Origin of the sequence: Streptomyces sp. NPDC098789 (assembly GCF_044759975.1) — a bacterium.
Lineage (GTDB): Bacteria > Actinomycetota > Actinomycetes > Streptomycetales > Streptomycetaceae > Streptomyces.
In genome coordinates, this window is sequence record NZ_JBIWAJ010000008.1 from 267,052 (window position 1) to 313,973 (window position 46,922).

Here is a 46,922-nt window from a genome sequence, read left to right on the forward strand (position 1 = left end):
CACGGCCCTGGCCACGGCCGTCCGCGACCACCTCGCCCCGTACGGGCTGCGCCGCATCATGCTGGCCACCGCGGACGCCCACGCCGTCTACGCCAAGGTCGGCTTCGAGCCCCTGACGGAGCCCGACAAGTGGATGACCTTGGGTGCCCAATAGCCGACTCGGCATGTACCGAACAGTCGGTGGTGGCATCGTGGACACCGCACAGGCGCGGGCCGCCGCTGGTGCGCGGCCCGAGCGCGCGGGCCGCCCGTCGAGGGGAGGGCAGTTGGCGGGGGAACGGGTACTGGCCGGTCGGTACGAGCTGGTGCGGTTCGTCGGACGCGGCGGGATGGGGGAGGTCTGGGAAGCCCGGGACCACGTGATCGAACGCTCCGTGGCCGTCAAGCTGCTGCCGCACCGACGAAGCGACCGGGCGGGGATCGACCTGTTCTTCCGGGAGGCCCGCACGGCCGGTGCGCTGCATCATCCGGGGGTGGTGACGGTCCACGACCTGGGCCAGGACGCGGCGGACGGATCGCTCTTCCTGGTCATGGAGTTGCTCCACGGCCGGGATCTGGGCACGGTGCTCATGGAAGACGGCGTCCCTCCGGTGGCGGTGGCGGTGGACTGGGTCGCCCAGGTCGCCGAGGCACTGGCGGCGGCCCACGAAGCAGGAGTCGCACACCGGGACCTGAAGCCGGCCAACCTCATGCTGACGGTCGATGGCCGACTCGTCGTCCTGGACTTCGGCATCGCCCGTTTCATCGAGACGACGGGCCGGTCCAGCCGGGTCATGGGCACCCTCGCCTACATGCCGCCCGAACGATTCCAGGAGCAGCCCGGGGACGCCCGCTCCGACCTGTACTCGCTCGGCTGCGTCCTCAACGAACTGCTCACCGGTCAGGTGCCGTTCCAGGCGAGCGGGCCGGTCGCCATGATGAACGCCCACCTGGGCAAGGCCCCCGCCCGGCCCGGTGCATCGCGAGAGGGCGTGCCGGCGGCGCTCGACGATCTCGTCCTGGACCTCCTGGCCAAAGCCCCCCGGGACCGTCCCGCGACCGCCCGCGAGGTCCATCAGCGCCTACGAACGCTCGACGCCCGGCGCCCCCCGGAGGCCCCGGATCCCCCGGACGGTCCTCCCCACGACCAGAACGCGAGCCGGCGACGGTTCTTCCGGATCGCCGCGGGCGCCGTCGTCGCCGTCGGGGCCGGCACCTGGATCGGGATCGAGGCTCTGGATTCGAGGACTCCGCAACGATGGCCCTACCGCGCGCGCGGCGCGGTGTACGGAACGCCGGCGGTCGGCGACGGGGTCGTGTACGTCTGTGACGGCAACGGCACCCTCCAAGCAGTCGACGCCGTCAACGGTGGCCGCACGTGGGCGTCCCCCCTCGGCGGCGGCTCCATGGCCGGGGCCACCTCGGCAGCCGGCAGGGTGTACACGGGCAACAGTGACGGCCGCCTCTACGTGACCGATGCCGCCACCGGAACGGTGCAGTGGACGTACGGCACGGGTGGTGCGATCTTCGCTTCGAGGCCGGCCGTGGTGAACGGCGTGGTGTACGTCGGAAGCAGGGACAAGAGCCTCCACGCGGTCGATGCCGTCAGCGGAGCCAAGAAGTGGACCTACGCGGTCAGTGGCAGCCTGGACCCGACCTCTCCGGCCGTCGCCGATGGCGTCGTGTTCATCACGGGAGGCATGCCCGGTACGGGTGTGCACGCGATCCACGCCGCCACCGGTACCCGGAAGTGGATCTACCGGACCGACGAGTGGCAGCAGATCGACGCGTCCGTGGCCGTGGCGGACGGCGTGGTGTACGTAGGCGATGGCGAAGGCCGCTTCCACGCGATCGACGCCGCCAGTGGCATCAAGAAGTGGGAAGTCCCCATCGGTGACGGCGTGTTGTTCTCCTCGGCCGCCGTGGCCGAAGGGGTGGCGTACGCGTACGGCCAGAACGGCAATCTCTACGCGATGAGCACCGCGACCGGCGAGGTGAAGTGGACCGCTTCGGTCGGATACCGGATGGCCTCCGAATTCACCCCCGCTGTGGCCAATGGCATGGTCTTCGGTGGCGGCGGCAGTGAGTTCCATGCGATGGACGCCGCCACCGGAACCAAGAAGTGGACCTTCAGCGGTGGTGACGAGACGGGGTTCTCATCACCGGTCGTGGTCAACGGAGTGGTGTACGTCGGGGGCGGCGGCGACCGGAGCCTCCACGCCCTCGACGCCGCGACGGGCGAAGAGCTCACCTGATCGCGAATGCCGTCCGTCGGACACCCCTGCGGGTCCATGCACCCGGGCCGTTCACGCACGCCGCAGCGTGGCTTCCTTGCCCCACTCCGCACCGTTGAGGACCAGCGTGGTCCCCTTCAGCGTGAAGTCGATCTGCAACCCGGTGCGGCATCTCTGCCGGGGATTCTCGGTCATGACCTCGTACATGACCACCTTCTCCGTCATGACGGCCATCAGGGTCAGCTCTCCTTTGCACGACGTCAGGGGCCAATCGATCGTGCCGACCACCTGGCCTTCCTTCCCCGTCCTCAGACTCACGATGATCAGCTCATCGTCGTTACGGGTGGAACCGCGCCACGTCCCCGCCCAGTCGGCGGGGAGCAGGCCGCTGAGCGCCGGGGAGATCGGTGTCGGCGGTGGGGAAGTCCTCTCCCCGGGCATCGTCGGTGTCTTCGACTCGGCAGGCCGGGCGGTCCCCTCGGAACGTGTCCCGCCGCCTGTTCCGGCCGCGGTCGATTCGCTCGCGCGTCCTCCCTCGGCCTTCACCCCGCCGACCACGGGGAACAGCCAGGCCAATAGCCCGACGACGGTCCCCAGAGCCGCGACCCCCAGGCTCGCGAACACCGGCCAGGACGGCCTCGTTTCCGTCACTCGCGTTCCCCCCGCTCCCTGCGCTCCGGCGACCAGGCCGATGGTGGCCCATGCCCGGTCGCCCCGCCAGGGTCCTTACCCACTGCCGCACGGTCCGTGCGCTGGGGACCGGTCGGTCATGGGGGGTGCGGGGAGGTGGGAGGTGCGGCGGGCACCCCCTAGCCGCCGTACAGCGGGCCGCCCGGCCAGACCGGGGCGGAGGCGATCCGGGACCACTCCGGGTCGCGGCGGCCCGGCAGGGTGCGTCCGTCGTCCGCCCAGCGGGCCAACATCGCCCGGTAGATGGGCGGGTCCGCCGGGCGATGAACCGATTCTTCGTAACCGGGGGGCGTCGGTCGTCGCCGCCGTCCCGTGGAAGCCTCAAGCGTGTTCATGCCCGGCCAACGCGACGCGCGCGCACGGGGTAATCGCCCCCGCCGTGCGGGTATCCGTTCGAGACGTCCCCTGGTCCGGGCGGCGCGCCGCGCCGCCCGGGCTCCGATCTGTCAGCGAGTGACACGACTCTGGCCCCGGGCAAGGTTTCTGACGTACCGTCATATCCGCCGAGCCGACCCGCGCCCAGGAGGTTTGCCATGTCCGCGGACCGACCCATCGCCCTTGACGAATACCCCATCCACCAGGCCCCGTTGTCCATGAAGTACGTCGCCACCGGCGACCGCAACGCCTACGACCGCTGCATCTTCCACGTCTTCGACCACGCGGGACGGGCCGTCCTCATCCTCGGCCTCGGCGTCTACCCCAACACCGGGGTCATCGACGCCTACGCCACCTTGCGCCTCGGTGACGAGCTCCTCGCCGTCCGCGCCTCCGACGCCCTCACCGACGACCGGATGAACCTGTCCGTCGGCCCGCTGCGCATCACCGTGGACGTCCCGCTGCGCACCCTGGGCCTGCACTGCGCCGCGGACCCCGACGACCCGGACGGGCTCTCGTACGACATCACCTGGACCGCGGCCTTCCCCGCCGTCTGGGAGCCGCACCACGTCCAGCGGCGCGGCGACCGGCTGATGCTGGAGGGCCGCCGCTTCGTGCAAGCGGGCGGGGTCACCGGCACCATCCGGGCCAAGGGCGAGGAGATCCACCTCGCCGAAGGCGAGTGGACCGGCACCCGGGACCGCAGTTGGGGCGTGCGGCCGATCCCCGGCGAGGAGGGCGGCCGCGCGGCCGAGGAGCACCGCACCGAAGGCTTCCACTGGCTCTGGGTCCCCGTCCGCTTCGAGGACCGCTTCCTGATGGTCATCGTCCAGGAGGACGCCGACGGCCACCGCGCCCTGAACGAAGCCGTGCAGGTCTTCCCCGACGCCGCCGGGCGGGGCGACGTACAACTCGGTTGGCCCCAGGCCGACATCCGCTACCGGTCCGGCAGCAGGCACCCCGAGAGCGCCGTCATCCACCTCACCGATCCGGCGCGCAAACCCCTCGAACTCGGCGTGGAGATCCTGAACTCCTCGCCGCTCGCCGTCGGCGCCGGTTACCCGCCCGCCGCCGACTGGCAGCACGGCAGCTGGCAGGGCCGCGGCTGGACCGACCGGCGCGTCTACGACCTCTCCGACCCCGCGGCCCACCCCATGGCCGCCTACGGCGTCACCGACCACTCCGCCCGCTTCACCCTCGACGGGCGGACCGGATTCGGCATCTTCGAACACGGCAGCTTCGGCCGCCACGACCCGAGCGGCTTCACCGACTACGGATCCGTCGCCCCGTAACGAGCCCCCTTCGAGCGAACCCCCGCAGGAATCAGGAAAGGGGTGGCCATGGCCACGGCACCACGTCCCCGCACCTCCACCCGCGAACCCGAGGAGCTCGGCCGTCGCCTCGCGGCCTGGCTCGGCACCGACCTCCCCGGCGCGGAGGTCACCAACATCCGCGTCCCCGGCTCCAACGGCATGTCCAGCGAGACCCTGCTCTTCGACATCGAGCACCCCGACACCCCGGTCAAGGAGTGCGCGCTGCGCCTGGCCGCGGACCCGGCGGCCTACACGGTCTTCCCCACCTACGACATGCCCCGCCAGCACCGGGTGATGAGCCTGGTCGCCGAGCACACCGACCTGCCCGTGCCGCGCGTGCAGTGGCTGGAGGCGGACCCGGGACCGCTCGGCGCGCCGTTCTTCGTGATGGCCCGCGCCGAGGGCCGGGTGCCGCCCGACGTCATGCCCTACACCTACGAGGGCAACTGGCTGCACGCGGCGAGCGACGCCGAGCGGGCGGGGCTCCAGGAGGCGAGCATCTCCCTGCTCGCCCGGCTGCACGACCAGTTCCCCGCCGAGCGGGCCGAGTTCCTGCTCCCCGAGGGCACGGGCAGCCCGCTGCGCCGGCACGTCGACGCCCAACGCGCCTACTACGCGTGGGTGGTGGGTGGCCTGGCCCGCTCGCCGCTGCTGGAGCGGGCCTTCGACCGGCTGGAGGAGATCTGGCCCGCCGACGAGGGGCCCGCCGTCCTGAACTGGGGCGACGCCCGGATCGGCAACGTCATCTACGACGGTTTCCGGCCGGTCGCGGTGCTGGACTGGGAGATGGCGGCGTACGCCCCCCGCGAGGTCGACCTCGGGTGGACGGTCTACCTGCACCGCTTCTTCCAGGACCTCACCGTCGGCTTCGGACAGCCCGGCCTACCGGACTTCCTGCGCCGGGACGACCTGGAGCGCCGCTACGCGGAGCTGACCGGACACACCCCGCGGGACATGGACTTCCACACGCTGTACGCGGCCCTGCGGCACGGCATCGTGATGCTGCGGATCGCCTACCGCCAGGCCCACTTCGGCGAGGTGGAGATCCCGGCGGACCCGGACGGCCTGATCCTGCACCACGCCAGCATCGCCGCCATGGTGCAGGGAACCTACTGGAACCGGGACTGACCGGTCAGGCCGCCTGGACGTGCTGGACAGGACGCGAGCCCGGACCGCCGACGTGCGAGAAGGGCTGCGTCCGCCAGTCGAGGCCCTGGGGGAGCGTGAGGACCACGACCGGGTCGAGCCCCCGGTCACCGGCACCGCCGCCGGTCCCGGCGCCCGCCTGCGCGTCGGCGGCGGGCCGGCCCGTGCCCGCGCACACGGTCATGCCGAAGGGGTTCCAGGGGCTCAGGCAGAGCCCGTGCTCCGGCAGGAACTCCTCGTCCGCGACCAGCGCGATCGACTGCCCGCAGTCGGGGCAGACGGCGTGGTGGACGTCGAAGGCCAGGGCGCCCTCCGCGAAGTCCGCGTAGTCGGCGTCCTGGTCGAAGTCGCCGTACTCGCCGTCGAGAGGTTCGGCCCGTTCGTGCGGTGCCGGTGCGGTGCGACCCGCGCGCTTGGTGTTCTGCATGGTTGTTCCCCCTTGGGTGGGCCGGGCGAGACGTTCGGCCACGGCCACAGCAAGCACTTCCCGTCGCGCGGCACGAGTAACCACAACCACCCCGCGTACGCCTGCATACCTCTGTGGCCTTGGTCACATGCCCGCCGCAGGTGCCACTTGTCCGTGGACACCACTGGGCCTGGAGCGCCCCGGGGCAATAGGTTGGGCGGCTATGAGTGCAATGGAGGAGCTGGACCGCCAGATCGTGGATCTGCTCGTGCGGGACGGGCGGATGAGCTACACCGACCTGGGCAAGGCGACGGGGTTGTCCACGTCCGCGGTGCACCAGCGGGTACGCCGGCTGGAGCAGCGCGGGGTGATCCGCGGCTACGCGGCCGTCGTCGACCCGGAGGCCGTCGGGCTGCCCCTGACCGCCTTCATCTCGGCGAAGCCGTTCGACCCGAGCGCCCCCGACGACATCGCGGACCGACTGGCCGGGGTGCCCGAGATCGAGGCCTGTCACAGCGTGGCGGGCGACGAGAACTACATCCTGAAGGTCCGGGTGGCGACCCCGCTGGAGCTGGAGGACCTGCTGGGCCGCGTCCGCGCCCTGGCCCACGTCTCGACCCGCACCACCGTGGTGCTGTCGACCCCGTACGAAGCCAGGCCGCCCAGGGTCTGACCGCCGGGGCCCGTGACGGTCCGTCGGGGTCCGCCCCGGCGGGCCCCTGGTCGGGCCGCGCGCACGGACCGGCGAGACTGTTCCCATGACCGACCGCGCCGCCGCTTCCGACCTGCCCACCGTCCTGCTCCGCCGGGGCGAAGTGCACAGCCCCGCCGACCCCTTCGCCACCGCGATGGTCGTCGAGCGCGGCCACATCGCCTGGGTGGGCTCCGAGGGTGCCGCCGACGCCTTCGCCCAGGGTGTCGACGAGGTCGTCGACCTGGACGGCGCGCTGGTCACCCCCGCCTTCACCGACGCCCACGTGCACGTCACGGCCACCGGCCTCGCCCTGACCGGCCTGGACCTCACCGGCGCCCGCACGCTGGCGGACGCGCTGGCGCTCGTACGGGCGTACGCCGCGCGGCGGCCCGCCGACCGGGTGCTCCTCGGGCACGGTTGGGACGCGGCCCGCTGGCCCGAGCGGCGCGCGCCGCTCCGCTCCGAGCTGGACGAGGCGAGCGGCGGCCGCCCGCTCTACCTCAGCCGGGTCGACGTGCACTCGGCCGTGGTCACCACCGCCCTGCTCGACCTCGTCCCGGCCGTGCGGCTGCCCGCCGGCTCCGACGAGCCGCTGACCCGCGGGGACCACCACGCCGTCCGGGCGGCCGCGCTCGCCGCCGTCACGCCCGCCCAGCGCGCCGAGGCCCAGCGCGCCGCCCTCGACCACGCGGCCTCGCTCGGCATCGGATCCGTCCACGAGTGCGGCGGCCCCGACATCTCCTCGGCCGAGGACTTCCACGACCTGATGAACCTGGCGCGCGAGCGGCCCGGCCCCCGGGTCTTCGGCTACTGGGCCGACCGCGACCTCGCACTGGCCCGGGAACTCGGAGCGGTCGGCGCCGCCGGCGACCTCTTCGTCGACGGTGCCCTCGGCTCGCACACCGCCTGCCTGCACGCCCCCTACGCGGACGCCGCCCACACGGGCGCCGGCTACCTCGACGCCGCCGAGGTGGGCGCCCACGTGGCCGCCTGCACCGAGGCGGGCCTCCAGGCCGGCTTCCACGCCATCGGGGACGCCGCGCTCACCGCCGTCGTGGAGGGCGTCCGCGCCGCGGCGGACAAGCTCGGCCTCGACCGCGTGCGCGCCGCCCGGCACCGCGTCGAGCACGCCGAGATGATGACCCCGGACACCATCGCCGCCTTCGCCGAGCTCGGCCTGACCGCCTCCGTCCAGCCCGCCTTCGACGCCGCCTGGGGCGGCGCGGAGGGGATGTACGTCGACCGGCTGGGCGCCGAGCGCGCCCGCACCCTGAACCCCTTCGCCGCGATGCTCAAGGCGGGCGTTCTGCTCGCCTTCGGATCCGACGCCCCGGTCACCCCGCTCGATCCCTGGGGCACCGTCCGCGCGGCCGCCTTCCACCGGACCCCGGAGCACCGGATCTCCGTACGGGCCGCCTTCACCGCGCACACCCGGGGCGGCTGGCGCGCCCTGGGCCGCGACGACGCGGGGGTGCTGGTGCCGGGCGCCCCGGCGGACTACGCCCTGTGGCGGACCGACGAGCTGGTGGTGCAGGCCCCCGACGACCGGGTCGCGCGCTGGTCCACCGACCCGCGCTCGGGCACGCCCGGCCTGCCGGTCCTGACCCCCGGGGCCGCGCTGCCCGTGTGCCTGGCCACCGTGGTCGGCGGCCGGGAGGCATTCGTACGCCCACAGGGGTGATCCGTCCGGCCTCGGTTCGGCAGCGGCCCCCGGACCCGGATAGGTTCGGCCCGGTCCACCACAGGACGCCCGTGCCGGACGGATCCGTCTGCTCAGCGCGCCCGCGCCTCGGGGGCGAGGGAAGGTTTCGCCGGACGGGGGTCCCTCCCTGCTCCGTCGGAGCTCGGGGCGGGTGGCCCCGATCGGGGCCCGGAGTCCAGTAGACAACGGTCACGGCGGCCCGCAGCCAGCGGGAGCCCGGCCGGCCCGAAGGACCCCGGGCCCCGATTCTCCGCCGCACCGTCCCCGCTGTTCTAAAATCGGTGCGCAGTGACGGGACGGGGAGCAGCGAAAAGGGGAATCTGTGAGTGACGGCGGTGAGCGGCGCTACGGCCCGCTCGGCACGGTGCTGGTGATCATTCCGACCTACAACGAGGCGGAGAACATCGGCCCGATCGTCGCCCGCGTACGCGCGGCGGTTCCCCGTGCGCACGTCCTGGTGGCGGACGACAACAGCCCCGACGGCACCGGCAAGCTCGCCGACGAGCTGGCCGCGGTCGACGAGCAGGTGCACGTCCTGCACCGCAAGGGCAAGGAGGGCCTGGGCGCCGCTTACCTGGCGGGCTTCGCCTGGGGCCTGGAGCGCGACTACGGCGTCCTGGTCGAGATGGACGCCGACGGCTCCCACCAGCCCGAGGAACTGCCCCGGCTGCTCACCGCCCTCAAGGGGGCCGACCTGGTGCTCGGTTCGCGCTGGGTGCCCGGCGGCCGGGTGGTCAACTGGCCCCGGCACCGGGTGCTGCTCTCGCGGGGCGGTTCGACGTACTCCCGGCTGATGCTGGACGTGCCGATCCGCGACGTCACCGGCGGCTACCGCGCCTTCCGCCGGGAGACGCTGGAGGGGCTGGGCCTGGAGCAGGTCGCCTCGGCCGGGTACTGCTTCCAGGTGGACCTGGCGCGCCGGAGCGTCGGCGCCGGCTTCCACGTGGTGGAGGTGCCCATCACCTTCGTCGAGCGCGAGTTCGGCGACAGCAAGATGAGCCGCGACATCGTGGTCGAGGCCCTGTGGCGGGTCACGCAGTGGGGCGTCGCCGCCCGCGCCGCGAAGCTGGGCCCCCGCCGCCCGGCGGGTGGCTCCGGCAGGTCCTAACGCGGTGCGCCCGGCCCCGGCGGCGGTGTTCCGCTGCCGGGGCCGGGCGCGTACGTACGGAGCTCAGGGAGCCAGCGGCGGGCGGTACCCGGTGTCCGGGCCGGACCCGTGGCGCGGCGCCGCGTCCTCGCGGATCACCTCGCCCCGCACGACCATCCCGTCGGGCTGGTGGATCCGGGCCTGCTGGAAGGCGTCGCCGAAGGAACCGGCGGGCGCCGCGGCCATCTTGCGCTCCAGCGAGCCGGTCACGCGACGGGCGAGCCACGCGCGCACGGGCGGCAGCAGCAGGAACAGGCCGGCCAGGTCGGAGAGCAGGCCGGGCACGATGAGCAGCAGACCGCCGAGCATGACCAGTCCGTTGCCCGAGCCGGGCTGCTGCGGGGTCGGCCGCTGACCCGTCTGGGCCTGCTGGAAGGTCTGCGCGAGGTTCTTGAAGGCGCGCCGCCCGGCCCGCTTGATGACCACCACGCCGAGCACCAGACCGACCGCGAGCACCACGGTCACGGCGAATCCGCCGCCCAGGGCCGCGAGCCGGCCGAGCAGCCAGATCTCCAGGATGAACCAGGCGACTACCGCCAGGGGAACGAAGGTACGGGCGGGCGAGCGCCGCCGGGGGGCCGTCGAGGTGGGAACGCCGGTCGTCATACATCCAGTGTGCCCGGGGCCGCGTAAAAGCGACCTCAATCGGAGGTACCGGACATCCCCTAGGGGACGTCCGGCCCCCGGGGGACCGGAACGGAGCAAGCCGAGGGCCCCCGCCACACGGAATGTGGCGGGGGCCCTCGGCTTATCGGTGTCCGGGTGTCAGGCGGACTTGCGGCTGTCCCGCGGATGCACGGCAATGTTCATGGCGCCGGAACGAAGGACCGCCAGCCTCTCGGCCAGCACTTCCTCCAGCTCCTCGCGGGTGCGTCGCTCCATGAGCATGTCCCAGTGCGTTCGCGCAGGCTTGCCCTTCTTCTCTTCGGGCCCGTCGCCGTCCACCAGAAGTGCCATGGCGCCGCACGCCTTGCACTCCCACTCCGGCGGAATATCGGCCTCAACCGAGAACGGCATCTCAAATCGATGTCCGTTCTGGCATGCGTACTCCACCGCCTGGCGCGGGGCCAGATCGATGCCGCGGTCCGTCTCGTAGCTGGTAACCACGAGGCGCGTACCGCGGAGAGCTCGCTCACTCATGAATCGTGCCTCCCGGGCTTGTCGCCCACAGGACAGGTGTCGCTGTCGTCGTCATCCGGTCAACGTCCGGTCGGCGGTATTGATTCCCGCTCCGGGTCATGCGTCGCCCGTCGTACCGCCCCTTGTTGTACCCACCAATGCCCGTTTTGTCACATCTGGCAGCAGATGTCACCCAGCGTCTTCATTTATTGACTACGCAGTAACGGTCCGCCTGGCAGGCCAAAGGCGTACACTACCGGCCCTTCGCTTCAACGTCTAAATTTGTTCGGAACTCGTTCGCCAGATCGGCCGACGTGCCCCATTTCGACCGCCGCCCGGCGGTGCTCAGATCCTCTCCGGAACAGGATTCCCCGCCGCTTCCACCGCGCGCCGCACCGGCACCCTCGCGAGGAGCACGAATCCCAGTGCGAAGAAGACCACCAGCGAGATGATCGCGTCCCGGTAGCTGCCCGTGACCTGGTACGTCAGGCCGAAGACCAGGGGGCCGACCCAGCTCAGGCCGCGGTCGCTCATCTCGTACGCGGAGAAGTACTCGGCCTCCTTGCCCGCCGGGACGAGGTGCGAGAAGAGCGAGCGCGAGAGCGCCTGGCTGCCGCCCAGGACCAGCCCGATCATGGACGCGAGTGCGAAGAACCACACCGGGGTGCGGGCCGGGAGGAAGTACCCGGCGGCCAGCGTCAGCCCCCACGCGGCCAGCGAACCGAGGATCGTCCGCTTGGCGCCGTACGTACGGGCCAGACGGCCCATCCCCAGTGCGCCCGCCACCGCGAGCACCTGGACCAGCAGCACCGCCACGATCAGCGTGGACTGCTCCAGCTCCAGCTCCTCCGAGCCGTAGATCGACGCCTGCGAGATCACCGTCTGCACGCCGTCGTTGTAGATCAGGTACGCGAGCAGGAACGACAGGGTCAGCGGATAGCGGCGCATGTCCTTGAGCGTCGCGATCAGCTGCTTCCACCCGCTGACGGCCGGGCCCGCCTCCCGGACCACCGTCCGGTCCCGCAACCGGCGCAGCGGGATGATCGCGAAGGCCCCCCACCACAGACCGGCCGAGGCCAGGCAGATGCGCACGGCCGCGCCCTCGGAGAGGCCGAAGGAATCGTGGCCCTGGAACAGCACCAGGTTCAGCACCAGGACGAAGGCGCCCGAGGTGTAGCCGAAGGCCCAGCCCCGCGATGAGACGGTGTCCCGCTCGTCCGGCCCCGCGATCTGCGGCAGGTAGGCGTTGTACAGCACCATCGAGACCGCCAGGGAGGCGTTCGCGACGATCAGCAGCAACCCGCCCAGCAGGTAGTGGTCACCGCCCAGGAAGAACATTCCGGTCGTGGCCGCCGCCCCCGTGTACGCCGCCGCCGCGAGCAGCGGCTTCTTGCGGCCGCCGCGGTCCGCGACCGCGCCCACCAGCGGCATGATCAGCACGGCCACGATCACCGATGCCGACACCGCGTACGCGAAGAACGACCCGGCCCGCACCGGTATGCCCAGCGGGTGGACGTAGCCCTGAGCGTCCGCGGCGGCCTTGGCCACCGCCGTCAGGTACGGCCCGAGGAACACCGTGAGCACGCTCGTCGAGTACACCGAGCAGGCGAAGTCGTAGAAGTACCAGCCGTGCTGCTCGCGCTTGCGGGCCGCCGCGGCGGCCTTCCCGCCGTCGGCCGCCCCGCCCCCGTTGCCGTCGTCCCCCGCACCGGGTTCCGTTTCCGCCGTGGTCCGCGTGCTCATCCGTGCCCCTCGCTGGTCCCCGTACCGCACGGCCCGCCGCGCCCCGCGCGGCGGCCGTGCGGGCCGGTCAGGCCCAGGCCCCGCGGCGCTCCAGCACCGTGCGCAAGATGTCGATCCGGTCGGTCATGATGCCATCGACACCCAGGTCCAGCAGCGATTCCATACGTTCCGATTCGTTCACGGTCCACACGTGCACCTGGAGGCCCCGTGCGTGCGCCGTCTCCACGAAGCGCCGGTCGACCACGCGGATGCCCGACTGGACCTCCGGAACCTGCGCCGCCACCGCCCCCACACGCAGCGCCGCCGGGATCGCGAACGAGCGCAGCCGCAGCCCCAGCACGCCCCGCACCCCGTACGAGGTGGCCAGCCGGGGCCCGGCGATCCGCTGCGCCCGGGCCACCCGTCCCTCCGAGAACGAACCGACGCACACCCGGTCCCAGGCCCCGGTCCGCGCGATCAGGTCGAGCAGCGGGAAGAGCGCGGGCTCGGCCTTGACGTCCACGTTCCAGCGGGCGTGCGGGAACTCCTCCAGCAGCTCCTCGAAGAGGGGCAGCGGCTCGCTCCCGGCCACGCGGGCCGCGCCCACCGCGCTCCAGGGGAGCTCGCCGATCCGCCCCCGCGCATCGGTCACCCGGTCCAAGGTGGCGTCGTGGAAGGCGACCAGGCGTCCGTCGGCGGTCGCGTGGACGTCGGTCTCGAAGTACCGGTAGCCCGCGGCGGCGGCCCGCCGGAAGGCGGTGGCGGTGTTCTCCAGCCCGTCCGCGGCCCCGCCACGGTGCGCGAAGGGAAGCGGAGTCGGGTGGTCCAGATAAGGGTGCCGAAGGCGTACGTGCGTCACGGCCGCAGTATGCACCGGCCGGGCCGGCTCCGCCGCGGGCGGCCGGGCGCGGCGCCCTGGAGCCCCTGTGCACCACTGTCAGCCCCTCTGGACCCCTGTGGCCCCCTCTGGACGCCTCTGGCCCAAGTGGAGCCCGGCGTGACACCCTGAGGCCGCAGGACCAAGCCAATCCCGGCCGCGGCACCTCCGCTCCGGGGCCAATCCTTCGAAGGTGGACCGGACAGCATGGCTCAGTGGACCTCGGCCGTCGGTGCCGCACAGCTCGCCCGGCTGATCACCTCGCAGCAGCCGCAGCCCGCGGTGGCGGGCGCGCGCAAGCCGCCGGCCTACCGCGCGCTCGCCGACGGGGTCAGGCTGCTGGTCCTGGAGGGCCGGGTGCCCGTCGCGGCCCGGCTGCCCGCCGAGCGCGAGCTGGCCGTCGCCCTCTCGCTCAGCCGCACCACCGTCGCCGCCGCCTACGAGGCCCTGCGCTCCGAGGGGTTCCTGGAGTCCCGCCGAGGCGCCGGCAGCTGGACCTCCGTACCGGCCGGGAACCCGCTGCCCGCGCGCGGCCTGGAGCCGCTGCCGCCGGAAGCCCTCGGTTCCATGATCGACCTCGGCTGCGCGGCCCTGCCCGCCCCCGAACCGTGGCTGACCAAGGCCGTCCAGGGGGCGCTGGAGGAGCTGCCGCCGTACGCGCACACCCACGGGGACTACCCGGCGGGCCTGCCCGCGCTGCGCCGGATGCTCGCCGACCGCTACACCGAGCGCGGCATCCCGACCATGCCCGAGCAGATCATGGTCACCACCGGGGCGATGGGCGCGATCGACGCCATCTGCAGCCTCTTCGCCGGCCGCGGCGAGCGCATCGCGGTGGAATCCCCCTCCTACGCCAACATCCTCCAGCTCATGCGCGCCGCCGGGGCCCGCCTGGTGCCCGTCGCGATGGCGGACGGGCTCGCCGGCTGGGACATGGCGACCTGGCGCCAGGTGCTGCGCGACGCCGCGCCCCGCCTCGCCTACGTGGTCGCGGACTTCCACAACCCCACCGGAGCCCTGGCCTCCGAGGAGCAGCGCCGCGAGATGGTCGAGGCGGCCCGCTCGGCCGGCACCGTCCTGGTCGTGGACGAGACCATGGCCGAACTGCGCCTGGACCCCGACCTGGAGCTGCCCCGCCCGGTCTGCTCCTTCGACCCCGCGGGCAGCACGGTCGTCACGGTCGGCTCGGCCAGCAAGGCCTTCTGGGCGGGCATGCGGATCGGCTGGGTCCGGGCCGCCCCGGACGTGATCCGCAGCCTGGTTGCCGCCCGCGCCTACGCGGACCTGGGCACCCCGGTGCTGGAACAGCTGGCGGTGAACTGGCTGATGCGGACCGGGGGCTGGGAGGAGGCGGTGGAGATCCGCCGCACCCAGGCCCGGGAGAACCGGGACGCGCTGGTCGCGGCCGTGCGCCGGGAACTGCCCGACTGGGAGTTCGTGGTGCCGGGCGGCGGGCTGACCCTGTGGGCCCGGGCGGGCGGACTGTCCGGCTCCCGGCTGGCTGAGGTCGGCGAGCGGGTCGGCGTGCGCGTCCCCTCCGGCCCGCGGTTCGGGGTCGACGGGGCCTTCGAGGGCTACGTACGCCTGCCGTTCACGGTCGGCGGCCCGCTGGCCGACGAAGCCGCCTCCCGCCTGGCCGCCGCGGCCCGGCTGGTGGGCAAGGGCGCGGGCGGCGGCGGCGCGGAGCCCCCGCGCACGTTCGTCGCGTAACGGCGGACGCGTCGGGGCGTCACGGCACTACGGTGCGTCCGCCGCTACCTCGGGGATCTCGGAGGCGTCGATCGCGGCGCCCTGGGCCGGGGTCCGGTCCGGGTGCGGGCGCAGCGGCTTCGACAGGACGGTGCGGGCGCGCTCGGGCAGCAGGTCGCGCACGGCCTCGCGGTGCACCGGGTGCGCCGCGTCGTCGTACGGGTCCGGGGTGGCCGGCACCTGGAGCCGGTGCACCGGACCCGACCCGAGCCGGGCGTAGCCGCGGCCGGGCGGGACCTGCGGGGTCGGGGTGGTGTGCGGGGGCAGCCCGAGGACCTCGGCGATCTGGTGGATCGCGGCGGGCCCGAGCACGGCCCTGGCCCGGGTGTGCTGCCACACCGCGTCGCTGAGGAACTCCAGGTGGTCGAACTGCTCGGCCACCACCACCGTGACGTGGACGGCCCGCCCGTGCCGCAGCGGGACCTGGAGCAGGCCCAGCGGATCGGGGCGCCCCTCGGCCGAGGCCAGGTGGCCGAGCACGCTGGGCCGGTCCAGCAGGATCCACAGGGGGCGCCGGACGTCCTCGGGGGCGGGCTGCCCCGCTTCGCGGGCCCGGTGCCCGGCGATCAGCCGGCGCTCGGTCTCGTGGGCGGCCCACTCCAGGATCGCGAGCGCCCCGGCCGGTCCGCTCTCCACGGCGAGCACGCCCGTGCGCCCCGAGAGGCAGGAGTACTCGCCGCTGCCGCCGCCCTCGACCACCACGACGTCACCGCCGTGCCGGAGGGCCTGCAGGGCGATGGAGCGCAGCAGGGTGGAGGTGCCGCTGCCGGGTTGGCCCACGGCGAGCAGGTGGGGCTCGGTGGAGCGGGGGCCGGTCCGCCAGATCACCGGCGGCGCGTCGCGGGTCTCCTCGCCGTCGGCCACCGGGAGCGTGCGCTGCACCGAGGACGCGTCGGTGAAGCCGAGGACCGTCTCACCGGGCGAGGTGACGAAGTGCTGGGCGGCGATGCTCGTGGGCAGCGCCGACAGCACGCTCAGGTCCAGCTGGTTGCCCTCTTCGTCCCAGGCGAAGAGGTACTCCCGCCCGCGCCCCGACTTGGCGTGCAGCAGGGACTCGATGCGCGCCCGCGAGGAGGCCTCGCCGTCGGTGAAGTACGCCGGGTAGCGGATGCGCAGCCGGGTGAGACGGCCCGCGTCGTCGAAGTCGAAGTCACTGAAGGCCTTCTCCCACTCGCCGCCGTGGGCGAAGAGCGGGCTTGGGTCCTCGGGGAGGGAGAAGTAGGGGACGAGGGCTTCGTAGAGGGAGCACAGGCGCTCGGTCTCTGCGTCGCCGGGCCCGGTCCGCACCGGGGTGCGGTCCCGCCCGTGCCAGCCGGCCGCCGCCATGAGGGTGACCAGGGCGATCAGCGGTCCGTACGGCACGAGCGCGACCACGAGCACGCAGGCCGCCCCCAGGAACAGCGCGGGACCGCGCCGGTCCTTGGGGGTGGCGGCCCACCTGCGCCGCCCGGCCGTGGCCAGGACACGTAGGCCCCGCCCGATGGTCAGCAGCGGATGGAGCACGTCCGTGGCGTTGTCGGCGGCCGTGCGAGCGAGGTCGCGACCCCGGCTCAGCGAGGCGTTGCCGCTGATGAGGATGCGGGGAAGTGGGCGCCGGGCCACGGGCGTCTCCTGTGGTTCTTCGGTGCTGCTGGTACGGGCGGGGGTGGGGCCGGTCAGAGCTTGATGCCGCCGAGGAGGCTCGCGAGGCTGGCCGTACTGGCCGTGATGCTCGGAGCGATGGCCGATCCGGCGAGGAAGAAGCCGAACAGCGCACAGACGAACGCATGGGACAGCTTCATCCCGTCCTTCTTGAAGAAGAGGAAGCAGATGATGCCGAGCAGGACGACACCTGAGATGGACAGGACCATAAGAAGCTCTCCAAGCTCTCCTGGTGGGTGGGGACAGTCACCATCAGTTGTTCCAGGCTCACAGCAAGTATCAATGCGATAAAAGGTGCAGATGGGTGATTTCTGTAATTTTTCACTGATCCGGACCAGTCGGACCGGGTCCGGTCCTGCTCCGGTCCTGGTCCGGGCCCGCTCCGCCGCCGCTCCCGTCGCGCTCCCTCGTGCGGGGGGATCTTTGCCTCGGTCCGGCCCCGCCATGTCCCGGTGCGGGCAGTACTCTGTCGATTCACCCGTACGGACGTAGCGCCGTGCGTTCCCCTGCCCGCCCGGCCTGGGGAAACTTCACGCCAGGCAGCCAATGAGAGGCGGTACGACCCGATGAGCGAGCACGCCGAGAACGGCCACCAGGACGTCCCCGAGGTTCCCGACGAGGACGTCATCGAGCTGGCCACCAAGATCTTCGACCTCGCCCGGCAGGGTGACACCGAGACGCTCACCGCGTACCTCGACGCGGGCGTCCCGGCGAACCTCACCAACGACCGCGGCGACACCCTGGTCATGCTCGCCGCCTACCACGGCCACGCCGAGGCCGTCACGGCCCTGCTCGCCCGCGGCGCCGAGGGCGACCGCGCCAACGACCGCGGTCAGACCCCGCTCGCCGGCGCCGTCTTCAAGGGCGAGGAGCCGGTGATCCGCGCCCTGCTCGCGGGGGGAGCCGACCCGAACGCGGGCACGCCGTCCGCGGTGGACACCGCGCGCATGTTCGGGAAGGCCGACTTGCTCGAACTCTTCGGAGCCAAGTAGTCCGTTTCTACGGGGGCGTACGTCCCGGGTTGATCACGGCGGCCTTAAATGTGGTCGCGGTGCACAAACCGGCTGGGTCATCATGGCGACGGATTCGATTCGCGAACCAGGCGGACGGGCAGGAACGGGCAGGACAAGACAGGTCCTCGCCCGGTCCGGCCGCCGGACGCGACGCACCGAGAGAGTGAGAAGGCAATGGTCTACATCGAGCGGAACAAGACGGCGAACGTCCTCACATGCTGTTACGCGGCCCTGTGAATCCCGATTCCCGGTCGCGTCCCCAGCTTGATTTGAGGCCCTTCCCATGTTCGAACCAGTCATAGCGCCGAGCGGGACCCTGCTCGGTCTCCTCCAGCGCGGCCGCGGCGACGGCACGCTGCACGCGCTCGCCGCGCCCCGGGCGGAGGCCCTCGCGGCCCTCAACCAGTGCGTGCTGCGAGATCCGCGCCAGGACTGGCAGGTCGAGAACCGCTCCCTGTACTACGCCCGCCTGTACCTGGACCTCAGCGGTCCGCTCGGCGAGATCGAGGCGCACCTCTTCAGCGCCGAAGACCTCCTCGACGACGGCGACGGCCGCACCGGCCTCGCGCTGTCCGTCCTCGGCCACCTGGCCTCGTACGGCCGCGACGACGCGCTGATGCTGCTGCGCCGCTACGCCGCCGCCGGTGCGAACTGGGCCTGGGCCCTCGACGAACTCGCGCTGCGCGACGACGACGCCGGGCTGCGCGCCCTGGCCGGGCCCGTCATGGCCCGGTTCCCCGACACGGTCGAGGGCGGGGCGCTGCTCGCGGCCGCCGTCCGCGACGCCTACGAACCGCGTCCGTGGAGCCTGTGGGAAGGGGGAGCCGAGTTCGGCGAGCGGCTGCGCGCCGCCCGCCAGCAGGGCTCCTTCGACCGCTGGCAGCGGCAGCTCACCCCGTCCGGGCCCCGCCCGGGCTGGGGCGTCCAGGCCGTCTTCGACTGGGCCGCGGACGGGCTGCTGCGCGGTACGCCGCTGCACGTCCCCGCCGCCCGCTGCCTGGCCGCCGTCGCCACCCCGGAGGACCGGTCGGCGATCCTGGCCGCCGCCGCGGGTGCCAGCGGCGAGGCCGCCCGCGCCACCGCGCTGCACCACCTCGTCCTGGCCGAGCCGGGGAACCCGGCCGTCCTCGACCTGATCGAGGCCGCCGGCGACGAACCCGCCGTGGCCGCCTACGAGCGCATGTGCGGCCCCGCCGCCGTCGACCGGGCCCGGGCCTGGGTGCACCGCCCCGACGCCCTGGGCGCGGCGGCGGCGGCCCTCCTGGCCGCCCGTGGCGGCGCCGAGGACGCGAGCCTGGTGCTCGGCGCGCTGCGCTCCACGGTCCGCGGCGCCGGACCCGACACCGTACGGCTCTTCACCCTGGTGGACGGCGCGGGACGGCTCGCCATCGGCTGCGCCGCACCCGTACTGCGCCACATCTACCGCGAGACCGCCTCCTCGCACCTGCGCGGCCGCGCCGCGCGGGCCCTGGCCAGCACCGACCCGTCCTTCGCGGCGGGCTTCGCGGTCGAGTGCCTGTGGGACTGCGAGGAGACCACCCGCGAGGTGGCCGCCCACCACGCCGAGACCGCCGACGCCCGGGTCGCCCCGCGGCTGCGCCGGCTGGCGGCGGATCCGGCGGAAGAGGAAGACGTGCAGTCGGCGGTCCGCAACCGGATCGCACCGGAGTCCGCCGTGTAGCGGGGACCCGGCGCGCGCCGCACGGCACGCGGCGCGCGGCGTCCGAGGACGCGGGGGCGGGGGCGAGCGCCTCCTCGCCCCGCCCCGCCTCGTTCCGGACCCCGTCACCCCGTGGTGACGAACCGCACCGGGGTCCCCGGCCGCGCCTGGGCGGCGCGGTGGAGCGCCGCGGCCGCGACCACCCCCAGCACCGGATAGCCCCCGGTGACCGGGTGGTCGGCCAGGAACACCACGGGCAGCCCGTCCGGCGGCACCTGCACCGCACCCAGGACCATGCCCTCGCTGGGCAGCTCACCGCTGCGGGCGCGCACCAGCGGCGGCCCGCCCTCGGTGCGCAGGCCGATCCGGTTGCCCGCCGAGGAGACCCGGTAGCGCGCGCTCCCCAGGGCGGCGACGGACGCACCGGTGAACCAGTCGTGCCGAGGGCCGAGGAGCACCGGAAGGACCAGCTCCGCCGGCGGCGCGGGCAGCGGCAGTACGTCCGCCCCCACGACCGGACCCGCGGGCGCCCCCACGGGCAGGGCCGTGCCCGCCGCCAGGACCGGCGGACCGAGACCCGACAACAGGTCCGTCGAGCGGCTGCCCAGCACCGGGGGCACCGCGAACCCGCCGCGCACGGCGACGTAGCTGCGCACACCGCCCAGCGCGGGGCCGACCTCCAGCACCGCACCGGCGGCGAGGCGCACCGGCGCGCTCCAGGCCGCCGGACGACCCGCCGCCCGTACGGCACAGGGCGCGCCCGTGACCGCCACCGTGACCGGCGCCAGGGCGCGCAGCGTGACCCCGTCCAGGGTGGTCTCCAAGGTCGCCGCGTCGGCCGGGTTGCCCAGCAGGCGGTTGGCGAGGGCGTGCGCGGGCGCGTCCAGTGCGCCGGAGCGCGGCACGCCGAGGTGCGCGTACCCGGGCCGGCCGAGGTCCTGCACGGTGGTCAGCGCCCCGGCCCGCACCACTTCGAGGCGCGCGTCCCCGCCACCGCGGCCCTGCGCGCGCGTCATGCGGCCGCCGCCACGAAACGGACCCGCACGCCGGGCGCGAACAGTGCGGCCGGTTCGCGTGCCGGGTCCCACAGCACCGCGTCGGTGGAACCGATCAGCTGCCAACCGCCGGGGGAGGAGCGCGGGTACACCCCCGCGTACTCGCCCGCCAGCGCGAGCGAGCCCGCCGGCACGGACGTCCGCGGGCTGGCCCGGCGGGGCGGCCACCAGCGCTCCGGGAGCCCGGTGAGGTAGCCGAAGCCCGGCGCGAAACCGCAGAAGGCCACCCGGAACTCCGTCCCGCCGACGATCTCCGGCACCCGCGCGGGCGGTACGTCCCACAGCGCGGCCACCTCGGCCAGGTCCGGCCCGTCGTAGCGCACCGGCACCCGCACCAGCGGCCCCTCGGCCGGCGCGAGCGCCGGCACCCGCCAGCCGCCGATCCGGGCGGCGAGCGCGGCGGGCTCCCGCACCCCGTCGAGCAGCACGGTCCGCGCGGCCGGCACGATCTCCCGCACGCCGCCCAGCTCGCCCGCGTCGCGGCGCCGCACCAGCTCCGCGTGCAGCGCGGCCACCCCGGCCGCCGAATCCACCTCGCAGAGCAACGCCTCCCGCCCCACCCGCACCACGTGCGTGCGGGTGCGGGGGGCGGCGGGGCCCGTGCCCGTACCGGAGCCCGTGCCCGGGCTCACGCGAAGGACTTCACGCGGATCCCGGCGGTGCCCAGGGCTTCTCGTACCCGCGCGGCCAGGGCCGCCGCGCCCGGGGTGTCGCCGTGCAGGCACAGCGAGCGGGCCGGGACCGGGACCGGGGTCCCGTCCACGGCCGTCACGGTGCCCGCGGTCGCCACCGCCAGGGCCTGCGCCACGACCGCCCCGGCGGTCGCCAGCACCGCCCCCGGCCGGTCGCGCGGCACCAGGGTCCCGCCCGGGGCGTACGCGCGGTCGGCGAAGGCCTCCGGGACGGCGACCAGGCCCGCCTCCGCCGCGGCCGCCAGCAGCAGCGAGCCGGGCAGTCCGAGCACCGGCAGCGGGCCGCCGGGACCCGTCGCCAAGCCGACGCCCTCGACCACCGCGGCCGCCTGCGCCGCGTCGTGCACCGTCCGGTTGTAGAGGGCGCCGTGCGGCTTCACGTACGAGACCCGCGACCCCGCCGCCCGCGCGAACACCTCCAGCGCCCCGATCTGGTAGGCCACCTCGGCCGCCAGCTCGGCCGGCGGCACCTCCATCGCCCGCCGGCCGAAACCCGCCAGGTCGCGGTAGGACACCTGCGCCCCGATCCGCACGCCCCGCTCGGCGGCCAGCTCGCAGACCCGCCGCATGATGGACGGGTCCCCGGCGTGGAAGCCGCAGGCCACGTTGGCGCTCGTCACCACCGACAGCAGCGCCTCGTCGTCGGTGAGCGTCCAGCGGCCGAACCCCTCGCCCAGATCGGCGTTGAGGTCGATGACGGGTCCGGCGGCGTCCGGCGCGGGTCCGGCGGATGTGATCATGGATGCCATGCGGCGAGCGTAGAACAGCGACGGGTCGGCGGGCGCGGTCCCGGCGGGTGCGGGCCCGGCGGACGATCCGGCCGAACCATGCCGTTTGGGATGTTGTCCGGGTCAGCGCCTAGTCTTTCCGTCGTGACTTTCCCCGCCCCGGCCAAGACCCATCCCTCCCCGGCGCCGGGCCCGGCCGCCGACGAGGGCCTGGCCAGGCGCCTGCGCGCGCTCGCCTGCACCGCGCCGCTGCACGACCTCGACGTGCGCAAGGCCAATCTCGCCGGCGAGTACGGCGGCTACGCCATGGCCGAGGTCGCGCTCGCCGCGATCGACCTGGTCACGCTCAACATGGACTTCGACACCGGCGCGGACCACGAGCAGATGGTGGCCAGGCTGCTGCCCCGCGTCGCCGCCCAGGCCCCCGGCCGCCCGGCCACCGAGCACGAGCGGGTGGCCCGCTGGGTCCTGGAGAACCTGATCAACGTCGGCAGCGTCGACCGCGGCTTCCGCGCGATCTACGGCACCTTCGGCCCCGACGGCGTCTACGTCCGCCGGGACTACGACTTCAAGCTCATCGAGGAGGTCCCGGGCTACGGCGGCGCCGTCTACCTGCGCACCACCGACGAGGCCGTCAACGTCCTCGTCGGCGCCCTCGACACCGATGTCACCAGCGCCCAGATCGCCGCCGAGGTGAAGCTGGAGGTGCTCATCAGCCGGGGGCGCCTCGCCGACGCCCAACTCGCCGCCGAGCAGGCCCGCTACCGCACCGTGCAGTACGCCGAGACCCTGCGCCGGACCCTGGACGCGACCCGGCGCAACGTGCGCGCCGTGGACTGGCTCCAGGCCGTCCCGGACATGATCGCGGAGGCGCTGGACCACGTCGCCGACCGCTACCGGCACGAGAACGCGATCCTCACCAACATCCGCAGGGCCCGCGACGAGGCCGAGGAGCCCGAGAACAAGCGGCGCGCCGCCGAACTCGTCGACATCGTCAAGGACTGCATCCGCCGGCACACCCAGCTCCAGTCCCGCCTGCTCGACGCGGGCCCGCTCTTCCGCGCCGAACAGGACCGCCAGGCCTTCGCCGCCCCCGCGCCGCGCTCCGGCATCGACCTGTACGGGCAGCTCGTGGCCCCGCTGCTGCCGCTCGCGGTGTCGCGGGCCTGCCGGGTCACCGACGCCTTCTTCGCCGCCGGGACCGGACTGCGCACCCCCGTCTCGGTCCGGGTCACCGACCTCGTGGAGATCCTGCTCACCCCACCCGTCGAGCGCGAGCACCTCGGTGTGGAGATGCCCGAGCCGGACCTGATCGCCACCCCCGACGACAGCCGTTTCAGCGAGGAGCAACTGGCCGGCGCCATGCGCCTGCTGGACCTGCCGCACGACGCCCCGCGCCGCCTGTCCGGACTGCTCGCCGAGGCCCGCCGGCAGGATCCGGACCTGCCGTACCTGGTCGCGCTGCTCGCCGTGCACGCCGCGAGCCCGGCGGTCGGCACGGCGTACCGCCAGGGCGAGGAGCGGATGCTCTTCGCCGTGGACGACGGTACGGAGCTGGACGACCCGGAGTTCGGCGGCGCCGACCTCATCGTCGGCACGGCCCTCCTCGACGCGGCCGCCATGACCGCCGCCCGCGCGGAAGCCGCATGACCCGGCCCCGCGCCCACCGTCCGGTACCGGCGGTGCGGGGGGCGGTCGTCGAGCCCACCGGACCTCTGGCTCCGGACGCGCGGGCCCGCCCGCCCGGCCACCGGCCCGGCGGGTCGGTCGGGGCCCGGACCGGAACCCGACCGACCACGTGCACCATCCCCACGCACACCGTCCCCACGCACACCATCCCCACCCGCCCCGCGAGCACCCGCCCCGCCAGCACCCGCACCGCCCCCGAGGAGACGTACCCGTGAGCGACCACCACGCCGAGCACCCCGCGTGGAGCGAGTCCGACGCGGCACCGGCGTCGGCGTCGGCACCGGCGTCGGCCCACGCCCAGGCCGCCGCCCCCGTCACGCCGGCCGCCGCCCCCGTCACGCCGGCCGACGCCGCCGACGCGGCCCGGCTCGTCGCCTTCGGGCTTCAGCCCAAGCTGCTGCCCGCCCGCGACGCCGAATACGCCGAGCTGCTGCGCCGCTACCGCGAGGACCCCGCCTTCGGGCGGCTCGCCGACGCCGTCGCCACCGGCCTCGGACTGGTCGTCCTGGAGGTCTCCACCCGGGCCGGGATGGCCGTCGCCGCGGGCGAGGACTCCGTCTTCGCCGTCCGCATGGGCGACTACGCCCGCCGCGCCACCGCCGACTCCGCGGACCGCTTCCTGCACGGCCTGGCCCACCTCGCCGTCGCCGCCCTCGCCTTCCCCCGCCCCGAGGACCTCGCCGACGACGGCTACATCGGCCGGATCACGGTCAACGGCGTCGACGCCTTCGTCCGCCAGACCTGCCGCCGCCTGGAGGAGCGCGCCGAGCAGCAGGGCGAGAACACCGACCCGGCCACCGACGCCCCCGGCCTGGAGGCCGCCTGGCGGGTCTACGCCCGGCGCAGCGCCACCGGAGCCACCAAGGACGCCCGCCGCCTCGCCGGCTCCACCACCGGCATCGTCGGCAAGGCCGCCGCCTTCCTCACCGATTCCGGTTTCCTCCAGCGCACCGGGGACGACGCCGGGGGCACCTACCGGACCACCCCGCGCTACCAGCTCCAGGTCCGCGACATGGCCGGCAGCGCCGCGATGGCCGAAATGCTCGAACTCGGCGTGGTCGCCGTCAGCGACGGCTCCGCCACCCTGCTGCCGCCCCCCGAGGGCGACGACCTCGAACTCGCCGCCGACGCGGGCCTCCCCTTCCACACCTGAGCCCCGCCCGGCCGCCCCGCCCCCGGCCGGCCCGACCGACCCCCGCCACCCGCCCCCGTACCGAGCCATCACGAGAGTCCGCCATGTACGAGCTGTCCCGGATCCGCCTCTACTCCATCGGACCCGCCGGTGCGCGCTACGCCGACACCGTGCTCGACCTGCGCGGAGTCGGCGAGCCGGTGCCCCACCCGGCGCCCACCCAGGCGGAGTTCTTCGCGGAGGAGCCGACGGGCCCGCCGCGGCGCCCCGCGCCCGCCGGGGTGCTGTTCCTGGAGAACGGCGGCGGCAAGTCCGTCCTGCTCAAGCTGATCTTCTCGGTGATGCTGCCCGGGCACCGCAACACCCTCGGCGGCGCCAGCTCCGGCGTCCTGCGCAAGTTCCTGCTCGCCGACGACTGCGGCCACGTCGCCCTGGAGTGGCAGCACACCCGCACCGGCGAGTGCGTGGTCGTCGGCAAGGTCAGCGAATGGCGCGGGCGCCAGGTGTCGAACGACCCGCGCAAGTTCGCCGAGGCCTGGTACTCCTTCCGCCCCGGCCCCGGCCTGAGCCTGGACAACCTCCCGGTCGCCGAATCGACCGCCGTGCGCCCCGCCGTCGAAGGCGTCTCGGGCGCCCAGGGCCGGCGCCGCACCATGAAGGGCTTCCGCGACGCGATCACGGAGGCGGGCAAGGCGTACCCGCACCTGGAGGTCTCCTGGGAGGAGATCCACGACCGCTGGAACGAACACCTCACCGACCTCGGCCTCGACCCCGAACTCTTCCGCTACCAGCGCGAGATGAACGCCGACGAGGGCGAGGCCGCCGGTCTCTTCGCGGTCAAGAAGGACTCCGACTTCACCGACCTGCTGCTGCGCGCCGTCACCGACACCCGCGACACGGACGGCCTCGCCGACCTCGTCCACGGCTTCGGCAACAAGCTCGGCCGCCGCGCCGAGCTGATGGCCGAACGGGACTTCACCGCGGGCTCGGTGGACCTCCTCGGCCGGATCGTGGACGCCGCCGGCGCGCGCGCCCTGGCCCGTGACGTGCACGCGGGCGCCGAACGCCGCACCCGCACGCTGGCCCGGCGGCTGTCCGCCCGCGCCACCGAGGAGCGCGGCCGCGCCGCCGACCTCGCCCAGCGGGTCACCGACGCCGCCCACCAGGTCACCGCCGCCGAATCCGCCCGCGACCGCAGCGCCGCCGTCTCCGCCGAACTCGCCTACCGGCACGCCTCGCTGGCGCTCGCCGTCGCCGACAAGGCCGCCGCCGCCCAGCGGCGCGAGCTCCTCGAAGCCCGCACCCTGCACTCCGCCTGGCAGGCCGCCGAGTCCGTCCTGCGCCACCGCGCCGCCGCCGACCGCTCCGCGCGCGTCGCCGCCGCCATCCTCGAAGCCGAACGGGACGCGGCCCCGGCCCTCGCCGCCCGCGCCACCGCCGCCGCCGCGCTCGTACGGGCCCTGCACACGGCCGCCGAGGCGGGCGAGGAGGTCGCCAACGAGGGCGAGGAACGCTCCGCCGTGCTCCAGGAGTCGGGCGAGGGCGCCCACCGCGACGCGACCGCTGCCGCCACCGCCGCCCAGCGCGCCCGCAGCGAGGCCGAGCACCTGCGCGCCCGGCTCGGCGAGGTCGAGCAGGAGACCGCCGAAGCCGTCCGCGCGGGCTGGCTCGACGACTCCGCCCCCGACGCCGACCCGGCCCGGGCCGCCCTCGCCGCCAGCGACGCCGAGAAGGGCGCCGTGGCCGCCTGGGACGAGGCCCGCGAGGTCGCCCGCGCCGCCACCGACACCGCCCGCGAGGCCGCCGCGGCGCAGTCCCGCGCCGAACTGACCGCCGCCCGGGCCGCCGACGCGGCCGACGCCGCCGAGGCCGCCCACGACGCGGAACACCGCGCCGCCGCCTCCCTCGGCGCCGCCCCGCGCCTGGCCGACCTCCTGGGCCTGCCCGCGGGCACCGGATCCGCCCCGGACGCCCCCGACCCGGCGCCCGGCCTCACCCCCGAGGAGCTGGACCGCGGCGCCGACGCACTGCGCGAGCTCCTCGACACGGGCGTGGCCACCGCAGAACGCCAGCTCTTCGACCTGCGCACCGCCGCCGCCGACGACGCCCGCATCCTCGGCGCCCTCGGCGACGGCGGCCTGCTGCCGCCCGGCCCCGACGTCCTGGCCACCGTCGAATACCTCGGCGAACACGGCATCCCGGCCCTGCCCGGCTGGCGCTACCTCGCCCAGGCCGTGGACCCGGCCGACCACGCGGCCGTCCTCGCCGCCCGCCCCGAGCTCGTCGACGGCGTGGTCATCACCGACCCCGACACCCACAGCCGGGCCCGCGAGGTCCTCTCCGCCGCGGCCCTGCTGCCCCGCTCCGCCGTCGCCGTCGGCACCGCCGCCGCCCTGCTGGCCCCGGTACCGCCGGCCGGCCCCGACGCCGACACCGGCGTGTTCCTCGTACCGCCGAACCCGGCCATGCACGACGAGCACGCCGCCGACGAGGAGCGCCGGGCCCTGCGCACCCGCGCCACCGCCCGTGACACCGAGATCCGCGAGCTCGCCGCCCGGCTCGGCGCGGACCGCGCCCTCGCCGCCCGCCTCGCCTCCTGGCGCACCGGCTGCCCGCCGGGCCGCCTCGCCGAGCTGGCCGGACAGGCCGCCGCCGCACGGTCGTTCGCCCAGGAGGCCGAGGCGGAACTCGCCGAGGCCCGCACCGACCGCGCCGAAGCCGACGAGAGCGCCGCGGACGCCGCCCGCGTCCGCGAGGAGCGGGGGGACACCGCCCAGCGCGCCCGCCGCGCCGCCGACGCCCTCGCCGGGCTCGCCTTCCGGCTGCGCGAGCGGGCCGGCTGGCAGGTCCGGGTGCGCGAACTCGCCGACGAGGCGGCCGAGTCCGAAGCCCGCGCCGAGTCCTGCCTGGAGCGCGCCCGGGCCGCCGACGAGGACCGGCGCGCTGCCCAGCGCGCCGCCGACGACGCCCGCCGCACCGCCCGCGCGCTGCGCGCCGAGCGCGCCGAGATCGCCGGCGCCCCCGAGCACCTCCCCGAGGACGAGCAGGCGGCCAAGCTCCCGCTGCCCGACCTGCGCGAGGCCTACCGGGCCGCCTCGCGGCTGTACGAGAAGGTCGGCGTCGGCGCCGACCTGCGCGCCGAACAGGCCCGCGCCGAGAGCGACGAGAGCGCCGCCCTCGCCGACGTCGACCGCCTCACCAACAAGGTCCGCACCCGCGCCGCCCAGCTCCTCGAAGGCACCGACGGATCCGACGGCCCCTCCCGCCAGGCGGCCGCCTCCCGCGCGGAATCGCTCGTCCAGATGCTGGAGTCCCGCGCCTCCACCGCCAGCGAGCAGCTCGGCCGGCTGCGCGGCGAAGCCGAACGGCACGCCCCCGCCGAGGGGACCGTGCACGCGGACCTCCCCGAGGAACTCGTGCCCGACGACGTCGAGCGCGCCCAGGCCCTGCTGCGGACCTCCACCGCGCAGCTCGCCGCCCACAGCTCCGCCGTCGAGGGGGCCCGGGCCGCCCACGCCGACCTGCTGCGCTCGCACCGCGCGGCCGAGGACGGCGCGGGCGGCTTCGACGAGACCTCCGCCCTGCTGCGGGACCTGATGCGCGACCCGAGCCCGCAGGAGGACGCCGACGAGCAGGGCTCCGGCGCCTTCCCGGGGAGCCTGGAGGAGGCCCGGCAGAGCGCCACGGAGGCCCGCCGCTCCCTGCGCGGCTTCGCGGGCGACCTCTCGGCCGCCGAAGCCGCGGTCCGCGAGGCGAGCGACATCCTGGTGCGGCACGCCAACGCCACCCGCTACGAGGCCGTACGGACCCCCGCGCGCCAGCAGATCCGCGAACTCCCGGCCGCTTCGCTGCCCGAGCACGCGGCCTCCTGGGCCACGGCCTTCGCCCCGCGCCTGCGCGTCCTGACGGACGAGCTGGAGCAGCTCGAACGCAACCGCGACAGCATCGTCGACCGGCTGCGCGGGCTGGTCGAATCGGCCCTGGCCACCCTCCGCTCGGCCCAGCGGCTCTCCCAGCTCCCCGAGGGACTGGGGGAGTGGTCGGGCCAGGAGTTCGTGCGCATCCGCTTCGAGGAGCCCGACCAGGCCACCCTCGCGGAGCGCCTCGGCGAGGTCATCGACGAGGCCACCCGCGCGGCGGTGAGGAAGAACAGCGCCGCGTCCTTCGGCGAGGGCCGCCGCGACGGCATGTCCCTGCTGCTGCGCGGGGTGCAGGCCGCGCTCGAACCCAAGGGCATCGCGGTGGAGATCCTCAAGCCCGACGCCGTGCTGCGCGCCGAGCGCGTGCCGGTCGGCCAGATGGGCGACGTCTTCTCCGGCGGCCAGCTGCTCACCGCCGCGATCGCGCTCTACTGCACGATGGCGGCCCTGCGCAGCAACGACCGCGGCCGGGACAAGCAGCGCCACGCCGGCACCTTGTTCCTCGACAACCCCATCGGCCGCGCGAACGCGACGTACCTGCTGGAACTCCAGCGGGCGGTCTCGGACGCCCTCGGGGTCCAGCTGCTGTACACGACGGGCCTGTTCGACACCACGGCCCTGGCGGAGTTCCCGCTGGTCATCCGGTTGCGCAACGACGCGGACCTGCGGGCCGGGCTGAAGTACATCAGCGTCGAGGAACACCTGCGCCCCGGTCTGCCGCAGCAGCGCCCGGAGGGCGAGGCGATCCACGGCGAGATCACGGCGACCCGGATGTTCCGCCGCAGCTGACCCCGACCCCGGTCCGGACCCTCACCGAAGGGTCCGGACCGACGATCCGCCGGTCGACGCGTGCCGCCGGTCGACGCGCGCCGCACGCCCACGCGCGCCGCACGCCCACGCGCGCCGCACGCCCACGCGTGCCGCCCGCCCAGACGTTCCGCCCGTCAGCGCATGCCGCCCGAGGCGACCGGTATGTGCCCGGCCCGGGCCGCGCGCCGGGCGCGCCGCCTGTCCCGGCGCAGCTCGCGCGCCGTACTGCTCGGCACCGACACCACGCCGTAGCGCTGGTTCCAGGTCTGCCGGGTGATCCAGACGTCCAGCACCCCCCAGGTGGCCAACACGGTCCCGGCTATCGCGCCGAGCGCCATCGGGAAGGCCAGCCAGGACCCGGCCACGGCCAGCAGGAACGCGACCGTGGCCTGCGTCAGCACCACGGAGACGATCAACACCGCCCGCACGGCGGCCGTCCGCACCGGATCGGGCATCCTGCGCCGCCGCGCCGCCTCCTCCACCCACAGGGGGCGGCCCCGACCGACCGCCGCGCTCCCTCGCCGGCCCGGCCGGTCCTCGTTCTCGTACACACCACTGCCCATGCTCCGCTACTCCCCACCAGACGGCTCCCCATGCCGCCTCGAACAGATAGACGCTCGAAGGAGGGCGGAGATTCCCGGATCGGTACGATTTCACTGGCCGTCCGGCCGCCCACCCGCCCCGGAGGAAAGAATTCCAGCCATCCCTGTGAAGACGGGAACTGACGCCCCACCAGGTGTCATGTGCCACATATCGGGCCGCTCCCGACCGGATCTATCGGACAACTGGTGATCTTCGCCCGGCAGTCCGGCCGAAAACGTCCGGACACGCCTTCGAGGCCGACCCGCGGCAGTAGTAGGCTCACGCCGTTTAATTGACGGAACACCGACCCCCGACAGCGGGGTTGAGCTGGGGGAGGCTGGGGAGGCCATGCGCTTTCGCGGGAAATCCATCCGCCGGAAGATCGTGGCGTTGCTCCTCGTGCCGCTCGTCTCCCTCACCGCCCTCTGGGGCTTCTCGACCGTCATCACCGGCCGGCAGGCGGTCGAACTGCTCGACGTCGCCTACGTGATCGACAAGGTCGGCTACCCCATCGAGGACGTCGTCCGGGTCCTCCAGAAGGAGCGCCGCCAGACCCTCGTGGTCCTCGGCGACCCGCGCTCGGCCGCCGCCACCGCGGAACTCGCCCAGCGCCGCGCCGCCACCGACGCCGAGGTCACGTCCATCACCCGCAACGCCACCGACCCGGAGGTCGTCGAGGAGCTCAGCCCCGCCGCCGCCCAGCGGCTGCGCTCGATCCTCGACGCCTTCCGCGGCATCGGCGCCCTGCGCCACTCCGTCGACCAGACCACCCTCGACCCGGCCCAGGCGCTGGAGCTCTACAGCCGGCTCGTCGACCCCTGCTACGACTTCCTCGTCAACCTCCACGCCCTGGAGAACGTGGAGATGGACAAGGAGGGGCGGGCCCTCGTCGGCATCACCCGGGCCCGCGAGACGCTCTCCCGCGAGGACGCGGTCATCGCCGCGGCGCTGGCCGCGCGCAACGTCAGCGCCAAGGACTCCCGCGCCGTCTCCGACCTCATGGCCAACCGCGCCCTGCTCTACGACGTCAACCTCGCGATCCTCCCGGCCGACGACCGCGAGCTGTTCGAGCAGTACTGGAGCGGTCCCGCCACCAAGGCCCTGCGCGACGCCGAGGAACGGCTGGTCACGACGGGCGCGACCAAGAACCCGCGGATCACCGCCGCCCAGTGGGACGAGGCCGCGGGCAAGGCCCTCGGCGACCTCGCCACCATGGGCACCGACGCCGGCAACCGCTACCAGAAGCGCGTCCAGCCCGTGGCGATGGACGTCCTGGTCAAGGCCGCCGTCGCCGGCGTCCTCGGCTTCGTCGCCCTGATCGTCTCCCTGGTGCTGTCCGTGCGCATCGGCCGCGACCTGATCCGCGACCTCTCGCGGCTGCGGAAGGAGGCCCACGAGGTCTCCGGCGTGCGGCTGCCCGGCGTGATGCGCCGCCTCGCCGCCGGCGAACACGTGGACGTGGACACCGAAGCACCCCGCCTGGAGTACGAGAAGGACGAGGTCGGCCAGGTCGGCATGGCCCTCAACTCGCTCCAGCGCGCGGCCGTCGAGGCCGCCGTCAAACAGGCCGAGCTGCGCCGCGGGGTCTCCGAGGTGTTCGTCAACCTCGCCCGCCGCAACCAGGTCCTGCTGCACCGCCAGCTCACCCTGCTCGACACCATGGAGCGCCGCACCGAGGACTCCGAGGAGCTGGCCGACCTCTTCCGCCTCGACCACATGACCACCCGCATGCGCCGCCACGCCGAGGGCCTGGTGATCCTCTCCGGCGCCGCGCCCTCCCGCCAGTGGCGCAAGCCCGTCCAACTGATGGACGTCGTGCGCGCCGCCGTCGCCGAGGTCGAGGACTACGAGCGCATCGAGGTCCGCAGGCTCCAACGGCTCGGCATCACCGGCCCCGCCGTGGCCGACGTCACCCACCTCATCGCCGAACTCCTGGAGAACGCCACGGTGTTCTCGCCCCCGCACACCGCGGTCCAGGTGTACGGCGAGCGCGTGGCCAACGGCTTCACCCTGGAGATCCACGACCGCGGCCTCGGCATGCACCCGGACGCCCTGCTCGACGCGAACCTCCGGCTCGCCGAGACCCCCGAGTTCGAGCTGTCCGACACCGACCGCCTCGGCCTCTTCGTCGTCAGCCGCCTCGCCCGGCGCCACGGAGTCAAGATCTCCCTCCAGCCCAGCCCGTACGGCGGCACGACGGCGATCGTGTTCCTCCCGGTGGACCTGCTCACCGAGGCCCCCGAGACCAACGGCGGCGGCCTGCGCCTGGAGGGCGCGGAGCGCGCCGCGGTCGGCCGCGGCCCCGCACCGCGCCCCCAGGGCATCGGCCCGGGCGCCGGAGCCGGCCTCGGCGCCGGGATCGGGAGCGGTCACGGGAGCGGAAACGGTACGCCGCCCAGGCGCCCGGTGTCCGCCGCCCTCCTGGACGGCCCGGTCGAGCTGGAGGCGCCCCTCGACGTCCACGGCCTGGACGAGCTGACCGGCACCACCGGCCTCCCCGGCATCCCGGGCAGCGGCCGCGGCCACGGCGCCGGCACCGGGCACGGCCACGGAGGCGCCAACGGCCGCGGCAAGGGGGCCGGCAAGGGCAAGGGCAACGGCAGCGCCATCGGGACCGGAGCGGTCCCCGGCGGCCCCGCCGCCGCCCACCCGACCATGGCCACGCTGGACGACGAGACCCCGCCCAACGGCACCCCGCGCAGCACCCTGCTGGGCCTGCGCCCGACCGACCGCGACCCCGGCCGCCAGCAGGCCCCCACCGGCCCCGTCCGGCTGGAGGGCGCCGGCCACCTGGACGCCGCCCTGCGCCCCGCGTCCGGCGCCGTACCGCTCCCGCGCCGCCACCGCACCCCCACCCTGGTCGCCGAACACGGCCGCCGGGTGGACGGCTCCCGCGCGGACGGCCCCCGGGCCGCCGCGGTACCGCCGTCCACGGCCGCCGCCGAGCCCGCACCCGCATACGCTCCCGAGCCCCGCCGCGGCGGGTCCGCGCCGACCGCTCCGACCGCGCCGACCGGCGCCCCGGGCGGCCTGCCCCGCCGAGTCCGCCAGGCCAGCCTCGCGCCGCAGCTGAAGAACGCCCCGGCCGCCCCGCCCGCCGACGCCACCGCCGACCCGGTCGCCGACCGCGACGCGGAGACCGTACGCATCCGCATGTCCGCACTCCAGCGAGGCTGGACCGCAGCCCGTGACGAGCACGCAGAGCAGTCCGCGAGCGAGGCGGACGGCGCTGCCGGGACCCGTACCGAGCACGAGAACGAGGGGGACGGTCGATGACCGCACCGCAGACCACAGGCAACGACTCCCGGGGCCGCGGCCCCGGCCAGCTGAACTGGCTGCTCGACGAACTGGTCGACCGGGTGGCCAGCATCCGCAAGGCGGTCGTCCTCTCCGGCGACGGCCTGCCCACCGGCACCTCCAAGGACCTGACCCGCGAGGACAGCGAGCACCTGGCCGCCGTCGCCTCCGGTTTCCACAGCCTCGCCAAGGGCGTCGGCCGGCACTTCGAGTCCGGCCAGGTCCGCCAGACCGTGGTGGAGCTGGACGAGGCGTTCCTGTTCGTGATGGCCGCGGGCGACGGCAGCTGCCTCGCCGTGCTCTCCGACGCCGATTCGGACGTCGGGCAGGTCGCGTACGAGATGACCCTGATGGTCAAGCGAGTGGGCGTCCACCTGGCGACCGCACCGCGCACCGGGCTGCCAGCCGGAGGGTGAGCCGGACGGCATGAGGGAACCAGGCCACGAACCCGACCACCGCGCGCCCGCGTTCGACGCCGAGCCCGCTCACCCCGCCCATCCTGCCCACCAGGCCGCCTGGTTCGACGCCGACGCGGGCCCCGTGGTCCGTCCGTACGCGATGACCCGCGGCCGGACGCGCCACGCGGGTCAGCACTGGCTCGACCTGATCGCCCTCGTCGTCGCCGAAGCGGCGGCCGACGATCCGGTCTGGGACATGACCTTGTCCCCCGAACACGCCCACATCCTCGGGCTCTGCACGGAACGGCCCCAGTCGGTGGCCGAACTCGCGGCCGACCTCGACCTCGCGGTCGGCGTCGTCCGCGTCCTGATCGGCGACCTCGTCGACGACGAACTGGTCCACGTGACCCGTCCGGTACCGCCCGCGGAACTTCCGGACGAGTCCATTCTGCGTGAGGTGATAGATGGCCTTCGGGCGCTCTAGCCGCACCGGTGCCATGCACGCGGTGTCGCCGGTCGAACCGCTGACCTTGAAGATCCTGGTCGCGGGCGGCTTCGGGGTGGGCAAGACCACCCTGGTCAGCGCGGTCAGCGAGATCCGCCCGCTGCGCACCGAGGAGGTGCTCTCCGAGCCGGGCCGCACCGTGGACGACCTCGGGGGAGTGGAGGGCAAGAGCACCACCACCGTCGCGATGGACTTCGGTCGGATCACCCTGCGCGACGACCTGGTCCTCTACCTGTTCGGCACGCCCGGCCAGGACCGCTTCTGGTTCCTGTGGGACGAGCTGGCCACGGGCGCCCTGGGCGCGGTGGTCCTCGCCGACACCCGCCGGCTCGCGGACTGCTTCGCGGCCGTCGACTACTTCGAGCGGCGCGAGCTGCCCTTCGTGGTCGCGGTCAACTGCTTCGACGGGGCCGACCGGCACCCGGTGGTCACCGTACGGGAGGCGCTCGACCTCGACCCCGAGGTGCCGGTGCTGATCTGCGACGCGCGCGACCGGGAATCGGTCAAGGACGTGCTGGTCGGGGTGGTGGAACACGCCATGTCCCTGGCCCGCGCCCGCCGCAGCCCGACCCGGACCTGACGCGGGACACCGGCGGAGGCCGGCCACCGGGGCCCCGCATGGAGGCGGCCCGTACCCCCGCCGACTGGGGTACGGACCGCGGCTCACATGGGGGGTCCGCCGGGCGGACCCGCTCGGGGCCCGCGACCGTGCAGGAAGTGTGAACCCGCCACCCTGGGCCGTCAAGCGTTCGCGCAACAGCCCCAGTTCAAGGCCCGCGCGAGCCGCTTCGGCGCCGGGTCCGCGGCACCGCCCGGGCCGCCGCACCGCGCGAGCCGCTTCGCCGCCCCCGCCGCCTCACCGCACGGCGACGACCGCCGAGCCGTGCCCGAAGAGCCCCTGGTTCGCGGTGATCCCGGCCCGCGCCCCCGGAATCTGGCGCTCCCCGGCCGTACCGCGCAGTTGCCAGGTCAACTCGCAGACCTGGGCGATGGCCTGGGCCGGCACCGCCTCCCCGAAGGAGGCCAGCCCGCCGCTCGGGTTCACCGGCACCCGCCCGCCGAGCGCGGTGACGCCCTCCCGGACCAGCTTCGCCCCCTCGCCCTCCCCGCAGAGGCCGATGTCCTCGTACCACTCCAACTCCAGTGCCGTGGACAGGTCGTAGACCTCGGCGAGCGAGAGGTCGTCGGGGCCGAGCCCCGCCTCCTCGTAGGCCGCCCGCGCGATCGAGGACCGGAACGACCCGGCGTCCGGCGGGGCCGCGGTCCCCGCCGCGGAATCGGTGGCGATGTCGGGCAGGTCGAGCACCGTCCGCGGATAGGTCGGCGTCACCGTCGACACCGCCCTGATCCGCACCGGATCGCCGACCCCGCGCGCCCGCGCGAAGTCCATGCTGCTCAGCACCAGGGCCGCGCCCCCGTCGGAGGTCGCGCAGATGTCCAGCAGCCGCAGCGGATCGGCCACGACCGCCGAGGCCGCGACCTCCTCCGGGGTGACCGCCTTGCGGTAGCGGGCGTTCGGATTGAGCAGCCCGGCCGCCGCGTTCTTCACCTTGACCAGCGCGAAGTCCTCGCCGGTGTCCCCGTAGAGGGCCATCCGCCGGCGCGCGTACAGGGCGAAGTACGCCGGGTTGGTCGCCCCCAGCACCCGGAAGCGCAGCCAGTCCGGATCGTCGGGCCGGTCCCCGCCGGCCGGGGCGAAGAAGCCCTTGGGCGCCGCGTCCGCCCCCACCACGAGCACCACGTCGGCCAGCCCCGCCAGGATCTGCGCCCGGGCCGCCCCGATCGCCTGCGCCCCGGAAGCGCAGGCCGCGTACACGCTGGTGACCCGCGCGCCCTGCCAGCCGAGCGCCCGCGCGAAGGTCGCCCCGGCCACGTACCCGGGATATCCCGAGCGCACGGTGTCGGCGCCGACGATCGATCGGACGTCGCTCCAGTCGAGCCCGGCGTCGGCGAGCGCGGCGCGGGCCGCGATCCGTCCGTACTCGACGAAGCTGCGCCCCCACTTGCCCCACGGGTGCATCCCGGCCCCCAGGACCGCCACGTCAGCGCCGCTCATGCCCGCACCCCACCGTCGTCGGAGCCGTCCCGGTCGCCGCGGTGCCGGTCGTCGTCGGCCGCCACCGGCCGGAAGTGCCAGGTCGTCCAGGTGGTCCCGGTGTCCGCGTCCTCGTTCAGCACCCCCGGCACCACCTCGACCGCCATCCCCACCGCCAGATCGGCCACGGTCACCCCGGGCGCGGCCTGTCCGAGCACGACCATCCGCTCGGCCTCCAGCTCCACCGCCACCAGCGTGTACGGGGTCCAGGGCCGGTCCGGGTCGGACACGTACGGGGCGGGCGGCCGGTAGCGCCCGTCGGTGTAGGACCAGATCCGGCCGCGCCGGGAGAGCGGCACCTCGGCCAGCTCGCCGCCGCCCGCGCAGCCGGGATTGCGGCAGAAGGCGTCCTCCCGCGGGAAGTAGACGGCGGCGCAGGCGGAGCACCGGGTCCCGAGCAGCCGGAAGTCCGCCCCGGCCTCCGTGCCCGCTCCCGTACCGGTGTCGGTGAACCACCCGCTCACGACGGGCGTGCGTGTCCGTTCCAAGACCCCTCCTGACAGCGACTCCTGGATCTGACGATCCGTCAGGAGTCTGTCACGACAGGCCGGTCCGGGTCACCGGTTGTCGGCCAGCCACTTCGCGGCCGTCTCCGCGAGCTCGGCGTCCCGCCCGGCCAGCATCATCCGGATCATCCGGACGTCCCCGCGCAGCGACCACGCAGGGTGCCCGAAGCTCGCCGGATTGTTCTTCTCGATCAGGAAGTGCGCGGGCCACGCCGCCCCGTACCCGATCAGCGGCAGGGCGGCCAGATAGCGCGGCCGGCCCCGCCCGAGTCCGTAGGCGGTCAGGGCGAGGCCGGTGAGCGTGCCGCCGAGGTGCACCCAGCGGGTCGCGGCCCGCGCGTGCATGGCGACGTAGTAGGGCCAGAATTCCTCGTACGAAGCGAACGTCATGCGGCGACGCTACTCAGCGCACCGCCGAGCCGACAGAGACCGGGAAGTCGAAGTACGCGTCGGGGAAGGCTTCCGGCCGGAAGGTGAAGTGCCACCACTCCTCGGGCAGGTTCACGAACCCCTGCTCCCCGAGCGCGTCCCGCAACAGCCGCCGGTTCTCCCGCGCCGCCACGGTCACCTCCGGGCTGTCCGTGTGCGACAGCGGATCGAAGAGGTCGAAGGGCGTACCGAAATCCACCGGACGCCCCAGCGGCAGCCGCACCAGACCCACGTCGACCGTACTGCCCCGGCTGTGCCCGGACCGCGCCGCGATGTAGCCCTCCGGGATCAGCCGGTCCTTCGCCACCCGCGGGTAGTACGCCTCCTTCGTCCGCTGGTCCGCCGCGTCCCCGGCCCACCGGACGAACCGGTCCACCGCGCGCTGCGGCCGGTAGCAGTCGTACACCGTCAGCGCGTACCCGCGCACCAGCACGGCGCGCTGCGCCCGGGCCAGCGCCTCGGCGGCGGGCCGGGAGAGCAGGCACACGGGCTCCTCGTACCCGTCGACCACCCCGCCCGTGAAGTTGTCCGCCCCCGCGTAGCGCATCTCCTGCCGGACCGTCGGGTCCACGGCGGCGAGGAGGACGAATCCGTCGAGGGCGGGCGCGGGCGCACGCGCGGGCCCCGGCCCGGGCCCCGGCACGGCGAGGAAGGCGAGCATGGAGGCAACGGCCAGCGTTCTCATGCCCCTTCGTCTACCATCGCCGGATGCCCGCGCCGCTGATGAACTCGCACTGTTCCGCCTGCGGATCTCCGTATCCCACCACCGACTGGCCCCGGACCTGCGCCGCCTGCGGAGCCACCGCCTACCGCAACCCCACTCCCGTGGCGGTTGCCCTGCTCCCCGTCCAGGACGACGCGGGCGGCGGCCTCGTGGTCATCACCCGCACGATCGAACCGGCCCTGGGCGGCGTCGCCCTGCCCGGCGGCTTCATCGACCACGGCGAGGACTGGCGTACCGCGGTGGTCCGCGAACTGCGCGAGGAGACCGGCATCCACGCCCCCGCCGCGGACGTGGCCCTCGCCGACGTCCACAGCTCCCCGGCGGGCCACCTGCTGATCTTCGGCCTCCTGCCCGCGCGCCCGGCCGCCACCCTGCCCCCGCCCGCCCCCACGGACGAGACCACGGGCTGGCACGTCCTGCGCGCCCCCACCGAACTGGCCTTCCCCCTCCACACCCAGGCGGTCGCCGCCTGGTTCGCGGGGCAGCGCGCCTGACGTCCGGCGGGCGGGTGCGGCCCCGGCCCCGGCCCCCTCAGAGCCCCCGCACGCGCACGCCCGTGACGCGGTCGCCCCCCTCCGCCTCCACCACCACCTCGTCCCCGGCCCACCGCGAGGTGTACCGCTCCAGCGGAGCCGGTCCGAAGCCCGGCCCCGGATCGCGGACCACCAGGCCGCCGCCCGTACGGCCGCGCGCCGGCGCCCACACCTCCAGCTCCACCCCGTCCCCGTCCGCCGCCCGGACCGGAAGGACCGCACCCGCCCGCGCCAGCACCGGGATCCGACCCAGCGGCGCGTCCAACAGGACCTGGCCCGGACCCTCGTACGCCACCCCCGTCACCGTGTCGTACCAGCGCCCCCGGGGCAGCCGGACCGCCCGCCGGTCCGCCCCGCACTCCAGCACCGGCGCCACCAGCAGCGCGTCCCCCAGCAAGAAGGCGTCCTCGCAGTCCCGCAGCCCCCGCTCCTCCGGCGTCCCCCACCACAACGGCCGCACGTACGGCGCCCCCGTCCGCTGCGCCAGGTGCGCCAGGGTGACGAAGTACGGGCGCAGCCGCTCCCGCTCGGCCAGCACCGCCCGGGCGTGCTCCTCCACCTCGGACCCGAACTCCCACGGCTCCCGCCGCCCCGCCCAGATCGCCGCGTGCGTGCGGAACAGCGGCAGGTACGCGCCGAGCTGCAACCACCGCAGGTACAGCTCCGGCGACGGCGAACCCCCGAACCCGCCGACGTCCGGCCCCGAGTACGGCACCCCGCAGAGCCCCAGCCCCAGCACCAGCGCCAACGAGGCCCGCAGTCCCGGCCAGCTCGTCTCCACGTCGCCGGACCACGTGCCGCCGTACCGCTGCATCCCCGCCCACCCCGACCGGGAGAACAGGAAGGGCCGCTCCTGCGGCCGCAGCCGCACCAACCCCTCGTACCCGGCCCGCGCCATCCCGAGCGCGTACACGTTGTGCGCGGCCCGGTGGTCCCCGCCGGCCCCCTCCAGCGCGTGCCGCGCCGACCGCGGCAGCGTCGCGTCCCCGAAGGGAGCGAAGGACACCGGCTCGTTCATGTCGTGCCAGACGCCGGCGAAGCCGTTCGCGAGCCGCTCCTCGTACAGCCCGCCCCACCACCGGCGCACCGCCGGATCGGTGAAGTCCGGATACGCGCAGCTCCCCGGCCACACCTCGCCGCGCACCTCCCGCCCGCCCGCGTCCCGTACGAACGCCCCCGCGTCCCCCACCGCGCCGCCGGCCTCGTACACCCCCTCGCCCGGGGCCGCCCGCACCGCCGGGTCCACGATCGACACCAGTCGCACCCCGCCCCGCGGCAGATCCAGCAACTCCCGCGCCAGGGAGGGTAGATCGGGGAACCGCTGCCGGTCCACGGTGAACACCCGGTGCCCGTCGTAGTGGTCGATGTCCAGGTGTACGGCCGCCAGCGCGATCCCCCGCGCCACGTACCCCCGCACCACGCGGCGCACCTCCTCCGCGCTCCCGAACCCCCACCGCGCGTGCTGGTAGCCCAGCGCCCACTCCGGCGGCACCGCGGCCGCCCCCGTCAACCCCGACCAGCCCTGCAACACCCGGGCCGGCGTCCCCACCAGCACCCAGCAGCGCAACGGCCCGCCGTCCATGCGCAGTTCGCTCACCCCCGGCCGGTCCGGACCCGACCCGGCGCCCTCCTCGCCCTCGCGCAGCGAGACCCGACCGTCCCAGCTGTCGTCGTAGAACACCAGGTGCGTCCCCGCGTCGGCGACGACCAACTGCACCGGCATCGTGATGTACAGCGGATCGTCACCCGGCCCGAAACCGCCCCGCGGATCGGTGTTCCAGAGCCGGTAGACCCCGTCCCGCAGCCGGGGCCCCGAGGCCCGGCCGCCCAACCCGAAGAACCGCGCGTCGGCCGGCACCTCGGACCGCACCAGCCACCGCGCCCCCGCGCCGCCGGTCCCCCCGCCGGTCGCCCCCGCGCCGCCCTCCGGCACCGGTCGGACCGGCTCCCACCAGCGCGGCGGCCGCTCCCGCCGCAACACCGCACCGCCCGGCGTGCGCACCTCGACCTGTCCGTTGCGGGACACCGCCACCGTCACCCGCTCGGACACCACCCGCCAGCCACCCCCGGTGTCCGGCTCCAGCACCGCCCGCGGATCCGGTTCCGGCCCCCCGCCCAGCACCGCGCACGAGGGCGCCGGCCCGGCCCCGTCCCAGCCCCAGAACACCGCACCCCCCTGCGTCACCCGGACCAGCAGCTCGGAGCGCGCGAACCGCAGCACCCCGCCGCCCGGCCGGGGCTCCGTACCGATCAACAACCCCGGCACCCGCGCCCGCTCCGCCCCCCGGCGCGGGAGCCCCACCGCGTCCGCGCGCCGGTGGCGCCAGGCCGAGCGCCAGGCGCGCCGCCCGCGCGCCGTACCGATGTCCTTGACCGCACGCACCAGATCACGACCGTTCATGCCGCGCACTCTGCCACCGGCCCCGGTCCGAGCGGGCTCCGTTCAGCTGCCGTTCACCCTCGAACCGATCACACGGGGTGGCCGCCGACGGCTCTGGTGCGGATGTCGATCACGTGGCATGGTCCCTGTGAGCCGCCGCGCGCACACCCCCGTGCGATGGCACCGTACGCACACGGGCGCAACCACACGCGCCACCCACGCACGAGCCCGAGCACACGCACACGAAGCGCGCGCCGCAGACCGACCGGGAGTCGACCCATGACCTCAGCCACTTCGCCGGAACCCCTGTGGGCCCCGGGCCCCGACCGGATCGCGGCGGCCCGGATCACGGCCTTCCAGGCCTGGGCCGCCGAACACCACGGCGCCCCCGCGACCGGCGGGTACCCGGCCCTGCACAGCTGGTCCGTGGACGAACTGGACACCTTCTGGCAGGCCGTCGCCGAGTGGTTCGACGTCCGCTTCACCAGCCCCTACACGTCCGTCCTCGCGGACCGGACCATGCCCGGCGCGCGCTGGTTCACCGGCGCCACCCTCAACTACGCCGAGCACGCCCTGCGCGCGGGGGAGGACCCGGCGCGCGCCGACGAGGCCGCCCTGCTGCACGTCGACGAGACCCACGAGCCGGTCCCCGTCACCTGGGCCGAGCTGCGCCGCCAGGTCGGCGCGCTCGCCGCCGAACTGCGCACCCTCGGCGTGCGCCCCGGCGACCGGATCAGCGGCTACCTCCCCAACATCCCCGAAGCCGTCGTGGCCCTCCTCGCCACGGCCGCCGTCGGCGGCGTCTGGACCTCCTGCGCCCCCGACTTCGGCGCCCGCAGCGTCCTCGACCGCTTCCAGCAGGTCGAACCCGTCGTCCTGTTCACCGTCGACGGCTACCGCTACGGCGGCAAGGAGCACGACCGGCGCGAGACCGTCGCCGAGCTCCGGGCCGACCTGCCCTCGCTGCGCGCCGTCGTCCACATCCCGCTGCTCGGCACGCCCGCGCCCGAAGGCACCCTCGAATGGTCCGCCCTCACCGCGGGGGACGCGGAGCCCGTCTTCGAAGCGGTCCCCTTCGACCACCCCCTGTGGGTCCTGTACTCCTCCGGTACGACCGGGCTCCCCAAGGCGATCGTCCAGTCGCAGGGCGGCATCCTCCTCGAACACCTCAAGCAGCTCGGCCTGCACTGCGACCTCGGCCCGGAGGACCGGTTCTTCTGGTACACCTCCACCGGCTGGATGATGTGGAACTTCCTCGTCTCCGGCCTGCTCACCGGCACCACCGTCGTCCTGTACGACGGCAGCCCCGGCTACCCGGACACCGGAGCCCAGTGGCGGATCGCGGAGCGCACGAAGGCCACCCTCTACGGGACCTCCGCCGCCTACGTGATGGCCTGCCGCAAGGCCGAGGTGCACCCGTCCCGCGACTTCGACCTCTCCGCGGTGAAGTGCGTGGCCACCACCGGTTCCCCGCTCCCGCCCGACGGGTTCCGCTGGCTCCACGACGAGGTGGCCGAGGACCTGTGGATCGCCTCGGTCAGCGGCGGCACCGACGTGTGCAGCTGCTTCGCGGGCGCCGTCCCCACCCTCCCCGTGCACATCGGTGAGCTCCAGGCCGCCTGCCTGGGCACCGACCTCCAGGCCTGGGACCCGGCGGGCAAGCCCGTCACCGGCGAGGTCGGCGAGCTGGTCGTCACCAACCCGATGCCGTCCATGCCGATCCACTTCTGGAACGACCCCGACGGCAGCCGCTACCACGACAGCTACTTCGACATGTTCCCGGGCGTCTGGCGGCACGGGGACTGGATCACGATCACCGACCACGGCTCGGTCGTCATCCACGGCCGCTCCGACTCCACGCTCAACCGCCAGGGCGTGCGGATGGGCTCCGCCGACATCTACGAGGCCGTCGAGCGCCTGCCGGAGATCAAGGAATCCCTGGTCATCGGCCTGGAGGAGGCGGACGGCGGGTACTGGATGCCGCTCTTCGTCCACCTCGTGCCGGGCGCCTCCCTCGACGAGGACCTGCGGGCCAGGATCAAGGCGACGATCCGCGAGGAACTCTCCCCGCGCCACGTCCCCGACGAGATCATCGAGGTCCCGGGCGTCCCGCACACGCTGACGGGCAAGCGCATCGAGGTCCCCGTCAAGCGCCTCCTGCAGGGCGCGCCCCTGGCCAAGGCCGTGAACCCGGGCTCGGTGGACAACCTGGACCTCCTCCACTTCTACGAGGAGTTGGCCCGCAGCCGCCGTCAGGGGTGACTGTCAGTGCCCGTAGTTACGCTGAGTGAGCATCGATCGGTGCCACTCAGGGGGAGCCATGGCAGACACGAGGAACACCCGCACCACCCGCGCGAACACGCGCACCCGCCGCGCCCTGCGCCGCGAGATCCCCGGGACGGTCGGCGTCATCGCCGACCCCGGGGACTTCGCGGCCATGCGCGGCTACCGGACCTTCGCCTTCGACGACCACGAGGACTACCTCACCCAGGTCGACGCACTGCTCCGGTCCCTCGCGCTCCGGGGCGCCCACACCACCGTCGTCCTCTTCGACCCGCAGGAATACGCCGACCACTGCGCCGACCGGGGCACCGACCCCGACGCGGCCGCGTCCCGCACCCGCTTCACCGCGGAGCTCGCCCGGTCCGCCGCCGGACTGCCCTACGGGGACGCCCCGCTGCGCGCACTCCTGCCGCGGCTCGTGGACGAGGCCGTCCGCCAGGCCACCTGGGAGTACGCCACCGTGCTGCTCTCGGGCGTCGGCAGCTGCGCCGACTGCGGGCAGGACGTCGGCCAGGCCTGCTTCGACCGGGCGGGCCTGATCCTTCGGCGACTGCTGGAGCGGGCCGGACCCGGCCGGCACCACCTGGTGTGCAGCGTCCCCACCGAGGCGGAACAGCTCGTCGCCGTGCTGCACGCCCAAACGGCCGACGACACCACGACGCCACCCCGCGTCGATGGCCGGGAGCGCCTCGACTTCGTGACCGTCCTGGCCACCGGCCTCGCCCTCGGTGGATCCGGGGGCCTGGTCCTGCGCACCACCGGCGCGGCAGCCCGTGACCGGGTCCACGGCTGGCGCCTGGACCGCGGCCGCCTGGTCAGCCTCTCCGCCGCCGCGGTGTTCAACGCGTACTGCACCGACGCCGAGACGGGTGAGCCCGTACCCCCGGAACCGGGCGTCGAGTACGGCCCGGGCTACGAGGTGGACGAACCGGGACCGCCCCACTGAGCCGAACGGGCCGGGGGAACGACCGAGGGGCCCCCGCCGATGGCGAAGGCCCCTCGTACCGACCACACACCCCTTACGGGGCACCGGCTACTCGCCGGACAGCACCGCCTGGGCGGCCACGCGGGCCTCCTCGGCACTGTCCGCGGCGCGCGCGGCAGCGGCGGCACGCTCGCACTGGGCGAGCGTGTACTTCGCGAGCGTCGAGCGCACGTAGGGGATCGACGCGGCACCCATCGACAGGGAGGTGACGCCCAGACCCGTCAGCACACAGGCCAGCAGCGGGTCGGCGGCGGCCTCGCCACAGACGCCACAGCTCTTGCCCTCGGCCCTGGCGGCATCGGCCGACATGGCGATCAGGTCGAGCAGCGCGGGCTGCCACGGGTCCTGGAGGCGGGAGACCGCACCGACCTGACGGTCGGCGGCGAAGGCGTACTGCGCCAGGTCGTTCGTACCCAGCGACAGGAACTCGACCTCCTGGAGGATCGAGCGCGCCCGCAACGCGGCGGAGGGGATCTCCACCATCGCGCCGAACTTCGCCCGCAGACCGGCCTCGCGGCACGCGTCCGCGAACGCCTTGGCATCGGCGCGGTCGGCCACCATCGGGGCCATGACCTCGAGGTAGACCGGCAGCCCCTCTGCCGCCTTGGCCAGCGCGGTGAGCTGCGTGCGCAGCACCTCCGGGTGCTCCAGCAGCGACCGCAGCCCGCGCACGCCCAGTGCCGGGTTGGGCTCGTCCGCCGGGGTCAGGAAGTCGAGCGGCTTGTCGGCGCCCGCGTCCAGGACGCGCACGACGACCCGGCCCTCGGGGAAGGCCTCCAGGACGGCGCGGTACGCCTCGATCTGCTTCTCTTCGGTCGGCGCGGTCTTGCTGTCGTCCAGGAAGAGGAACTCGGTGCGGAACAGGCCCACACCCTCGGCGCCCGCCTCGACGGCCGCCGGCACGTCCGCCGGACCACCGACGTTGGCCAGCAGCGGCACCTTGTGACCGTCCGACGTGGCGCCCGGACCGGACGACGCGGACAGCGAGGCCTTGCGCTCGGCGGCCGCGGCCTCCAGCTCGGCCCGCTTCTCCGCCGTCGGGTCCACGAACAGGTCACCCGTGCTGCCGTCCACGGCGATCACGGTGCCCTCGGGAATCTCACCGGCGCCCGGCAGGGCGACGATCGCCGGCACGCCCAGCGCCCGCGCGAGGATCGCGCTGTGGCTGGTCGGGCCGCCCTCTTCGGTCACGAAACCGAGCACGAGCGCCGGGTCGAGCAGCGCCGTGTCGGCGGGAGCGAGGTCCCGCGCGATCAGCACGTACGGCTCGTCACTGTCCGGCACGCCCGGCATCGGTACGCCCAGCAGGCGGGCCACGATCCGGTTGCGCACGTCGTCCAGGTCGGCCACGCGGCCGGCCATGTACTCGCCGGCACCCGCGAGCAGCTCTCGGTAGGCGGCGAACGCGTCGTACACACCGCGCTCGGCGGTGCTCCCGACGACGATCCGACGGTCGACGTCGGCCATCAGCTCAGGGTCCTGAGCGATCATGGCCTGAGCTTCGAGCACGTGCTGGGCCTCGCCACCGGCCAGCTGGCCGCGCGCGATCAGGTCGGCCGCCACGGCATCCACGGCCTGACGGGCGCGCCCCTGTTCGCGCTCCGCCTCCTCCGCGGCGATCTGCTTGGCCGGCGGTTCGAGAACCGCCGTGCCCATGTGCCGAACCTCGCCGATCGCCACACCGTGGCTCACGCCGACGCCTCGCAGCGTTGTCTCCATTTCACCCGTCTCCGATTGAGCGGCGGGACCACCCGCCGCGTTGGATGTCCGATTCGCCCGAGCAGGCGGATACGTCACTGCCAGCCGAAGAGCACGTCTCCGGCCTTCATGTCTCCGGCCTCGACGACGTCGGTGAGGGAGTCGGGAGTCGCTTCCAGCGCCACGATCGGGCAGATGGGGGACTTGCCGGCGGCCTCGACCGCGGCGGGGTTCCAACGGATGACGGTCTGGCCGCGCGTCACGGTGTCGCCCTTGTTGACGAGCAGCTCGAAGCCCTCGCCGTTGAGCTGAACGGTGTCGATCCCGAGGTGCGTGAGCACACCGTGGCCTTCGGCGTCGACGACGACGTAGGCGTGCGGGTGCAGGGAGACGACCACACCGTCGACGGGGGACACCGCCTCCGAGGGCTCACGCACGGGGTCGATAGCGGTGCCCGGTCCCACCATTGCGCCGGAGAACACCGGATCGGGCACTGCCGCGAGTCCGATGGCGCGCCCGGCAAGTGGGGACGTCACGCTGGTCATGGGGGGCCTCCCAGGGGTGGGGCTTCTTCGTGTCGCCGTCACAACCTGTCCTGGACGGCGTACTTTGAGAAGGGTAAGTCATGAGACGTCCCGGTTCCGCACGAAGTGCACCTCCTTATGAAGGTCCTACGCGCTACCGCGACGCCCTAGTGGACTAGACCATACGCCTGAATCGATTTGCTTGGGCATCGGCGGACCTGTACTGTCGTGACTCCCGCCAGAACGCGTCGTGTGAACACTGCACGAACTGCTCATGGACGGGACCCCTCCTCTTCAACCGCTGATCTTCAGCCCCCCTTCTTTCCGCATGCCTGTTCGGCATTCGGAGCGAGTGGTCGGGAAGACGAAAAAGCGCTGGTAGAGTTGGAATCGCCGGAAAGGGAAACGCGAAAGCGAAGACCTGGAAAGCGAAAAGCAAGATCCCGTTTCGACCGGGAATCGGACACGAAAGAGTCTGATAGAGTCGGAA

At 74.3% G+C, this 46,922-nt stretch carries 40 protein-coding genes (1 of these 40 running past the window's edge); 21 read left to right on the top strand and 19 right to left on the bottom strand.

The window, feature by feature from the left end; translation table 11 throughout:
* Positions 1–154, top strand: the 3' portion of a protein-coding gene (locus tag ACIQWR_RS19400) for a GNAT family N-acetyltransferase (RefSeq protein WP_404010867.1). It extends 338 nt beyond the left edge of the window; 154 of the gene's 492 nt are visible here — the last part of the coding sequence; the start codon falls outside the window, past its left edge; it ends in the stop codon at positions 152–154.
* Between the two features lie 10 nt (positions 155–164).
* Entirely contained in the window at positions 165–2,234 is a 2,070-nt protein-coding gene (locus ACIQWR_RS19405) for a PQQ-binding-like beta-propeller repeat protein (protein WP_404010766.1), read from the top strand.
* A 51-nt stretch (positions 2,235–2,285) separates the two neighbouring features.
* Here the strand turns inward: ACIQWR_RS19405 and ACIQWR_RS19410 are convergent, their stop codons facing one another.
* Positions 2,286–2,837 carry a hypothetical protein gene (locus ACIQWR_RS19410; RefSeq protein ID WP_404010769.1) on the bottom strand — a complete coding sequence of 184 codons (552 nt, stop codon included), beginning with the start codon at positions 2,835–2,837 and terminating at the stop codon, positions 2,286–2,288.
* Between the two features lie 599 nt (positions 2,838–3,436).
* Between ACIQWR_RS19410 and ACIQWR_RS19415 the strand changes: the two genes are divergently transcribed.
* Positions 3,437–4,570 (top strand): hypothetical protein, encoded by a 1,134-nt coding sequence (locus tag ACIQWR_RS19415; RefSeq protein ID WP_404010771.1) that lies wholly within the window; start codon positions 3,437–3,439, stop codon positions 4,568–4,570.
* Between the two features lie 48 nt (positions 4,571–4,618).
* Complete coding sequence (locus ACIQWR_RS19420) at positions 4,619–5,719, top strand: phosphotransferase family protein (RefSeq protein WP_404010774.1); 1,101 nt, start codon at positions 4,619–4,621, stop codon at positions 5,717–5,719.
* A gap of 4 nt (positions 5,720–5,723) precedes the next feature.
* On the opposite strand, the gene ACIQWR_RS19425 is transcribed toward ACIQWR_RS19420, so the two are convergent.
* Positions 5,724–6,164, bottom strand: coding sequence for a hypothetical protein (locus ACIQWR_RS19425; protein ID WP_404010776.1), 441 nt, complete (start codon positions 6,162–6,164; stop codon positions 5,724–5,726).
* A gap of 211 nt (positions 6,165–6,375) precedes the next feature.
* Between ACIQWR_RS19425 and ACIQWR_RS19430 the strand changes: the two genes are divergently transcribed.
* The 3 genes from ACIQWR_RS19430 (at position 6,376) to ACIQWR_RS19440 (ending at position 9,647) form a co-directional block, all read left to right on the top strand.
* Positions 6,376–6,816, top strand: a complete 441-nt coding sequence (locus ACIQWR_RS19430; protein WP_330334927.1) for an Lrp/AsnC family transcriptional regulator — start codon at positions 6,376–6,378, stop codon at positions 6,814–6,816.
* Between the two features lie 85 nt (positions 6,817–6,901).
* On the top strand, positions 6,902–8,518 hold the full coding sequence (locus ACIQWR_RS19435) for an amidohydrolase (RefSeq protein WP_404010777.1): 1,617 nt from the start codon (positions 6,902–6,904) through the stop codon (positions 8,516–8,518).
* Between the two features lie 343 nt (positions 8,519–8,861).
* Complete coding sequence (locus ACIQWR_RS19440) at positions 8,862–9,647, top strand: polyprenol monophosphomannose synthase (RefSeq protein WP_399262430.1); 786 nt, start codon at positions 8,862–8,864, stop codon at positions 9,645–9,647.
* Positions 9,648–9,710: 63 nt separating this feature from the next.
* On the opposite strand, the gene fxsA is transcribed toward ACIQWR_RS19440, so the two are convergent.
* The 4 genes from fxsA to ACIQWR_RS19460 form a co-directional block, all read right to left on the bottom strand.
* Positions 9,711–10,292, bottom strand: a complete 582-nt coding sequence (gene fxsA, locus ACIQWR_RS19445; protein WP_404010780.1) for an FxsA family membrane protein — start codon at positions 10,290–10,292, stop codon at positions 9,711–9,713.
* Positions 10,293–10,451: 159 nt separating this feature from the next.
* A complete protein-coding gene (locus ACIQWR_RS19450; protein WP_031146696.1) occupies positions 10,452–10,826 on the bottom strand; it encodes an RNA polymerase-binding protein RbpA in 375 nt (124 codons plus the stop codon).
* Between the two features lie 324 nt (positions 10,827–11,150).
* Entirely contained in the window at positions 11,151–12,548 is a 1,398-nt protein-coding gene (locus ACIQWR_RS19455) for an MFS transporter (RefSeq protein ID WP_404010783.1), read from the bottom strand.
* Positions 12,549–12,615: 67 nt separating this feature from the next.
* The gene (locus tag ACIQWR_RS19460; RefSeq protein ID WP_404010786.1) at positions 12,616–13,386 is read right to left on the bottom strand and encodes a glycerophosphodiester phosphodiesterase family protein; all 771 of its coding nucleotides are present in this window, start codon (positions 13,384–13,386) and stop codon (positions 12,616–12,618) included.
* 225 nt (positions 13,387–13,611) lie between these two features.
* On the opposite strand from ACIQWR_RS19460, the gene ACIQWR_RS19465 reads away from it, so the two are divergent.
* The gene (locus tag ACIQWR_RS19465) at positions 13,612–15,114 is read left to right on the top strand and encodes a PLP-dependent aminotransferase family protein (RefSeq protein WP_404010789.1); all 1,503 of its coding nucleotides are present in this window, start codon (positions 13,612–13,614) and stop codon (positions 15,112–15,114) included.
* A 27-nt stretch (positions 15,115–15,141) separates the two neighbouring features.
* On the opposite strand, the gene ACIQWR_RS19470 is transcribed toward ACIQWR_RS19465, so the two are convergent.
* Together ACIQWR_RS19470 and ACIQWR_RS19475 are read right to left on the bottom strand one after the other, a co-directional pair.
* A complete protein-coding gene (locus tag ACIQWR_RS19470) occupies positions 15,142–16,755 on the bottom strand; it encodes a hypothetical protein (RefSeq protein WP_404010791.1) in 1,614 nt (537 codons plus the stop codon).
* Between the two features lie 53 nt (positions 16,756–16,808).
* On the bottom strand, positions 16,809–17,003 hold the full coding sequence (locus ACIQWR_RS19475; RefSeq protein WP_008743136.1) for a hypothetical protein: 195 nt from the start codon (positions 17,001–17,003) through the stop codon (positions 16,809–16,811).
* Between the two features lie 357 nt (positions 17,004–17,360).
* Between ACIQWR_RS19475 and ACIQWR_RS19480 the strand changes: the two genes are divergently transcribed.
* Complete coding sequence (locus tag ACIQWR_RS19480; RefSeq protein WP_385788016.1) at positions 17,361–17,786, top strand: ankyrin repeat domain-containing protein; 426 nt, start codon at positions 17,361–17,363, stop codon at positions 17,784–17,786.
* A 304-nt stretch (positions 17,787–18,090) separates the two neighbouring features.
* Positions 18,091–19,488: a HEAT repeat domain-containing protein gene (locus ACIQWR_RS19485; RefSeq protein WP_404010795.1), complete on the top strand. Its 1,398-nt coding sequence runs from the start codon at positions 18,091–18,093 to the stop codon at positions 19,486–19,488.
* A 104-nt stretch (positions 19,489–19,592) separates the two neighbouring features.
* Here ACIQWR_RS19485 and ACIQWR_RS19490 read toward each other — a convergent pair whose 3' ends face one another.
* From ACIQWR_RS19490 to ACIQWR_RS19500, 3 genes are read right to left on the bottom strand one after another with little or no spacing between them, the layout of a single operon-like run.
* Positions 19,593–20,483, bottom strand: a complete 891-nt coding sequence (locus ACIQWR_RS19490; RefSeq protein WP_404010797.1) for a biotin-dependent carboxyltransferase family protein — start codon at positions 20,481–20,483, stop codon at positions 19,593–19,595.
* Positions 20,480–21,091, bottom strand: coding sequence for an allophanate hydrolase subunit 1 (locus ACIQWR_RS19495; protein ID WP_404010869.1), 612 nt, complete (start codon positions 21,089–21,091; stop codon positions 20,480–20,482). The genes ACIQWR_RS19490 and ACIQWR_RS19495 overlap by 4 nt, the downstream gene beginning before the upstream one ends.
* Before the next feature lie 59 nt (positions 21,092–21,150).
* Positions 21,151–21,954, bottom strand: coding sequence for a LamB/YcsF family protein (locus tag ACIQWR_RS19500; RefSeq protein WP_404010872.1), 804 nt, complete (start codon positions 21,952–21,954; stop codon positions 21,151–21,153).
* An 87-nt stretch (positions 21,955–22,041) separates the two neighbouring features.
* Here ACIQWR_RS19500 and ACIQWR_RS19505 point away from each other — a divergent pair, with 87 nt between their 5' ends.
* From ACIQWR_RS19505 to ACIQWR_RS19520, 4 genes are all read left to right on the top strand, one after another.
* Positions 22,042–23,592 carry a hypothetical protein gene (locus ACIQWR_RS19505; protein WP_404010799.1) on the top strand — a complete coding sequence of 517 codons (1,551 nt, stop codon included), beginning with the start codon at positions 22,042–22,044 and terminating at the stop codon, positions 23,590–23,592.
* Complete coding sequence (locus ACIQWR_RS19510) at positions 23,589–23,846, top strand: hypothetical protein (protein WP_404010802.1); 258 nt, start codon at positions 23,589–23,591, stop codon at positions 23,844–23,846. The genes ACIQWR_RS19505 and ACIQWR_RS19510 overlap by 4 nt, the downstream gene beginning before the upstream one ends.
* Positions 23,843–24,784 carry a hypothetical protein gene (locus ACIQWR_RS19515; RefSeq protein ID WP_404010804.1) on the top strand — a complete coding sequence of 314 codons (942 nt, stop codon included), beginning with the start codon at positions 23,843–23,845 and terminating at the stop codon, positions 24,782–24,784. The genes ACIQWR_RS19510 and ACIQWR_RS19515 overlap by 4 nt, the downstream gene beginning before the upstream one ends.
* A gap of 83 nt (positions 24,785–24,867) precedes the next feature.
* On the top strand, positions 24,868–29,472 hold the full coding sequence (locus tag ACIQWR_RS19520) for a hypothetical protein (RefSeq protein ID WP_404010806.1): 4,605 nt from the start codon (positions 24,868–24,870) through the stop codon (positions 29,470–29,472).
* A 155-nt stretch (positions 29,473–29,627) separates the two neighbouring features.
* Here ACIQWR_RS19520 and ACIQWR_RS19525 read toward each other — a convergent pair whose 3' ends face one another.
* Positions 29,628–30,056 (bottom strand): hypothetical protein, encoded by a 429-nt coding sequence (locus ACIQWR_RS19525; RefSeq protein WP_404010809.1) that lies wholly within the window; start codon positions 30,054–30,056, stop codon positions 29,628–29,630.
* 403 nt (positions 30,057–30,459) lie between these two features.
* On the opposite strand from ACIQWR_RS19525, the gene ACIQWR_RS19530 reads away from it, so the two are divergent.
* Genes ACIQWR_RS19530 through ACIQWR_RS19545 form a run of 4 tightly spaced genes read left to right on the top strand, consistent with a single transcriptional unit; the run spans position 30,460 to position 34,855 of the window.
* Positions 30,460–33,351, top strand: a complete 2,892-nt coding sequence (locus ACIQWR_RS19530; RefSeq protein WP_404010811.1) for a nitrate- and nitrite sensing domain-containing protein — start codon at positions 30,460–30,462, stop codon at positions 33,349–33,351.
* Positions 33,348–33,788 carry a roadblock/LC7 domain-containing protein gene (locus ACIQWR_RS19535; RefSeq protein ID WP_354381594.1) on the top strand — a complete coding sequence of 147 codons (441 nt, stop codon included), beginning with the start codon at positions 33,348–33,350 and terminating at the stop codon, positions 33,786–33,788. Before ACIQWR_RS19530 ends, ACIQWR_RS19535 begins: the two co-directional genes overlap by 4 nt.
* A gap of 10 nt (positions 33,789–33,798) precedes the next feature.
* On the top strand, positions 33,799–34,254 hold the full coding sequence (locus ACIQWR_RS19540; RefSeq protein ID WP_404010814.1) for a DUF742 domain-containing protein: 456 nt from the start codon (positions 33,799–33,801) through the stop codon (positions 34,252–34,254).
* Positions 34,235–34,855: a GTP-binding protein gene (locus ACIQWR_RS19545; RefSeq protein ID WP_399262460.1), complete on the top strand. Its 621-nt coding sequence runs from the start codon at positions 34,235–34,237 to the stop codon at positions 34,853–34,855. Before ACIQWR_RS19540 ends, ACIQWR_RS19545 begins: the two co-directional genes overlap by 20 nt.
* Positions 34,856–35,131: 276 nt before the next feature.
* On the opposite strand, the gene ACIQWR_RS19550 is transcribed toward ACIQWR_RS19545, so the two are convergent.
* The 4 genes from ACIQWR_RS19550 to ACIQWR_RS19565 form a co-directional block, all read right to left on the bottom strand.
* On the bottom strand, positions 35,132–36,331 hold the full coding sequence (locus ACIQWR_RS19550; RefSeq protein ID WP_404010817.1) for a lipid-transfer protein: 1,200 nt from the start codon (positions 36,329–36,331) through the stop codon (positions 35,132–35,134).
* Positions 36,328–36,858: a Zn-ribbon domain-containing OB-fold protein gene (locus tag ACIQWR_RS19555; RefSeq protein WP_404010820.1), complete on the bottom strand. Its 531-nt coding sequence runs from the start codon at positions 36,856–36,858 to the stop codon at positions 36,328–36,330. The genes ACIQWR_RS19550 and ACIQWR_RS19555 overlap by 4 nt, the downstream gene beginning before the upstream one ends.
* A 69-nt stretch (positions 36,859–36,927) precedes the next feature.
* Positions 36,928–37,266: an Mpo1-like protein gene (locus ACIQWR_RS19560; protein WP_404010823.1), complete on the bottom strand. Its 339-nt coding sequence runs from the start codon at positions 37,264–37,266 to the stop codon at positions 36,928–36,930.
* 13 nt (positions 37,267–37,279) lie between these two features.
* The gene (locus tag ACIQWR_RS19565; protein ID WP_404010825.1) at positions 37,280–37,990 is read right to left on the bottom strand and encodes a M15 family metallopeptidase; all 711 of its coding nucleotides are present in this window, start codon (positions 37,988–37,990) and stop codon (positions 37,280–37,282) included.
* A 23-nt stretch (positions 37,991–38,013) separates the two neighbouring features.
* Here ACIQWR_RS19565 and ACIQWR_RS19570 point away from each other — a divergent pair, with 23 nt between their 5' ends.
* A complete protein-coding gene (locus ACIQWR_RS19570; protein WP_404010828.1) occupies positions 38,014–38,523 on the top strand; it encodes an NUDIX domain-containing protein in 510 nt (169 codons plus the stop codon).
* A 37-nt stretch (positions 38,524–38,560) separates the two neighbouring features.
* On the opposite strand, the gene ACIQWR_RS19575 is transcribed toward ACIQWR_RS19570, so the two are convergent.
* Positions 38,561–40,963 carry a glycoside hydrolase family 31 protein gene (locus ACIQWR_RS19575; protein WP_404010831.1) on the bottom strand — a complete coding sequence of 801 codons (2,403 nt, stop codon included), beginning with the start codon at positions 40,961–40,963 and terminating at the stop codon, positions 38,561–38,563.
* 258 nt (positions 40,964–41,221) lie between these two features.
* Here ACIQWR_RS19575 and ACIQWR_RS19580 point away from each other — a divergent pair, with 258 nt between their 5' ends.
* Complete coding sequence (locus tag ACIQWR_RS19580) at positions 41,222–43,204, top strand: acetoacetate--CoA ligase (protein ID WP_404010833.1); 1,983 nt, start codon at positions 41,222–41,224, stop codon at positions 43,202–43,204.
* A gap of 58 nt (positions 43,205–43,262) precedes the next feature.
* Positions 43,263–44,171 carry a hypothetical protein gene (locus ACIQWR_RS19585; protein ID WP_404010836.1) on the top strand — a complete coding sequence of 303 codons (909 nt, stop codon included), beginning with the start codon at positions 43,263–43,265 and terminating at the stop codon, positions 44,169–44,171.
* An 87-nt stretch (positions 44,172–44,258) separates the two neighbouring features.
* On the opposite strand, the gene ptsP is transcribed toward ACIQWR_RS19585, so the two are convergent.
* Positions 44,259–45,929 (bottom strand): phosphoenolpyruvate--protein phosphotransferase, encoded by a 1,671-nt coding sequence (gene ptsP / locus ACIQWR_RS19590; protein WP_404010838.1) that lies wholly within the window; start codon positions 45,927–45,929, stop codon positions 44,259–44,261.
* Positions 45,930–46,003: 74 nt separating this feature from the next.
* The gene (locus ACIQWR_RS19595) at positions 46,004–46,453 is read right to left on the bottom strand and encodes a PTS glucose transporter subunit IIA (protein ID WP_385786129.1); all 450 of its coding nucleotides are present in this window, start codon (positions 46,451–46,453) and stop codon (positions 46,004–46,006) included.
* Positions 46,454–46,922: the final 469 nt, after the last annotated feature.

Excerpts from the sequence above, each read along its gene's own strand:
- ACIQWR_RS19595 (WP_385786129.1), bottom strand. The coding sequence starts at position 46,453 with ATGACCAGCGTGACGTCCCCACTTGCCGGGCGCGCCATCGGACTCGCG.
- ACIQWR_RS19580 (WP_404010833.1), top strand. The coding sequence starts at position 41,222 with ATGACCTCAGCCACTTCGCCGGAACCCCTGTGGGCCCCGGGCCCCGAC.
- ACIQWR_RS19510 (WP_404010802.1), top strand. The coding sequence starts at position 23,589 with ATGACCCGGCCCCGCGCCCACCGTCCGGTACCGGCGGTGCGGGGGGCG.
- ACIQWR_RS19485 (WP_404010795.1), top strand. The coding sequence starts at position 18,091 with ATGTTCGAACCAGTCATAGCGCCGAGCGGGACCCTGCTCGGTCTCCTC.
- ACIQWR_RS19550 (WP_404010817.1), bottom strand. The coding sequence starts at position 36,331 with ATGAGCGGCGCTGACGTGGCGGTCCTGGGGGCCGGGATGCACCCGTGG.
- ACIQWR_RS19455 (WP_404010783.1), bottom strand. The coding sequence starts at position 12,548 with ATGAGCACGCGGACCACGGCGGAAACGGAACCCGGTGCGGGGGACGAC.
- ACIQWR_RS19435 (WP_404010777.1), top strand. The coding sequence starts at position 6,902 with ATGACCGACCGCGCCGCCGCTTCCGACCTGCCCACCGTCCTGCTCCGC.
- ACIQWR_RS19575 (WP_404010831.1), bottom strand. The coding sequence starts at position 40,963 with ATGAACGGTCGTGATCTGGTGCGTGCGGTCAAGGACATCGGTACGGCG.
- ACIQWR_RS19585 (WP_404010836.1), top strand. The coding sequence starts at position 43,263 with ATGGCAGACACGAGGAACACCCGCACCACCCGCGCGAACACGCGCACC.
- ACIQWR_RS19500 (WP_404010872.1), bottom strand. The coding sequence starts at position 21,954 with ATGATCACATCCGCCGGACCCGCGCCGGACGCCGCCGGACCCGTCATC.
- ACIQWR_RS19540 (WP_404010814.1), top strand. The coding sequence starts at position 33,799 with ATGAGGGAACCAGGCCACGAACCCGACCACCGCGCGCCCGCGTTCGAC.
- ACIQWR_RS19480 (WP_385788016.1), top strand. The coding sequence starts at position 17,361 with ATGAGCGAGCACGCCGAGAACGGCCACCAGGACGTCCCCGAGGTTCCC.
- ACIQWR_RS19560 (WP_404010823.1), bottom strand. The coding sequence starts at position 37,266 with ATGACGTTCGCTTCGTACGAGGAATTCTGGCCCTACTACGTCGCCATG.
- ACIQWR_RS19535 (WP_354381594.1), top strand. The coding sequence starts at position 33,348 with ATGACCGCACCGCAGACCACAGGCAACGACTCCCGGGGCCGCGGCCCC.
- ACIQWR_RS19545 (WP_399262460.1), top strand. The coding sequence starts at position 34,235 with ATGGCCTTCGGGCGCTCTAGCCGCACCGGTGCCATGCACGCGGTGTCG.
- ACIQWR_RS19570 (WP_404010828.1), top strand. The coding sequence starts at position 38,014 with ATGCCCGCGCCGCTGATGAACTCGCACTGTTCCGCCTGCGGATCTCCG.
- ACIQWR_RS19415 (WP_404010771.1), top strand. The coding sequence starts at position 3,437 with ATGTCCGCGGACCGACCCATCGCCCTTGACGAATACCCCATCCACCAG.
- ACIQWR_RS19430 (WP_330334927.1), top strand. The coding sequence starts at position 6,376 with ATGGAGGAGCTGGACCGCCAGATCGTGGATCTGCTCGTGCGGGACGGG.
- ACIQWR_RS19525 (WP_404010809.1), bottom strand. The coding sequence starts at position 30,056 with ATGGGCAGTGGTGTGTACGAGAACGAGGACCGGCCGGGCCGGCGAGGG.
- ACIQWR_RS19520 (WP_404010806.1), top strand. The coding sequence starts at position 24,868 with ATGTACGAGCTGTCCCGGATCCGCCTCTACTCCATCGGACCCGCCGGT.
- ACIQWR_RS19505 (WP_404010799.1), top strand. The coding sequence starts at position 22,042 with ATGCCGTTTGGGATGTTGTCCGGGTCAGCGCCTAGTCTTTCCGTCGTG.
- ACIQWR_RS19565 (WP_404010825.1), bottom strand. The coding sequence starts at position 37,990 with ATGAGAACGCTGGCCGTTGCCTCCATGCTCGCCTTCCTCGCCGTGCCG.
- ACIQWR_RS19475 (WP_008743136.1), bottom strand. The coding sequence starts at position 17,003 with ATGGTCCTGTCCATCTCAGGTGTCGTCCTGCTCGGCATCATCTGCTTC.
- ACIQWR_RS19465 (WP_404010789.1), top strand. The coding sequence starts at position 13,612 with ATGGCTCAGTGGACCTCGGCCGTCGGTGCCGCACAGCTCGCCCGGCTG.
- ACIQWR_RS19425 (WP_404010776.1), bottom strand. The coding sequence starts at position 6,164 with ATGCAGAACACCAAGCGCGCGGGTCGCACCGCACCGGCACCGCACGAA.
- ACIQWR_RS19420 (WP_404010774.1), top strand. The coding sequence starts at position 4,619 with ATGGCCACGGCACCACGTCCCCGCACCTCCACCCGCGAACCCGAGGAG.
- fxsA (WP_404010780.1), bottom strand. The coding sequence starts at position 10,292 with ATGACGACCGGCGTTCCCACCTCGACGGCCCCCCGGCGGCGCTCGCCC.
- ACIQWR_RS19450 (WP_031146696.1), bottom strand. The coding sequence starts at position 10,826 with ATGAGTGAGCGAGCTCTCCGCGGTACGCGCCTCGTGGTTACCAGCTAC.
- ACIQWR_RS19405 (WP_404010766.1), top strand. The coding sequence starts at position 165 with ATGTACCGAACAGTCGGTGGTGGCATCGTGGACACCGCACAGGCGCGG.
- ptsP (WP_404010838.1), bottom strand. The coding sequence starts at position 45,929 with ATGGAGACAACGCTGCGAGGCGTCGGCGTGAGCCACGGTGTGGCGATC.
- ACIQWR_RS19490 (WP_404010797.1), bottom strand. The coding sequence starts at position 20,483 with ATGACGCGCGCGCAGGGCCGCGGTGGCGGGGACGCGCGCCTCGAAGTG.